Here is a 57,671-nt window from a genome sequence, read left to right as displayed (position 1 = left end):
AGCAAATTGGCAGCGATCGCCTCGGTCGGATTTGCCCAGTCGCGATCGGCCTGCGCTTTTGTAATCGCGGCGTGAAACTTCACGACATCAAGCTGTGCCTGCGCCACTGTTGACCAGTCGCCGCGCTGCTTGGCGGCTTCTAGCAGTTGCAGGGCGGGTGTCCACAGTCCTTGCTGCGCGAGTCGCAGTCCGTTGACGAATCGAGACTGCTGCAAAGCAGGCGGATCAAGCGCGATCGCCACCAGTTTCATCGGGTCGATCGGTCGGCCAGTGGCGATCGGCTGATAGAACTTGAAGTTTGGCGACAGTCCAACCGTTTGATTGACGACGAGTTCCGGAGTAAAATTGCCCGTCACCTGCTGCCACTTGGGATCTTCGCCGTTTGGACTTGTCCAGGGCAGCAGCGTTTGCAGCCGATGCTGATTCAGGTCATAGCGCACGATCAATCCATAGCTGGTGCGAGTGCTGCCGCGTGCCCACTCGCCGCGCAAACTCAGCCAAACTCCCGGTGCGCCGCTGTCGTTCAAAACGCTCACCTGACTGACGGGCAGCGATCGCGCCGTACCGCCGCTGGTTGAAGGCGTTTGGCTCAAGGGCGCGAGAACAAAAATTTCCTGCGGCCCAGTGACGTTGAGGCGATCGATTAGCTCTAGCTGACTTTGATTGTTGGAGTGCGGACGGTAGACGCGCAGTTCCACCATTTCTTCGGACGATTTCAAAATTGGGATGAGCAGTTCATCTCGATCGCCACTGACGTGAGCGGCGATCGGAATTGTCGTGCCCACCGTCAAGCCCAGTGATTGCGCTTCCTGACGAATTTCTGCGATCGACTGGTAGCGCGACAGCGGCGTGCGGTTCCACTCTGGCAGCAGCCACGCCAGCCCACTCACCGAACCGGGATTGACAATCAGCATCACGGCCAGCCACGCCCCCAGCACGACCGTACTGCTCATCGCCATCAGCAGCGCTAGGCTCAGAAGCGGCGTTAAGATGCTAGAACGGCGTGGCTGCAAAACTTTGACTTTCACCGCCTGTTTCACAGGCTTGGCGACGGCACAACGAGCCTGTTGGTTGCGGTGATGCGGATGTGGCGATCGAGACCCTGACATGCGCTTTCCTCAATTCAGTTTGCTCTCAATCCGTTTGCTCAAGCACCCCGGCATACCTGCGGCCAATCTGCTCCCAAGTGTACGCTTGCTCGACGCAAATTCGGCCTTGAGTGGACAGTTGCGATCGCAGGTCGGGCTGGGTGAGGAGGCGATCGATCGCGCTGACATATTCCTCGACGCGATTGGCTCGCAGTCCGATCGGCGGCAAGCCTTCGAGGGCGCGATCGCTGCCGACGATCGGCACACCTGCCGCCATTGCTTCGAGGGTTTTGTTTTTGATGCCAAACCCAACGCGCAACGGCAACACGCAAACGGTCGCTTCATGCAGCCAAGCCGCAACGGATTCCACTGCACCCGTGACAGTCACGCCCGGATGGTTCGCAAGCGATCGCACAGTGGCAGCCGGACGCGCCCCGACGATCGCCAAGTCCACATCCGCATCGCGATCGCGAACTTGAGGTAGAACTTCTAGCACGAAGAACCGCATCGCGTCAATGTTGTGATCGGCGTCCATCGCCCCGACAAACACAAGCTGATGATTGCTGGGATCGCGCGATCGCATCGGAAACAATTCCAGATCCACTCCGTTTGGAATCACCTCGATCGATTTCTTAACGCCGATTGATTGCAGTGTTCGGCGATCGTCCTCAGTTGTGACGACAATGCGATCGAACTTTTCGCAATAGCGTTTCTCGTAATTCTTGAGTAAAGGAAGATAGAGGCGATCGCGCCAAGGTTGAACCGATGCACCAGCAGCAAGCTGATTGCGCGTCCAGCCATAAACTGAACTATGAATGTTAACGATCGATCGAATCTCAGAAGAACGAATATAAATTTCATTCACGCTATGCTCACAGGTCACAACATCAAAATCCGCGAGATTTTCATCAACCCAATCTTGCATTTCTGCGCTGTAGCGATGCAGGACGTTTGGCGGAGTTTGCTTGATCCAAGATTGCGTGAATCGATCGATCTTTCCTGTCCAACTCAAATTTCGAGGGGAATTAGGTAGGGAGAAAATCACCAGACGATCGACGTATTGTTTCAGCAATTCGATGTCTCGATCGCTGACTTGAGAATGACGCTGAGTGGCGATCGTGACGCTATAATTTTGAGCTAAATACTTTAGTAAATTGAATGTCCGCACCTCCGTTCCGCCTCGACTTGGCGGAAATGGAAAGGTAGAAGACAGCATCAAAATTTTCATTATCCTGCTGCAAGAATCTGAGCAGTCGTCAGATTGAGTTCGATAAGTTGAAAGCGAATCTGCTCATCCTGTTGATATTGAACTTCAGTGAACCCAGCTTCAGTTAAACTTAATTGCAAAATTTCCTCAGTCTGCGGATCGATGATCCAGTATTCAGGAATGCCTCGATCTTGGTATTGCGATCGCTTGGCGATGTAGTCTCGATCGCGCTGCAAATCGCCCGGACTGACAATTTCAATCACCAATAACGGTGGAGCCATTGATAGACGAATCGTGTTGCGTTTCTGTAGTTGTTCGATGTGTTCTTCGCGCAAAATGGTGAGATCGGGAAAGCGATTTCTTGGCTCTCCTCGCACTTCAAGCTCTAGGCCATGCCCGCGTACTCGCTGATGTCCTAGTATCGAAGCGAACTGCATAAAGAGAAAGCCTGCAATACTGAAATTTCTTCCTGATTCCGGTGGCAATGCAACTAACTCTCCATTGAATAGCTCATACAGATAGTCTGTGCCGTCATCATAGGCCAGATACTCTTCAAAACTTTCAAATCTTACTTTAGTTTGAACCATGTTGAGTGCTTACTTGAGAGAAGATAACTTGAACTGCTAATGTAGCTATTTTAGTGCATTTGTCTGACTTAGAAAGAGCAAGAGCAGAAGATCAAGATACCTTCTGCTCTGCGGTTTAAGCAATGATTTCAGTTTAGTTTAGCGAACGGAAGAAGCCATTTCTGGTGGTGTTTCCTGCTCAACTTTGGGAGTGCGCTGCATTCGCTTGAGTTGAGTTACAACGATCGCGGTGACAAGTGTACCGACAGCGATCGCCACAACATACATGCCGCCATTGCCGACCGCATTCGGAATTGCCAGCACGAAAATTCCGCCATGTGGAGCGCGAAGCGTACAGCCAAACAGCATCGACAATGCGCCCGCGATCGCAGACCCCGCGATGCACGCAGGAATCACGCGCAAAGGATCTTTCGCCGCAAACGGAATCGCGCCCTCGGTGATAAAGGAAATTCCTAAAACGGATGCGACTTTGCCCGCCTCGCGTTCATCTTCGCTGAAGTTGCGCTTGTTGATCAGCGTGGCAAGCGCCAAACCGAGCGGTGGCGTCATTCCCGCCGCCATCACAGCCGCCATCGGGAGAAATACGCTATTTCCAGCCGTATTATTTGCCAGCAGGCCAACCGCAAACGTATAAGCAGCCTTGTTGACCGGGCCACCCATATCAACCGCCATCATGCCGCCAAGCACCAAACCCAGCAGGATGGCGTTCGTCTGCCCCATGTTTTGCAAAAATGCGGTCAGGCCATCGAGAAGCGCCTTGACCGGAGTGCCGAAGACGTAGAACAGCAGCAGTCCGACCGCAAGTGTGGAAAGCAGAGGAATCACCAAAACGGGCTTAAGTCCTTCTAGGTTGGGCGGCAGCTTGATGCGATCGCGCACCCACAGCGCAATATATCCCGCCAGAAATCCGGACAAAATTCCGCCTAGAAAGCCCATGCCGAGGTTTGAGGCCAACATGCCGCCAATCAGTCCGGGAGCGAGTCCGGGGCGGTCTGCGATCGAAAATGCAATAAATCCTGATAGCACCGGAACAATCAGCGCAAAGGCCGACTTGCCGCCAATTTGCAGCAGAGCATCGCCGATCGATCCTGGTGCTGGCGTCAGCCCAAACACAAACGACATCGCGATAATCAAGCCGCCCGCCACGATCACAGGCAGCATGTAGGAAACGCCCGTCAGCAAATGCTTGTAGGGGCCAGAGCGCTGAGCCGATCGCGCTGCCTTCGCTTCCTGCACCGACTGTAAGTAGCCTTGTCCGTTCGACCCGGAAGCCGTCGTTGCTACAGGTTCAGGCAAGGCCAAGGCTGCTTGAACCACGCCCGCCCCATCTTTCAACGCCTGCTTAGTCGAAGTTTCGTAGACTCGTTTGCCTCGAAAGCGCGACAGATCGACGTGCGTATCGGCGGCGATTACGACTGCATCGGCTTGAGCAATTTCTTCGGATGTCAGTTGGTTTTTTGCACCGACCGAACCTTGCGTTTCCACTTTAATTTCGTGGCCGAGTCCGATCGCTGCCTTTCGCAACGCTTCCGCTGCCATGAAGGTATGTGCAATTCCGGTTGGACAAGACGTGATGCCCACCAATCGCTTTGTCGCTGTACCGTTTTGATCAGTTGTTGAAACGGGCGGTGGAGCTGTCAGTTGTGCAGCAGGAGCGCTGGTTTGTTGGGCTTCCGCGATCGCCGCCGACAACACCTGTTTTGTATCGCGAATTGCCTTGCTTGTTGAAACAGCGTAAACAGGTTTGCCGCGAAATCGATCGAGATTGACGTGAATATCTGCGGCAATAATCACCAGATCCGCCGCACCAATATCGCTGTCAGAAAGCGCATTTTTGACGCCTTCCGATCCTTGCGTTTCGATCTTGATTCGATAGCCTTGCATCTGGGCGGTTTGCCGCAATGCTTCCGCCGCCATAAAGGTGTGAGCGACTCCGGTTGGACAGGCAGTAACCGCCACAATGTTTTGAATGGTTGTCATTTTCTTGTGTTTGAAAGGTGAATTGAATTAGTCCAAAACTTCGACTTCAACTTGTGTAGTGAACGAGGCGATCGCGTCTTGAGGCGGCAAACGTGGTCCCACTTGGCTCAAGGCTCCGATCGAACAAGCGGTTGCCAATCGAGCCGTATCCGGAAGTGACAAATTCCGCAGTTTTCCCACCACTAAACCCGACACCATCGCATCGCCCGCGCCCACCGTGCTGACCACTTCGACACGAGGCGGACGCGCCCAAACTGCCGATTTTGCTTCGACAAAAAGTGCACCCTTTACACCCATCGACACGACTACGCACTGAATGCCGCGATCGATCAGTTCGCGAGCCGCCTGCACAATTTCTGTAGTGGATTGGAGCGATCGCCCCAATCCTTCTTGCAGTTCTTCTAGATTTGGTTTAATGGCAAAAGGTGCAGCACGAAGTGCCTGTTTCAAGCTTTCACCACTCGCATCTAGAACGATCGTTTTTCCTTGCGCTTTGAGTCGTTCAGTTAGCTCGAAATAAATATTAGGAGAAACATTGGCAGGCAAACTGCCAGAAAGAATGAACCAGTCGTGATTGATCGCCAATCGATCGATCTCCTGATGCAAACTTTCCACATCTTCTCCGGTGGGAGCTTGACCGGGAAAATTAATGTCGGTAACTTGATTTTGCACCTCGTCAATGATTTTGACATTCGTGCGCGTTCGTCCTGCGATCGGAATGAATCGATCGCAAATCTGCTTCTTGAAAAAGAAATTGCGAAACAGTTCGATATTTCCTTTTCCCAAAAAACCCGATGCGGTTACGGTTAGCTGAAAGTCGCGCAGAAACGAAGCCACGTTAACGCCTTTGCCGCCCGGATCGGACTGCTCCCACGCCACGCGATTGACTTCGCCTGCGCGGAAATTGGCGATCGAGGCGGTTTGATCGATCGCTGGATTTAACGTCACTGTGGCGATTTGAAGAGTCATGATTGTTGATTGAGTTGGGTTTGCGATCGCCCTCTAAATTCCCTAGGGTGTGCTTTAAAATCTTCTGTGTGGCTTGGTTGGCCTGTGGAGATCCCCCTAAATCCCCCTTAGAAAGGGGGACTTTGATCGGTGGTTCGGCTCCCTCCTTAAAAAGGAGGGTTGGGGAAGATCGGCTGTTTAAACTCTCCCTAGCTCCCTCTCTCTGGGGAGAAGGGGGATCGAACCGGAATCAGAAGTCCCTCTCCCTGGGGGAGAGGGATTTAGGGTGAGGGCAGCTTCAACGCAGCGCTCTCACCGCTTGCACAGTCCGACAGTGCAACGCCCGATTCGCCAAATCCTCTGCCTGAGCCAGCGATAAACTCCGCAGTTTCGCTTTCACCGCCGCCACGCTGGGAATGCTGACGCTGAGTTCGCTCACGCCCAAGCCCGTCAGAATCGCCGCGCCGATCGGCTCCCCAGCAATGCCGCCGCAAACGCCGACCCATTTGCCTTCCGATTTTGCCGCCTGCACAGTTTGGTGAATCAGGCGCAACACGGCAGGATGCAAGCCGTCCGCTTGTTTGGCGAGGACGGGATGGCCGCGATCCATTGCCAGCGTGTACTGCGTGAGATCGTTCGTGCCAACTGAGAAGAAATCGACTTCTTTGGCAAATTCCGCCGCCAGAATCGCCGCAGACGGAACCTCGACCATCATGCCGTACTCGACCGGAACCGCACCGACTTGCGATCGCACCTGTTCGGCCATCTGTTTCGCCTGCCGGAAATCTTCGATCGTGGCGATCATCGGAAACATGATCTTGATTTCACCTTGAGCCGAGGCGCGGAAGATCGCTCTAAGCTGCGTCTCAAACAGATCCGGACGCTGGAAGCAAAGCCGCACACCGCGCACACCCAAGAACGGGTTTTCTTCGGCAGGCATGTTCAGGTAGGGAATCGCTTTATCGCCGCCGATGTCGAGCGTGCGGACGATCAGCGGCAAACCGTTGAGCGCATCGACCATTTGGGCATAAGCGGCGTACTGTTCTTCTTCCGAAGGTGGCTCCGATCGATTCAAAAACAGAAACTCCGTCCGCAGCAGTCCGACCCCTTCCGCTCCGGCATTGACGGCTTGTTCCGCTTCGATCGCCGCCCCAATATTCGCCACGACCTCAACGCGATGCCCGTCCGTCAACAGCGCAGGCTGATAGCAGGCCAGCTTTTCTGCTGCCCGAATTGCCTGCAAATCTTTCTGGGCAGTGGTAGCCGTTCGCAAATCCGCTTCAGACGGGTTGGGGTAGAGGTTGCCGCCTTCGCCATCGAGAATGCAGGGTGTGCCGTTCGGCAAATTCAGGACGGCAGGTCCCGCCCCAACGATCGCCGGAATATCGAGCGATCGCGCAATGATGGCCGAGTGCGACGTTGCGCCGCCGTAAGCCGTGCAGAATCCCAAGATCAAATCCGGATTCAGCCGCGCCGTGTCCGAGGGTGACAAATCTTCGGCAATCAAAATCATCGGAGAATTTGGCATGACTGGCTCATCCTCGACGCGATCGGCCAGCAAACGCAACACGCGCTGACCGACATCCCGCAGATCGATCGCTCTGGCTGCCAGCAGCGCATCCGGCAGTTTTTCCAGCGCAGAAGCTCGCTGTTCATAGCTTTGCTGCCATGCCCACGCTGCGCTGCGATCGTCTTTGAGGTGGGCGATCGCGTCCTCCACCAGTTCGGGATCAGACAAAAACTCCTGATGTGCCTGGAAAATTTGCGCTTTGGCCGCGCCCGATTTCGCCTTCACCTCTTCATACAAATCTTGAAGCTGAACTTTGGCCGCCTCGATCGCTTGCAGCAAACGGGTTTCTTCCAAAGCAGGATCTTTTGCGGTTCCTGCAAAGACAATGCTGCCGCGCTGAAGCTGAAAAACCGAGCCGATCGCTACGCCCGGAGAAGCCGCAATTCCGGGAATTGGAGTCGATTCAAACTGCAAACTTTGGCCGAGCCTGACGGGAACGTTTTCCTCTTCGTCTTCGAGTCCAGCCGCGATCGCACTTCTGAGCGTCTCCAAAGCGCGATCGGCATCTGTTCCTTCGGCCATAATGCGAATCGTTTGCCCGCCTTCTACGCCTAATTTCAACAGTGAAACTAAGCTTTTGGCGTTGGCGGTTCGATCGCCATATCGCACTCGAATTTCTGACTCGAATTCTTTGGCTAAATTCACCAAAGCGGTTGCCGGACGAGCGTGCAATCCGGCTCCCGCTGCGATCGCCACGTCGATCGATTTGGCAAAATCCGGCTCAATTTCAATCGGTGCAGATGCAGCTTGCGGATTCGTTAATTGGCGAACAATATCGATCGGATTTTCTGTCGTTGCAAGTCGAGCGACGATCGATTCATCGCCCAAAACATGCGTCAAATTCTGCAAAACTTCGATATGTTCATCGGATTTTGCTGCAATTCCGACAACTAAGTGAACAGTTTCACCCGGATTCCACTCGACTCCAGCAGGAACCTGCAAAACCGCGATCCCCGTTTCTTTGATTAGGTTGCGATCGATCGGTAGACCATGTGGAATGGCGATGCCGTTACCAAGATAAGTATTGGCAACTTTCTCGCGATTAACCATGCTACTGACATATTCCGGCTGCATATGTCCGGCTTCAACCAGCAGCGACCCTACCTGTTGAATAGCGTCTATCTTGCTTGAGGCAGATGCGCCAAGCTTGATACTGTTCTTGTCTAATTCGAGCATTTCATCGAGTCAAATTGAGTTAGTTTATTAAGATCTCAAGTCTAGTAATTGAAATCACACTTCCGGACTTGCGGTTAAAGATTCTACAAATTACCCGAGTATCATTTGAAGTTTGTTTTGCAGATATTTAAGTTGCTTGAAGTTCACGTAACGTATACAACGAAACTTCATCAACTGATAGTTCAATTCTCAATGCACAACTTTTTGCTCGGTGTATTGCATAAAGCAGTGTTATTAATTTTACAGCGGCACGAGCTTAAAACTTTCGTAAATTTACTCAACTGGCTCAATCTTGGTTGGGCTATATTTGGACGCGAGCATCTGCCTGTTAAGACTCTTGAGCAGTTCTCAATGGAAATTGGGTCGTTAAAGTTGGGTCGTCGTTTAATTTCAACGCTTACCGAGTTAAAACTCACGTAGATATTTGTTAAACGCTGCTTTTTGATGCTTTTCTGACTGTTAAACCTACGGTGAGTCGTTGCTTGAACGACAAACTCTCGCCTAACCTTTATCTTCTGCAAACACAGATTTGCAGCTTCATTAGGCGATCGCCCTTTCCTTGAAACATGGCTTCTCTTGTCTCAAGACAACAGCACAATTGATTGGAATTTTCACAATGATGTGGTTCTAGTTTTGCAGCCAATTTGCTCTGGTTAAGGGCAATGGTTCTCAACTCAATCTTGCATCGATCGCTTTTGTTGACGTGATTTTGTCACGCCTTCCCTGCATACATTACCCCCAACCTTGAATGAATACTGTTGACTTCTCCGTTGCAAGCGACTGGGGCAGCGGCTTCAGTGCGAATCTGTCGATCGCCAACTCCAGCACCAGCAGTTTAAATGGCTGGACGCTAGAGTTTGACGCGCCCTTCACGATTACTGAAATCTGGAATGCTGAAATTGTTAGCCGTCAAGGTAGCCGCTATGTGATACGGAACGCTAGTTGGAACCGCACCATCGTTCCAACTAGCACTGCCTCTTTTGGGTTCAACGGCAGCAAAGCGAGCGGCGCAGTCGCACAGCCGACGAACTTCATTTTGAACGGTTCTCCCCTCAATAGCGGTGGCGCAGTCGCTCTGCCAACCTTGTCCATCGCCGACAGAACGATCGCTGAGGGCAATACCGGAACCGCGCCTGCCACGTTTGATGTGCAACTGTCACAAGCCAGCCAGCAAACCGTGACGGTGCAGTACGCCACTGCCAATGGAACCGCAACGGCAGGCTCAGACTACACGGCCAGCACCAACACCTTGAGGTTTGCACCAGGCGAAACAAAGAAAACCATTACGGTCGGCGTTTTGGGCGACACGATCGCGGAATCTAACGAAACTTTCTCGGTCAGACTCAGCGGTGCAACCAACGCCACGATCGCAGATGGAGAAGGCGTTGGCACAATTACCAACGATGATGTTGCTCCAGTTCCAATTCCAACGCCCGCTCCAACTCCAGCCCCAACTCCCATTCCAACCCCTAATCTTTCGATCGGTGATGTCACCGTCACCGAGGGCAACACTGGCGCAGCAACCGCCACGTTCAGCGTCAACCTTTCCGCCAGCAGCACGCGCACCATTGACGTGAATTTTGCGACGGCCAATCGGACTGCGATCGCCAATTCGGACTACACCAGCAAAACGGGCACACTGCGCTTTGCTCCGGGCGAAACGCGCAAGACGATCGAAGTGAGCGTTTTGGGCGACACGATCGCGGAATCGGGTGAAACTTTTGCGGTTAACCTCAGCAGTGCCGCCAACGCGACGATCGCGGATGGAGAAGGCGTTGCGACGATTATCGACAACGATGCGCCGCCTGCATCCAGCAGGTTTAACTACGGGGAGGCATTGGAGAAGTCGTTTTTGTTTTACGAAGCGCAGCGATCGGGCAGATTGCCCAGCACCAATCGCATTGCTTGGCGGGGCGATTCCGCCTTGCGCGATGGTGCAGATGTCGGTGTTGACCTGACAGGCGGCTATTACGACGCGGGCGATCACGTCAAGTTTGGCTTTCCGATGGCCGCGTCAATGACGATGTTGGGCTGGGGCGTGGTGCAATATCGCAGTGCCTACCAGCAAAGCGGCCAGCTTGATGAAGCGCTCGACGCGATCAAGTGGGGAACCGACTACATTCTCAAAGCGCACACTGCACCGAACGAATTTTGGGGTCAAGTCGGACTCGGTGGGCCTGACCATGCCTACTGGGGGCCGCCCGAAACGATGACAATGGCGCGGCCAGCCTTCAAGATTGATGCTCAGCGTCCTGGCTCTGATCTAGCTGGAGAAGCAGCGGCAGCACTAGCAGCAGCCTCGATCGCGTTTCGTCCCACTGATGCTGCCTATGCCGATCGCCTGCTCACCCACGCCACCCAGCTTTTTAGCTTCGCAGACACGTATCGCGGCAAATACTCAGATTCGATTCCTGATGCGGCCAACTTCTATCCGTCCTACAGCTACACGGATGAACTGGTGTGGTCTGCAACTTGGCTGCACAAAGCGATCGAAGCCAAAGGTGGAACCGACACGTTCTACCTCAACAAAGCGCAAAGCTACTACCAAGGTGTGTACCAAGGCTGGACGCAATCTTGGGATGAAAAATCGCACGGTGCAGCAGTTCTGCTGGCGCAGGAAACGGGCAATTCTCGCTATCGCACAGATGTCGAAAACTGGCTCAACCACTGGAGCGACAAAAGCGGCGCAGGCATTCGCTACACGCCCGGTGGTTTCGCGTGGCTCGACCAGTGGGGTTCCGCTCGCTATAGCGCCAATACTGCGTTTGTGGCCGGAGTTTATAGCGACACGGTGAACGATCCGGGCGGTGGCTCCGCCTCCTCCGGGCGCTACTCCAACTTTGCCGCTGATCAAATCGACTACCTGCTGGGCGATAATCCCAACAACCGCAGCTATGTGGTGGGATTTGGCAACAACGCTCCCCGCAATCCGCACCATCGCGCTGCACATGGCTCCACCACCAACAACATCAACGACCCGCTGACTAACCGCAATGTCTTGACGGGTGCGTTGGTTGGCGGCTTGTCTGCGCCCAACGACAACGCCTATGTTGACGATCGCACCAACTTCATCACGAACGAAGTCGCCTTGGACTACAATGCTGCCTTTACAGGTGCTTTGGCACGCATGTATCAGGAAGCCAATCAGCCGTTCACTCGCACTCAGGCACTCGCCGCTAATTCTGTTTTTTCCGGCTCAACCTTGAGCGGACTTGGTTAACGAACCGTCCCGTAGCAGACTGCGTTGATTTCGTGGCGATCGCATCCGTTTTCAGATCAATGACTTGGTGTCGGGGCATGGCGTGCCATGCCCTCGCGCGGGTGCTCGCCCGATGCTCAAGCTTGAGTTAAAGCTCTGCACGCAGATAAGCGATCGCGCCTCGCCAGTGCACCTGCTGCGAAGCAAGGCGGGTCAATGCCTGCTCAATGGCTGCAACCTCACTCGGCTTGAGGTGTTGCGCCAATCGATCGCCATAGCTGGGGCGATCTTTACCCGGACGAAACCAGCGATCGAGCAGCGCAGGCGTCAGCAGCATTTGGGTTTGGGTCGGCTCTAGCTGCACGGTCGCCCTCAGTCCGGCCTGCTCAGCGGCAGCTTGCAGATCAACCGCATCCCAGTTGGTCATCGGATCAGCGGCATTCTGGTAGATCGTTTCTTCCGCCGCAATCCACCGCTGGTAGAAATCAGCCGGAAATCGATCGGATTCAACTAGCTGATAGAGCCGTTGCGTATGGCGGGGTACGGTTTCCCCCAGCAACAGCACCCCATCGGCGGCGAGCAAGGTGGCGATCGATCGCAAAATTTCCGCTTTGTTTGGCTCCGCAATCAGGGCGTTGTGTCCGAGGATGCGATCGAAGCGCAACTCCGGCAACGGTGTGGACAGCTCAATTAGTGAACTGGTGACAACGATCGGGCGCGACAATTCGGCCAGCGCGATCGCCTGCTCCTGCAACGCCTCAGCTTCTACCGGAGTGCGAACCCTGGCATACACGCCGCCTTCGGGCACTTGTCGCACCGCTTCCCACACCAGTAAGCCGCTGCTGGCGTTGAGGTCGAGCAGCAGATGATGACGCTGGGGCGCGGCGGCGGCAAACAGGCGATCGCGCACGGTGGCAAGCTGCGTGGCGGTTTGAGAAATCGTGCGCTCCAGCCAGCGGTCTTGCGATCGATTGACAGGACTATTGGTGAGAATTTCGGGCGGGGCGATCGCGCTGCCTGCAACCATTGCCGCGAGTTGGGCTTCGCGCTGCCGTGCCACCTGCGTTTGGATTTGCAGTTCATCGCCTTGACTGGATGGCTGATAGAACACTTGGCCTTGCAAGGCGTTCGGCAAATACTGCTGGGCAACCCAGTGATCGCGATAGGCGTGCGGATAGAGGTAGCCTGCGCCATGCCCAAAGCCTTCGCGATCGCGCTTAGCATCACGCAGCGGATTGGGCACTTCGGCTTCGCGCTCTTGTTCGACGGCAGCGAGGGCATCAAAAAAGCCCATGACGCTGTTGGACTTGGGAGCGGTTGCCAGATACAGCGCAGCTTGAGCCAGCGGATAGCGGCCTTCGGGCAGTCCGACGCGATCGAACGCCATTGCACAAGCATTCACGACGACAACCGCCTGCGGATCGGCCAAACCCACATCCTCGCTCGCCAAAATCAGCATCCGTCGAAACAAAAAGCGCGGGTCTTCTCCCGCATACACCATGCGAGCCAGCCAGTACAAAGCAGCATCCGCATCGGAGCCGCGCACACTTTTGATGAAGGCGCTGATCGTGTCGAAATGCACGTCGCCTTCTTTGTCATACAGCACGGCTCGCTGCTGAATCGATTCTTCCGCAACCGACAGGGAAATGTGAATTTCGCCTGCGTCGTTGGGCGGCGTCGTTTCAACCGCCAGTTCCAGCGCGTTGAGCAAAGCTCGCGCATCGCCATTGGCAACGTTGACCAGATGATCGATCGCGTCCAAGTCAATTTGAACGTTGAGCTTGCCATAACCGCGATCGCCATCGGTTAACGCCTGCTGCACGATCGATCGCAAATCCGTTTCAGTCAGTGGCTTGAGTTGGAACAGGCGCGATCGACTCACGAGGGCTTTGTTGACCTCAAAATACGGATTTTCAGTTGTTGCGCCAATCAAGATGACGGTGCCATTCTCAACCCAAGGCAGGAGCGCGTCTTGCTGCGCTTTGTTGAAGCGATGCACCTCATCGACAAACAGAATCGTTTTTTGCTTGGACTGCTGCTTCGTTTGGGCAGTGGCACCCGGAGGCGAAGCCACCGCAGCACGAATTTCCTTGACCCCATCGAGGACGGCATTGATCGCAATGAAGTGAGCGCGAGTTGTGTTGGCGATAATCTGCGCCAGCGTCGTTTTGCCCGTCCCCGGTGGACCGTAAAAAATGATGGAAGAAAGCTGATCGGCTTGGATGGCTCGTCTGAGCAGTCGTCCCTGTCCCAAAATGGCATCTTGCCCGACAAATTCATCGAGCGTGCGCGGACGCATTCGGGCAGCGAGCGGGCTGGCAGCGTGTGAGTCGATCGACACCATAGAATCACGAACTGCAAATCTCCATCGTAAGCTGAGCGGCATCATTGCAGCACTTCACGCTTGGCCGAAAAGCCGCCGATCGTAATTTTGAGCAATCCGCGTGATAGCCGAAGCTGCGATCGCCCCTAATGTTAAAACAAATTAATCTGATTCGTCAGTTGAAGACGAGGTACTGGATGAAGTGTGAATCGATCGCGCCTTCTTACTGCGCTTGCCATAGAGGTGATATCGATAAATCGGAGCGCGTTTGAGTTCTTTCACGCCGCTTAAAATAAACAGCATCAGCACTGTTCCAATTAAGCTCATGCGCCACAATCCGCAGCCTGCCGCTGTTCCTAGCCCTGCGGTCAGCCACAGTGCTGCGGCAGACGTTAAGCCTTTGACTTGGGGTTTCAAGTTCTGTCTTGACTGCTGCAAAATCAACCCCGCACCGATGAATCCTACCCCTGTGGCAATGCCTTGAACCGTGCGGCTGAGCGCATTAATTGAGTTAATGTCAATGCTCGTTTGAAGCGGAATCATCACAAACATGGCTGCCCCAACGCTGACAGTCATGTAGGTTCGCACTCCTGCGGGTCGATTCGATCGCTGACGATTCAATCCGATCGCGCCACCAGCCAACAAAGCCATACTCAAGCGAAACACAAGCATTTGCCAATCATTCGGGCTGAAAAACAGCAGATTGGTTTCGTCTTGCATTGCCTTAACTCCGGTAAGTCGCTCAGATAAGGGGATGATAAGATTAAGAACAGGTTAAGGTCAAGAAGCACAAGATATCGACGTGGAGATAGAGCGATCGCCAAGCTAAAGTTTTGGCACTACTGACGCTTGCAAAAGCACATAAACGGGTGGGGAGCTACTTATAGGCCACTTGATTCGTCTTCGCTCAGGAGGGCAGCAAATCCGCGATCGGGCGTCCACACGATCGCACCTTGCTCGTCAGTGGCGATCGTGTGGATGTTTTTCTGCTGAAGGCTGGAGGCTGGTGGCTCAAGGCTGGGGGCGATCGCTACTTGCGGCTGAACAGCACGAAACAGCATGGATGCGTTGTGCCCCGGCCACCAAACTACATCGGCGCGAGGCAGCGTTGAAGGAATTTGCCCTTTCGATCCCAACAGTAGCCAGCGCTGATTGTGAAGTTGCATTTCGAGAATCGGCGGATTTGCCGAAACAATGTGTAGGCGTAGCGGGTCGATCGTCAGCGTTTGACCTTCGCCCAACAGCCGAGCATCGATCGCCCGCCCGACCTGATAGCGCGTTTCGATCGCATTCGTTTCACGCAGTTTTTCCCAGTTCGATCGATCGTCGAGGGCGATGGCGCGATCGATCCGGTTGATTCCCGCCTGCCGCAAAAACGGCTGCACCGTGTAGCGCACTTCGGTTTCGCTGCCGCTGTTAATCAAAACTACCTGACCAGGCGTTTGCACAACGACAACGGGCATTTCCTCGGTTGCAAGAACGCTGATTTGCGTGAGATGAGCGCGATCGTACCAAGCAGGCAGGGCAACCAAACTCAAACTCAAGAAGGCAGTTATCCACAGCAAACGCGGGGCTGGCTTTTGCGGTGGAGAAAGTCGCCAGCTTAGGCTAGCCCAAAGTAGGTAGAGAATCACGACTTGAAAGGTGGAAGCCGCACCGATCGCGTACAGATTTCCCGGCAGGCGATCGACCTGAGCGACCAGTTGCAACAGGGCGTGAGTCGGGAGAAACAGCAATTTCGCGGTCAAAGCACCGATCGCAGGCGAACCCAAAGCAATCAGCGCGTTGACCATGCCGCCAATGCTGACCCCGACAATCAGCGGTGTCGCCAGAATGTTAATCAAAATGCTGTAGGGCGAAACCGTCCCAAACACGTAAAGCTGAAGCGGCAATGTCCACAAATAGGCGGCGATCGAAACGGCAGCCGTCGAAGCGATCGAAGTCGGCAGCCAGTCGAGGCGATCGCTCAACGGTTGCGCCGTCAGCAGTAAGCCCAGCGTTGCCATAAAGCTGAACTGAAAGCCGAGATTCCAAATCCACAGCGGATTCCACAAAAGTAGAACGGTGGCCGCGACAAGGAGACTGGCGATCGGGCGGATTTTGCGATCGCTCGTCAAGGCATACAGCGCCGCCAATCCCATGATTGCGGCTCTCAAAACGGCGGGCTGAAGTCCCGTCAGGCCAACATAAGCGAGGACAATTGCAGTTCCTAAAATCCAGCCCGTCCGACCGGAAAGTCTTCGTGTCAACGCCAAAATCATGCTGATCAGCAGCGACACCTGAAAGCCAGAAGCCGCCAGTGCGTGCGCCAAACCTGCGCGGCTAAATTCATCTTGCACGGCAAACGGCAAATCGATTCCATTGCGCCCCATTACCATCGCGCTGACCAGCACGCCAGCAGGAACGCCCAAGGCGGAAACTTGCGATCGCAAAATTCGCTGCCGTACCGTCCACAAAATCGGCGGTGGAGATGAAGAAGTGATCTCGATCGATCGCCCACTCAGTCCGGCAAATCCGCCTTCCTGCCGCAAATATGCCTGAAAATTGAAGCCACCTGGATTCGTGGCAGGCTTGGGATCGTAAAGGAATCCACTGACGCTGACCGTTTGCCCTGGATAGAGTCCGGTTGCTTGCAAAAGTGGCACGGTGACGTACAGCTTGCCTGTAACGGACTGCGATCGATCGCCAATTTTCGCTTGATTTGCCCTCAGCCAAAACTGAATTTTCTGGCTGCGCGTCAGGCGGGGCGTACTGTCGATCGTTCCTTGTACCTGCACCTGTAAAAAATCGTCATTGAGCAGATGGCTAATGTCGGATGCGATCGGCTGTGGAATGCGAAATTGAAAGTAGAAAACGGCGATGCAGCCTACTAGACCTGCGGCCAGCCAGTTGCGCGATCGCCCGATTCGCCAAAATTTCGGCATCGCGACCGCCGCTAGAACAGCCAAACCGAGCGAGGCGATCGCGCCGATCGGCAGTCCGGCCACGTTGCCAAATCCGGTCAGCAGCAGGCCAAAAATGTAGGCAGCACAAAGTAGCGCGATCGCAAACGGCGTCATGGGATCTCCGTACCCGAATTTCCCGCCGCCGATTTGCTAAATGGAGAGTCCCAATTTCAGGCCGAGCAGCGCGTGCAGAAACAGCAAACACAGCGCGATGCTGCCAGAATAAGCGTGAATCGTGCGGAGGGTTGCTTTATTGTTCCCGAAACCGATCGCCGCTATCACTGCGTTTCCAGTCAGCAAAATCAGTACCGCGATCGCCGTCCAAAAATGCGGACTAGTCAAAATCGGCTTGTGCTGCATGACGAGCGACAAAATTCCGCCCGTTGCGCCCAGCACGATGAACAGATACATCAGCGGAGCAAGCTTGCGGTGATCGAGCCGACTTTTGACGGCAGCATCTTTGTCCTCGACGACGCGACCGCGCCAGCCCGTCAGTCCAACATAGCTGCCCATCACGAAAACCACGATCGCCATCATCGCCGGATGTCCCCAATGCACGATCGGGCTGGGGATTCCCAGGCTGCGAAACCAAGCCGCGATCGGTTCTAGCAGTTCACTCAAATTCGACATACAGTGTTCCAAACCTCTCGCTTCCAGTTTTTCATAAAACTTAAGAATTAGGGCGATCGATACAGCAGCAGACGATACGCGATCGTTCTTAAGAAAGAAATCAGGCTTCAGACATTCCCAGTCGTGGAAATTTAAGACACAATCGAGGTAACTTTGGCGACTGTTGAGATTCATTTCTTCAAGACGCCGTTTTATTAGAGGTGGGATAATGGATGTAAAACTGATTTTGCTAGCGCTGACGCCGATCTTTATTGTGGCCTGCTTGTTTTTTGGCACACGCAACGGCTTCTACGATACCGACAACTATCACGGCAACGGCTCAGCCCACTAGCTCCGTCCCCGATCGATCGGGCTTGTAAATTCCATCAAGAGTGATTGATCTCGAATGCCTGCCCTACGGCGTGGGTCACACCGACGAGGGCATTTGTTTACTGCTGCGACTTGGCCCCTATCGCGTTCTGCTCGACTGCGGACTGAAGAGCTTGACGCCGCTGCTGGATGACTTGCAGCGATCGAATCCGCCTGACTTGGTGCTGTGCAGTCATGCTCATGCCGATCATGCGCGGGGACTGCTTGCCCTGCATGAGGCGTTTCCGCAACTGCCGATCTATGCCAGCGAAGTGACGGCGCAGCTTTTGCCGCTCAACTGGCTCGATCGATCGGTTCCTGCCTTTTGTCACGCTTTGCCTTGGCGATCGCCCCTGGAATTTTTTGACGGACTCAGTGCCGAGCTGATTCCCGCTGGACATTTGCCTGGAGCAGCGGCACTGCTGCTGAGCTACACGACTCAAGAGCGGACGCAGACTGTTTTTTACAGCGGCGACTTTTTCCTATCAAATTCGCGCTTGGTCGATGGTTTGCCGCTGGGTGAACTGCGAAGCCTCAAGCCCGACGTGCTGATTCTCGAAGGCAGCTACGGCACGGCTCGCTATCCGCATCGTCGGCAGCAGGAAAATCGGCTTGCCGAACGAATCAATCGCGCTTTGGCAAGTGGGCGATCGATCCTGCTGCCCGCCCCGACGCTGGGACTGGGACAAGAACTGCTGATGCTGTTGCGGAGTCACCATCACTTCACAGGACGCCCGATCGAAATTTGGGTGGACGAGTCGATCGCCGCTGCCTGCGATGCTTATCTAGAACTGCTGCCGCATTTTCCCAGTTCGGTGCAGAATTTCGCTCGACATCAAGCGCTGTTTTGGGACGATCGCATTCGTCCACATGTGCGCCGTCACACGCCTGACACTGAACTGAAGCATCCCTGCATCGTCATCGTTCAAGAAGAAGCCGATCCCGCACCGTATTTGTGCGATTTGTCTTGGCTGGTGTTGCTGCCGCAGCGACCGGGGCAAAGCGATCGAACCGACTGGCATGATTGGCAAAGAGCCGATCAGGTCGCGATCGAGTCTTATCTGCTGAGCGAACACTGCGACGGGGCGGGAACGACACAGCTTATTCACAATTTGCGTCCGCAGCATGTTGTTTTTGTTCACGGTGCGCCGACATATCTGAGCGATTTGACGAATTTGGAAGAACTGCACAATCGCTATCAGCTCCATTCGCCTTCAGCCGGAACTCAGGTGGAACTGCCGATCGGTGAAGTGTTCATTCAGCCTGCTGCCCCGGATGCTCGCTATGAAGGCGAACTGACTGAACTGGAAACCACCATCATGATCACGCTGCCGGATGGCCTCGCTGCCGATCCGCGCTGGCAGAACTTCGCGGATACGGGCGTGGTGGAAGCTCGCTGGCAAGGGGACGAACTGATTTTGCGCGGATTGCCGCAGCGCGAACTGCTCAGCCGCATTCACGAAACCGCTCCGGCAATCGACCTGGAATGCTGCGAAACCTGCGTCCACTTCCGGGCGAGCCGCTGCTGGAATCAAGCCTCACCGCTCTACGGCTTCAAAGTTACACCAGAAGGATTTTGTCCGGCGTTTGAGGCGATCGATCCAAAAGGCGATTAGTAGGATTATCAATTAGGAACAGCCGCCCTCACCCTAAATCCCTCTCCCTGAGGGAGAGGGACTTTGAATTCGGTTCGGTTCCCCTTCTCCCCAAGGGAGAAGGGGTTGGGGGATGAGGGCAAAGCCTTTGGGTAAGCTCGATCGCCCCTAAAACCGATTAGTGCTTTGCCAAAGCTGCTTCCAAAGCCTGCCGCATCACCTCAACAGGAACAGGCTGCTTTATCCAAAGTTCCAGCGCGGCGGCTCCCTGCTGCACCAGCATTTCGAGGCCATCGATCGCCCTGAGTCCCCGCGCTTGCGCCTGCTGCAACAGCAGAGTCGGACGCGGCGTGTAGATCAAGTCATAGACGATCGCCGTGTCCGACAAGCGATCGAGTGCTTCGAGCGGCGATCGATCGCTGTTTGGATGCATTCCGATCGGTGTCGTGTTGACCAGCAAATCCGCTTGGGGAAGCAGCGTCGGCAGATCGAACCAAGCGTGAACGGTGAGCGGCAAATTCTCCGGCCAACTAGTGCGGAAAGCGTCGAGCTTGCTGCGATCGCGTCCCACCACTTGAATTTCTGCACAGCCAAGCGTTTGACATCCAGCTACGACTGCTCGCGCTGCGCCGCCATTGCCTAAGATTACGGCTCGCCGCCACGATCGATTCAGTTCCCGCAGCGGAGCCAGAAATCCGATCGCGTCGGTATTGGTGCCAAACCAGCCGCGATCGGTGCGAGCAACGGTATTCACCGCGCCAATCGTCTTTGCCGTTGGCGAAATTTCCTGCAACAGCGGCATAATCGCCTGCTTGTGCGGAATGGTGACGCTAAAGCCTTGCAGATCGATCGCGTCAAATCCCTCAATCGCCTGCGCTAATCGATCGGGCGGCACAGGCAGCGGCAGATAAACAAAATCTAAGCCGAGATGGGCGATCGCGGCGTTGTGCATGACGGGCGAAAGCGAGTGGGCGATCGGGTGGCCGATCACGCCGAGAAGTTTGGTCGTTCCAGTGATCATAGAGGGAGTGGCGAATCGTCAAACAGTATGGCGCAGTTCAAAGGGCATGAGCGTTGAGGAGTGGATCGAAATGCCGCAGCATTTGCAAGATAATGATCGATCGCGGCCTGTCACGATCGCGGCCTGTCACAGTGCGATCGCCATTCACTGATGTTGGCTGGGCGATCGACAAAAAGCGATCGCTTGTGATGTCGAGCGAGTCCAGGAACTGCCTGCACTCTCACGGTTCAATCTCACGATTCAATCTATTAAACCTCTTGATCAGGAGTGATCTCGATGACAACGCTTACCTTTTCGACTCGATCGACTCTTGCGGCTGAACTGAGTCCTTTCTCACTGGCAGCGGGCGACTTCAACGGAGATGGTAGACCGGATCTGGTTGCCATAGGTGGTAATGACACTCGACCGGTGTTCGTGCTGCTCAACAACGGCAGCGGCAGTTTTCTTTCTCAAACTCCTTTTACAGTGGGAGCTGCTCCTGAAGAGGTCGCAGTAGGCGACTTTAATGCAGATGGTAGACTCGACCTGGCTGTCGCGAATCGTGGCGATGCCTCGGTCTCTGTCCTGCTCAACAACGGTAGCGGCGGATTTCTGCCTCAAAGCGTTTTTGCGACTGGGCTGTCGCCCTTCTCGATCGCGGTGAACGACTTTAATCGTGACGGCAGACTTGACTTGGCGGTAGGAAGCGACAGCATCAACGGCTCTGTATCCGTCCTGCTTAACAATGGCAGTGGCGGGTTTCTGCCTCGAACTGCTTTTCCGACTGGGCGAAACGTTTCCTCAACGGTTGCGGCTGACTTCAACCGTGACGGCAGACCTGACATTGCAACGATAAATTTCAGCGATGACTCAGTATCCGTGCTGCTCAACAATGGCAGTGGCGGTTTTTTGCCTCAAAGCATTTTTGCAACTGGGCTGTCGCCAGCTTCAGCAGCAGTGAACGATTTCAACAGCGATGGTCAGGCCGATCTAGCTGTTTCAAATCTTGACGATGACTCAGTATCCGTGCTGCTCAACAATGGCAGCGGCGGGTTTCTACCTCAAAGCATTTTTCCGGTTAGCGGAAGACCTTTCTCGATCGCGGTGGGTGACTTCAACGAAGATGGCAGACCTGACATTGCAGCAGCAAACTTCGGCACGAGTGCAACCAGCTTCAGCGATGCCTCGGTATCCGTGCTGCTCAACAATGGCAGCGGTGGCTTTCTGCCTCAAATTGCTTTTCCAATTACTGGGCGATCGCCCGGTGCAGTGGCAGTCGCTGACCTGAATGGCGACGGCAAGCTGGACATTGCAACGGCAAATAGCGGCGGTACTGCGACCGTTCTAATCAATACGACGGTTTTCTTAACTCCTCCTCCGACCGATGGAGTCCTCGGCACTGCCCTACCGCCAATTAACTTTCGGGTCAATCGTGGCGCGGTGTTGCGATCGACTCGTCGCAATCGCGTCTTGCAGGGAACACCGCGCAAAGACCGCCTGTTTGGAGCAGCAAGCGGCGATCGGCTGATTGGCAGGCAGAGCGATGATTTGCTCACAGGCGGTGGCGGCAGAGTACGCTCAACGGCGATGCTGGCAATGATGTTTTAATTGGCGGGGCAGGAGCCGATACGCTCAACGGCGGAACAGGTCGCGATCTGTTCGTGTATGAGCGCGTCAATGACGGCAACGATGCGATCGTCGGCTTCAGAATCGGGCAAGACCTGATTGATTTGCGACAAATCTTTCGTCAGCCTGCTTTTCAGGTGGAAGGCGCAAGTGATGTCAATCGGCTACAGCAGTTCGTTCGCCTGGGTCAGGTAGGAGCCGCTACGCGAATTCAAATTGATGCGGATGGCGTGGGATCTGGAACGAATTTTGTCACGCTGGCAACCTTACGCAACACGCCTCAAGGATTGATTACTTCCCGCGATTTCGTAGTGCGCTAAGCACCTCGATCGACATCTCCACTGCTGAAGTCAATCTTGAAACCTGTGTCGCCACATTCAGTTTTAAGACTCGCTGACAGCGGCAATTGAATTCAGCGATCGCGTCTTGGCTGAGTCGATGAGGAAGCGAGGCGCGATCGCGACGGATTGCGTCCGGCTAGCCCCAGAATTGTATGCCAGAATCGAAAGACGATCGCCACTGGAGCGCATGGGACTACTGGCAGGCCGATATAAGCTGATTGCAGAACTGGGCACTGGCGGCTTTGGGCAAACTTTTTTGGCGCAGGATACGCAGCAGCCCGACAGTTTGTCCTGCGTGATCAAACAGTTTAAGCCGAGCAATCAGGAACCTCAGTTTTTGGCGATCGCCCGCCGCCTGTTTGATACGGAAGTCGAAACGCTCCGCAAGGTCGGCCAGCACAATCAAATTCCGGCTCTGCTCGATTCCTTTGAGGAAGACAACGAATTTTATCTGGTACAGGAATATGTTGACGGGGAAACGCTGAGCGAGGAATTTGCCAATCGGGAGCCGTATCGCGAAATGGAAGCGATCGATTTGCTCAAGGACGTGCTGAACATTTTGGAATTCGTGCACGGCCAGCATGTGATTCATCGCGACATCAAGCCAGGAAATTTGATTCGCCGCCGCAGCGATGGAAGGATTGTGCTGATCGATTTTGGCGCGGTCAAAGAAATTCAAACTCAGATTTTGCAGCAGGCGGGTCACTCTAGCTTCACAGTGGGCATTGGCACGCAGGGCTATACGCCAGCCGAACAGCTTGCCGGAAAGCCGCGCTACTGTAGCGATCTATATGCGCTGGGGATGACGGCGATTCACGCGCTCACAGGCTATCAGCCCTCGGTGTTGCCCGAAGACCCCGACACCGGAGAACTGCTGTGGCAAAGTGAGGCAAAGGTGAGTTTGGGACTGGCGATCGTCCTCAATCGCATGGTGCGGCTTCAGGCAAGAGAGCGCTATCAGTCGGCGCATGAAGTGCTGCGAGCGTTGCAGCATTTGGCCGAACTACCCACAGAATTGACGAGCATTCCCAGCATTTTGCTGCCGCAGGGTGAACAGGAGAAAATAGAAGATGTGGTCGAAACCACGTTAGGCGCTCCGCTACGCCGACGGTGGCGCAGTGCGGCGATCGCTTCCCTGGCGATCGCCGCAATTGTGCTGGGCAGCAGACAGCTTGGCTGGTTTGAATCGCTTGAACTGGCTGCGTTCGATCGCATGGTGCGCCTCCAGCCGCAGATGCCATCTGATTCTCGGCTGACGCTGGTAGAAATCACCGAAACCGATTTGCAGCAGCTTCAGCGGACGACGCCAACCGATCGATCGCTGGCGCAGGCGATCGCGAACCTCCAGCAGCATCAGCCCGCCGTGATTGGTTTGGATTTGCATCGCGACATTCCTCAAGCTCCCGGCGCGGCAGAACTGGCGCAGCAGCTACAGGCCGACAATCTCGTGGCGATCACGAATCTGGGAACCAGCAACACCGATCGCATTCCGCCACCGCCAAACGTGCCGATCGATCGCATCGGCTTTAACGATATGCCGCTTGACCCGGACGGCGTTGCCCGTCGCGCCCTGCTGTTTGCCTCGCCGCCGGATGGCACGACATATTATTCCTTTGCTCTGCGCGTTGCCCTGCAATATCTCGCGCGGCAAAACCTCAAACCCCAAAGCAATCCAGAGATGCGGGACTATCTTCAGATTGGCAAAACAACCTTTGTGCCGCTTCAGCCAACAGCAGGCGGCTATCAGCACGCAGACACAGCAGGCTATCAAATTTTGCTGCGCTATCGGGCGATCGAGGCGGTTGCCCATCGCCTGACGCTCACAGATGTACTGAGCGATCGCATCGATCCCGCCCAGATCAACAATCAAATCGTCCTGATTGGCACAACTGCACCGAGCGCCAAAGACTTGTTTACGACACCGTACAGCGCCGGGGAATCAACTGATTTTCAAATGGCGGGCGTGATGCTGCACGCGCAAATCGTCAGCCAAATTCTCGATAGCGCAACTGATCCAAAAGCGCTCTACTGGTTCTGGCCGGATGCGATCGAAATTGGTTGGATTGTGGTTTGGGCGGGTGTCGGCGGCGCGATCGCCGTTTGGCTGCGTCATCCCGTCAAGCTGGCGGCAGGCACAATTCTCGCAGTCGTCACGATCGCCGGAGTAAGCTGGGGACTGCTGCTCGATCGCGGGTGGATTCCGATCGCTGCGCCGGGAATTGCCCTGCTCGCTGCCGAAACCGCTGCGGTCATCTACATGAGCTATCATCAGCAGACAGGACGAGCAAAGTAGGTCATTTAGCTGGCGACTTGCTGCTGTAGCTCTTGGAGAAGCTGCTGCTTGAGCAGCATGACAACCGCCAGTTCTTCCTGACGCAAACCGTGCGGATCAATCGCTAACTCTTGATCGAGATGCTGCTGCACGATTTGGCAGAGTGAACCATCCAGATAGCAGTCCAGAATCGTGGGATGAACGTAGTATTTGCGGCAGGTGGCCGGGCGGTTTCCCAAGTGTTGCGAAACGGTTTTGATCGCTTGAACGAGCGCTTTTTTCGCTTCAGTTTGGGAAGAACATTCACCCAGTCCGTGCAGTTCTCTGGCAGCTAAAACTGTGCCTGCCCAAGTGCGAAAATCTTTGGCGGTAAAGTCTTGTCCGGTGACTTCTTTCAGGTATTCATTGACATCGCCAGAATCAATCGACTGGCGATCGCCGTTGTCATCAATGTACTGAAACAGTTCTTGTCCGGCAATGTCGCGGCAGCGCTTGATGATGTTTGCAAGGCGGCGATCGCGCACTTCAATATCGTGTTCAACGCCGCTTTTGCCGCGAAACTGAAAACGCACGGTTGAACCAGAAATATCCACATGTTCGTCTTGCATCGTAGTCAAGCCGAACGAGTTGTTTGTCTTGGCATATTCCTCATTGCCAACTCGAATACGAGTCAGTTCCATCAGCCGCAAGACCGTTGCTAAAACTTTTTGTTTTGGCAGTCCGGGCAGAGCCAGGTCGTGATTAATTTGCTGACGGAGCTTCGGCAATGTTTCGCTGAACGCAATCATTTTGGTGAACTTCGTTTGGTCGCGAATTTGTCGCCAAAGCGCATGATAGCGATATTGCTTGCGGCCTTTGGCGTCGCGTCCGGTCGCCTGCAAATGACCATTTTCGATTGGGCAAATCCACACCTGTTCCCAAGCGGGCGGAATGCCCAACGCCCGGATACGCTCTAGCGTTTGGCGATCGCGCACTCGCCGCCCGTTCGCATCCGTGTAAACAAAGCTGTCGTCCTGGCGCGAGTTCGCTTCGGCACGCCGCGATCGCTTGCGAGTGATTCCCGGTGCGTCATCCGACACATAGCGCAGGCCAACGGCACTGGCAGCCGCAACGGGTTTCGTGCTGGTAATCGCTTTGATGTGTTGCCGCAGGGCGCGGTCTTGCTGCGCGGGAGACATGGAAACCTGGTTGAACCCAACTGCTTTTACTGTAGTGATATCAACTTTGCGTTGAAATCTATACAGAAGCAGAGCTTTAGGTTATGACGCTATCACGCTAGGGCAGTATGCTTTGACTCGCTCTAGCAGGCGATCGCACTCCAGCGGCTTCCGCAGAAATTCATTCGCTCCAGCTTCAAGCCCTTCGTTCAAGCTAGCTTCGTCGTGAGCCGTCAGTAGAACGATCGGAATATCGGAAACTGCTTCATCTTCCCGAATGCGGCGCGTCACTTCAAAGCCGCTCAAATCCGGCATCATCACATCCAACAGAATAAGATTGGGCTGAATTTCCTTGACTTTTTGAAGCGCGGTGCTGCCATCTGGAGCCGTTTCAACCTCGTATCCTTCTGCCTCTAGCAGCATTTGCAGCAGAAACACATTATCAGGAATGTCATCGACAACGAGGATTTGATAGTTGCTAATAAACATGGTGGTGTAAATGTCAAAGATTCAATTGTTAAAAAATATGTTGTGTTAATTCGTACCGACTATACCGTTTATCTTCCAAACTTAGATCAGTAATTCAGCAGATTCAGGTCAAAAGTTAAAAATCTTAAGCTTTGTTTTAGATTCCATCTAGAATTTGTATTGTTTTCTACAGCCTAGCCAGCAGCAAGGCTCGATCGCCTCTCTCCCCAGAGAGGGTGGGCGCAGAAAAGACCTGTACCGCAATTAGCCGATCGCCAAAAAATTCGCCCCTCAACTTTCTTCTAAAGAACTTGAGCGGCAAATTAGCAAAAGCATAGGGTGTGTTAAAAGCGCTAGCAGGAGTGGAGGGTGTCCGATTGCGAAGCGCTCTTTGCAGGCATTGATCCCCCTAAATCCCCCTTTTCAAGGGGGACTTTGAGGTGTGGTTCGGCTCCCTCCTTGCTAAGGAGGGTTGGGGAGGATCACTGCCTGTTAACACTCACCTTAGTAGCGAATTTGCAGCGTCACAGACGCTTGCACTTCCTGCTCGCCACCCACAACGGGAGTGCGGGCATCAGACAGTTCTGCTCGCTGCGCCAATGCTTGAAGCGCAACAGGCGGCGGCGGTGGAGCACTCGCACCATTCACTTGAATGCCCACGATCTCTTGCTCGCTGAGGTTCAAGCTTTCCAGCACCGCTTGCGCCTGCTGCCGCGCTTCTTGCGTCGCCTCGCGCAACGCCACCTGACGAGCTTGGGCGATCGCTTCATCACTGGCAATAAAGCTGACCCCATCAATGCGGCTTGCACCTGCACTCACCGCATCATCGAGGATCGAGCCTGCCTGATCCGTCACAATTTCAAAGCTAACCGTGTTGGTGGCCGAATAGCCCGTCAGCCGCTGTCGATTGTCTTCATAGCTATAGATCGGATTAAGACTGATCCCCGTCGTTTGCAGCTTTTGCACATTGCGCGATCGCAGCAAATCCACAACAGCACTCGATCGCCTTGCCGCCTCCTGCTGCACTTCCTCCGCCGTCCGACCCTGCACTTCCACGCCCAGCCGCACCTGCGTAATCGTCGTTGGAATATCCTCGCTACCTTGACCTGTTACCGTAATCGTTCGCATAAGCTGTTGGGACTGTTGAGCATTTGCCGGAAGCACCATCATCACACTTGCCAAACCTAGCGCCAAAGGCAGTAGAAACCGCGCTGGAACCTTTGCCATCGATCGAGTCTTCATAATCTCCTCACCTTACATGGATTCGATGCTTCTACTGTGGCATTCCCACGTTGAACAAGATGTTTTGGTTACATTTTTTGCAACTTTATAGGAGATAACCGGGTGTCGCAGAAGGCACGAGGAGTCCAAGAGAAAGCAAGCAACACGAGAGACGCAGACGACCCAATCTGCCCTGCTCAAGCAGGGGGATCGATTCCTGCAAAGAGCGCTTCGCGGTCGCACACCATCCACTGCTGCTAGCGCTTCTGAAGCCACGCCCTAGTCGCGCTTCACTGTAGGCTACCGCGCTTCAGTTGTTCTCGCTCGATCGCCTCAAACAACGCGCGAAAATTGCCTTCGCCAAAGCCTTCTGCCTGATGCGTGCGCTGATTTACCTGATAGCGTTGGCGCTCAATCAGTTCAAAAAAGAAAGTGGGTTGCGAAAAAATTGGCTGCGTAAACGCTTGAAGCAACATCGCTTCCGGACGATCGCTCGGCCAATCTACCAACACCTGCTCACGGGCGATCGCTTGCCACTGCGCTGCCAACAGTTGAAAGCCCGATCGCTGCGGCAGTTCGTCGTAATAGGTTTGGGGAACGGGCAGAAACGCCAAGCCGCGCTGCCGCAAACGAGCGATCGACTCGACCACATTTGCAGTGGCGATCGCAATGTGCTGAATGCCCGCACCGCGATTATGGTCGAGAAATTCTTGGATTTGTGAACTGGAAGAAGCAGGTTCATTAATCGGCATTTGCACCGAACCTTGTGGATGCTTCAACACCTGGCTGCACAGTGCCGATCGATCGGTGTGAATCGCGAACACCTGCTGGCGGCACAGTCCTAATCCTGCTTCATACCAAGCAACTGCCCGCTCTAATTCGCCTGCGGCAACGTTCAATACAACGTGATCGACACCCAAAAATGGCGAATGTTGTGATGGTGGAACCGGAGCGAACTCGATCGAACGCTCGCTGCCTAGATGCGCCAGCGCTGCTGCCAGTCCGTCGCCTTCGATTAGCGTGTGCTGAAGCGATTCCCAGCCGCCAACGATTGCCCAGCGCTGCTGCGATCGCGTCTGAATTGATTGCAGCAGCGGCATTCCTGCTGCGATCGCCTGCGCCAAAACTGGCTCAAGCTGCGGAACACGCAGCGCAATATTCACAACGCCAGGCGGATGCTGCCGCAGATATTGCGCGATCGCGCTTTGCTCAGTTCGTGCCGCAGACAGTACTATGCAAATTCGCCCGATGCCAACGACTTCGCTGTGCGTGTCGGCACTCAAGCCGGATGCGATCGGGCTAAATCCAAAGATGGAAACGAACCAGTCGCGCCACGCTTTTGCATCTTCGACATAGAAGTGAACATGGTCGATATACATGGCTAACTGCCGCACAAATGCTGTAGGAGACTGTAGAGGCGCAAAAGCGCTTCGATCTAGAGTCTAGCGACAGATTTTCAGCGCGATCGTGCTTTTACGGGAAGATATCAGGTTTTGCGGTTGCGATCGAGTTTCTACAGCAATCCGGCTGATTCATACAGCCGCCGCAAAACGGCAAGAATGTTCGCGCCATAGTTGGGGTCGGCTCTCCAGCGTCCGCTAAGCTGCCCGACCAGCGGTGCAATGCCGCGCGTCACGAACCGAAAGCGCGGATCGACCAGTTCTTGCACGAGCGGTTCGGTACTGGCATAAGCTTTGAGGTGCTGAATTTGCGCTCGCACCCCGATTCGGGCACTGGGAAATGAGGCCGAGACATTTTCGCCGCCTGCGGCTCCCAATCCGGCGAAGTTGTTTTGCGTGGGCAGCACGTCACGCCCAAAGCGGAGAAAATCAGTTTCGACACACATTTGGGCAAAGGCGATATCGTGATTGACGCGCTCGATCGCGCCTTCTTCGCGATAAAGGCGCGGCAAGTCGGGAAAAACCGTCACGGCACTTTCGTTGTTTGACTTGAGAAAAACAAGCAACTGCACTTCGCTGGTGTTGCCAAATCCCATAATCCGATCGAATGCGCCCGGACAATTGCCGATTGCCGATCGCAAGGTGACGGTGCGCGTGGTGGCATCCCAACTCACCGAGATATTAAAGTCGCGCAGTTCGATCGCTTTGACGTAAACAACGCCGCGATAGGTGAGCCGCACCACGTTGGGCGCGTCGGCTAGATTCACGCCCAGTCGATCGACCAGATCGATTGGAATATAGGCGTTGCCGTTGACGATGATGCCGCGCTCACCGTAGATGCCGCCGTTCACGTTGATGTCGATCGCTTCATAGACAACATCGGGCGGTGTGGGTGTCGTGTTGTTGACGGCGCGGCTGAAGGCAACCAGTCCATCGGCAATGCCCACAGCAAGATCGCGGCGGCGGTTTTGCAAAATGGCGCGATCGTCTGGGTTGGTCAAGACGACGACTTCCATGATCAGCGAGGGGATGGTGAGGCGGCGGCAGAAGGCAAGGCTGCCCGTCGCGGTTGCGGTATCAGGAATTGCGCCGCGACTGGGCAGTTGGGGGACGCGCTGCAAATAGGCCATCAGGACAAGTTCGGCGTGGCCTTTGCGCTGAGCGTTGTTGACGATATAGAAGACGCTGGCTCCGCGCACGGACGGGTTGCCGTAGGCGTTGGCAGCAATTTCGAGGGCAACGTCTCCGGGCTGGGCGCGAGTGTTGATCCAGGAAAGGGTTTGCTCTTGGCTGAGGTCGTCGGGCACAGAGAGGACAAGCTGATTGCGCGATCGCAGTTCGGCAACGACGAGATTGCGTAGCTGAATCATTTCGGCGGCTTCGGTTGTGTTGCCGACGATCGCGCCCGGATCGGGTCTGCCGCCTTCGATGCCGCCGTGCTGCGCCGAAATGAAAATTCGTGCCATCTTGAGTCGTGTCCTGCTGGGGTGGTGTGGAGGTTGTGCTCGTCAGACATAATATCGACTCAGGGACGCGATCGCTGTAGATTCATTGAAATTAATGGAAGTGCGGGATCGATCGCGAGATTGCTGTCCGCACAATGGCTGCTATTGTGCTTTAGCTTTAGGCTTCTAATACAGGCACTAGCCTCCAGGGGTTTGGATCAACAAGCGGTCATAACTTTAGGTTGATCTCTTTACTTCCACTCACTCTAAATCCTCAGTCCTGCCTAATTTTGCCTCAATTGAAACCTGCCATAGGTTGGTTGCGATCGCTCAGAACTTCCTATACTTTTGTGAAGTGGCAAATTTCTATTAGCAGCAGGACGTACAGATGTATATCGTACAAATTGCCTCCGAATGCGCTCCGGTGATCAAAGCGGGCGGCTTGGGTGATGTTGTGTATGGGCTAAGTCGCGAACTCGAAACGCGCGGCAACACGGTCGAAATCATTCTGCCCAAGTACGACTGTATGCGCTATGACCACATTTGGGGACTGCATGAAGCCTACCGCGATCTATTTGTGCCTTGGTATCAAGGCACGATTCACTGCACCGTTTTCTGTGGCTGGGTACATGGACGGCAGTGCTTTTTTATTGAGCCGCATTCGGATGATTTTTACTTCGATCGCGGCTGCTATTACGGCTGCGATGATGACAATATTCGCTTCGCTTTCTTCAGCAAAGCTGCCCTTGAATTTCTGCTCAAAACCAACAAACGTCCTGACGTGATTCACTGCCACGACTGGCAAACTGGACTGGTTCCCGTCATGCTGTTTGAGATGTACAAATACATCGGCATGGAGAACCAGCGCGTTTGCTACACCATTCACAACTTTAAACATCAAGGCTTTGGCGGCGAGAACGTATTAGCCTTAACGGGATTAAATCGACCCGAATATTATTTTAATCTCGATCGCCTGCAAGACAATTTCAATCCGTTCTCGCTCAACTTCATGAAAGGCGGAATTGTCTATTCCAATTTCGTCACCACCGTTTCACCGCATCACGCTTGGGAGGCTCGCCACACCGATGTCGGCTATGGTCTCGGTCACACGCTGCACCTTTATCAAGATAAGTTCCGGGGAGTCTTAAACGGTATCGATTATGATGTTTGGAACCCAGAAATCGATCGCTACATTCCCTTCAAGTTCAACGCTGAAAATTTGGAAGGCAAAACCCAAAATAAAAAAGCACTGCGCGATCGACTGCTTCTGCAAGATGCTGATAAACCACTCATCTGTTTTATCGGTCGCTTAGATGAACAGAAAGGTGTACACCTCGTTCACCATGCGATCTACCACGCCCTCAAACAAAACGCCCAGTTTGTATTATTAGGATCAGCAACGGAAGCCGGAATCAACGCGCATTTTCAGCACGAAAAGCAGTTTCTCAACGACAACCCCGACGTGCATCTTGAACTCGGATTCAACGAAGAACTGTCGCATTTAATTTATGCGGGCGCAGACATGATCATCGTGCCCAGCAACTACGAACCCTGCGGCTTAACGCAGATGATCGGCTTGAAATACGGCACAGTTCCAATCGTGCGCGGTGTCGGTGGCTTAGTAAATACCGTGTTCGATCGCGACTACGATGAAACGCATTTGCCCGAACAGCGCAACGGCTATGTTTTTTATCAAACCGATTATCATGCGCTTGAATTTGCGATCAATCGAGCGATCGGACTTTGGCGCAATGCACCGGAAGAATTTCATCAGCTTGTGGTGCAGGGCATGAACTACGATTACTCGTGGAATTATCCCGGCAAAGACTATCTGGAAATCTACGATTTGATTCGCGTCAAATAGCGTTTAGCAATTCGCACAATTTTTCGCTGATTAATTACACAAATTGCAGTTTTGCTCAATGAGCAAGGCTGCTTTTTCGTGGCAATTGAATGTGGAAAAAGAAGAGGGGCGATCGCGCCAGCTTGAAAACCGACATCGCTCCTCACCAAATCTTCATCACATCCAGGCAACATTTACGAGAAAAACCGGATACTTTGAGCTAGAAGATCGAGTATTTTCGAGCTAGGCGGTAACAGTTTTTACCTTTTCGAGCGGGAAACCAATGTCTTTTAATCCAACTCTTCTCTACGACTCACCGGGAGACAGCGCAAGCGACACAGCTTACGTTGTGACGGCTGCTAGTGGAGGCGGCACTACTATTTCTGATTCAGGTGGGACGGACTCGCTAACTTTTACTGATGCTTCCCCGACACTTGCAAAGCGAACTCCTGGCGTAATGGGATTCGATCGCTTCTCCACCAATTTGTATGTTGATCTAAATCGTGACGGTCAAGATGTTTGGACAGAAGATTTGACCATTGTGGATTTTTTTGCTAACCCATCTAGTAATCTTCCAGGTCGAGGCTTTATCGAGACGATCGGCGGCATTTCTGGTACTGACATTCTTGCTGCTGATTTCAGCATTTGGCCTCCACCTTTTTTCATGCCTTTCTTGCGATCGCGAGATGGCGATGCAGGTGATACGACTTTTGTGATCGATGTAGCTGGAGGTGTTACCTACATTGAGGATAGAGGCGGTATAGACACGGTAACTTTTACAGGTGGTTCGCCAACATTAGGGTTGTTTGCCCCAGGTGTAATGGGATTTGCACGAAGCGGCGTTGCACTCCAAGTTGATCTAAATCGCGATGGCAAATTTACTTTGCATGAAGATCTGGCGATCGAAAGTTTCTTTGCTGAGTCGAGAAAAATTGGTGCAGGCTCCGGCTTCATCGAAAATGTTGGTGGTATTCCAGGTGCTGAAATCTTGAAGCTCAACCTTGGTGCAGGTGGCACTCCAGACAAAGATGGAAGCACCGATTTCGTGTTCTCCCCATCATATGCGGCGGGTGGAAGTCTGGGTACTGGAGCAGGTGTAAATGATGGTACCGACACCATAATCATCGTAGGCGTCAGAATTTCTCCCGCTGCAATGGAACGTGGCACTGTCGGATTTGCAAGACTGGGCAAAGATTTGGGGATCGACCTGAATCGAGACGGCAAGTACAACGTAAAAGACGATTTTGCGATCCTGGATTTCTTCAAGAATTTTAGAACCAATGAAGCAGGGATTGGCTGTTTTGAGATCATCAACGGCATTTCTAGCGGGAAGATCCTTAATCTTGATCTCACTGAGGGCAACGACGATCTCACGGGCGGAGAAGAAAATGACACGCTAGTGGGTGGTGCAGGCAACGACAATCTCACAGGTGAAGTCGGTCGAGATACATTGATTGGCGATACAGGCAGGGACACACTCAGCGGCGGCACAGGAACCGATCGACTCACCGGAGGAGAAGGCGCAGATGACTTTCAGTTTGGTAGTGTTTCTCCTAGCCGATCGAGATCTCCCGAAAAAATGAGCATCGATCGCATCACCGACTTTGAGCGCGGTGAAGATTCGATCGTGCTGCGTCGATCGACGTTTGGAAATGTCGATCGATCGGATTTTAGAACGGTGAGAACGATCGCCCAAGCCCGAAACAGCGATGCCGAAATCACCTATATTCAAAGAACAGGCGCACTGTTTTACAACCAAAATGGTGCAGCAAAAGGATTTGGTTCTGGCGGTCAGTTTGCCGATCTAGCGAATGGATTGCAGTTGACGGCGAGTGATTTCTCGATCGCTCGTTAAAGTCAATTCTTGCCAGGAGCGCGATCGAAATCATTCAATCGATCGCGCTTTTGAGTTCAAGTTAGTGTGGGAAAAATACGAATCAAGCTGCTTTAGCTGAAGCGAATGTGCAGCAGGGTCGATCGAAAGTTGTTTTTCAGCTTGAAATCATGCGAAACAGTGAGCGATGACGATGAACAATACGCCGATCGCCGCAGTGGAACAAAGTGGCAGCCATTGAACGGATTTTGCAATTGTAGACATTTGATTTACTCCAATCTTTAATTTTCCTCCTCGCTAAGTTTGTAGAATGCACGAGTGGAATTAAGTTCCATCGTGCCGATCGCTTCTCACTAAAACGTCTTCCTGTAGAGTCAAAGCTTTGTCTATTCAATCCATCAGCCGACAGAGCAGTTTGATAGTATTTAACGTTACTTTGTTGACCTTCAGCAAAAGCCTGAAAAACTGAAATAAAGCGAACAGAAACATATTTTTCGCAAAATTACTTAAACTAGCTTTACAAGTTTGTTCCTAGAAGTTCATAGCAATCGCTCCCCCAATCTCACAAATGAAATTGAGGGAGCGATCGCGATCCGGACTGGCTGCATCTGGATGGGCTATCCCATCAAAATCACGTTGTCAATCACGTGAATAATGCCGTTGTCAGCTTCAATGTCGGCAGCAATCACGGTTGCGTTTTTCACCTCAAAGCCGTCCGAACAGTCGATGCGAATTGTAGAGCCTTCAACGGATGTGACAGAATTCACTTTGGCGAGGTCTTCTTTTTTCAGCCGACCGGGAACAACGTGATAGCAAAGAATTCGCGTTAGTTGCGGAATGTTTTGCACCAGCGTTTGAATCGTTCCAGGCGGCAATTTTGCGAAAGCATCATCAGTGGGGGCGAAAACGGTGAACGGCCCTGGACTTTTGAGCGTTTCGACTAGATTTGCTGCGGTTACTGCGGTCACAAGCGTTTTAAAATTGTCTGCACCAACTGCGATGTCTACAATATCTGCCATTCGATCGATTCCTTTCCTCTGCCTTCACACACAACTTACATCAATCGGTCAACTCAAAGAAAGTGCCGCCCAATCGAGCGTTTCTGCTTAGTCATCTTCGGCAAAACCGATCGACTGTAGGAGTGGAAATCAGGTGCTTCCTGAAGCTAAGCAGCAGCTTGTTGATTGAGCGGCACAGACTGGAAGGGAACTTGTAGAGTTGCCATTGCAATTTATGATAGCCTTAAGGCACATAGATGAAAATCACTATATTTTAATAATACAATAGATTTTATTCTATGAATTGCATCCGAACTCTTGTAACCATCGAGGAGCCGCACCGTTGATTCACGCGACCTTACACCAGCTCAAAGTTTTTGAAGCGACCGCTCGTCACGGTAGCTTCACTCGCGCCGCTGAAGAACTGTTTCTGACCCAGCCCACCGTCTCAATGCAGGTCAAGCAGTTGACCAAGGCCGTTGGTCTTCCCCTATTTGAGCAGGTCGGCAAGCGGCTGTTTCTGACCGAGGCCGGACGCGAACTGTTCTCAACCTGTCAGCAAATTTTTAGTCAGCTTGAACAGCTTGAGATGAAAGTCGCTGACCTCAAAGGCATGAAGCAAGGACATTTGCGGCTGTCGGTCATTACAACGGCCAAATATTTCATGCCGAAGCTGCTGGGGCCATTTTGTCAGCTTTATCCGGGCATCGACGTTTCGCTGACGGTCACAAATCACGAGCGCGTCATCGATCGCCTCGCCAACAATCAAGACGATCTGTATGTGATGAGCCAGTTGCCCGAACATCTAGAAATCAATTCGCATCCGTTTCTCGATAATCCCCTAGTCGTCATCGCACCCGCTGGACACCCGCTGGAAAAAGAACGCAACATTACGCTGGAACGCTTGGCCGAAGAACCGTTCATCATGCGCGAACCCGGATCAGGCACACGCCGAGCGATTCAAACCATGCTCGATCAGAAAAATCTAACGGTGAAAGTGCGCCTAGAACTGGGCAGCAACGAAGCGATCAAGCAGGCGATCGCCGGAGGTCTGGGAATTTCCGTCCTATCGCGCCACACGCTTACCAACGAAAACGCCGGAGAACTCGTGGTGCTTGATGTCGAGGGCTTTCCGATCGATCGGCAGTGGTACGTTGTTTCTTTGTCGGGCAAGCAGTTGTCGGTCGTCGCCAGCACATTCCTCGACTATCTGCAAGAAGCCGCGAAGCAAATTTCGGAAAAGCTCGCGATTTCGCAAAGTGCAGGTCAGGGGTGAGGGGTAAGGAACGGTACGATCGTCTAGCAGCCTCAAGCCGCAACCTCGAATTGCCTATCCTCAACTCCTCGATCCGCTAGTGTCCTCAACTTCCCTTCGTCTGCTGCTGCTTTCCACTTCCGTCGGGGCGATCGGCTCCGGACTCGGCGGCGGCGTGGAATTGACGCTGCGGAATCTCGTCCAAGCGCTCAGGCTGAAAGGCCATGCGGTCACGATCGTTGCTCCAGCAGGTTCCGTCCTCGATATGGACGTGCGAATCGAGCAGATCCCCGGTCAACTTCAAACAACGGCACAAACGCAGAGTCGCGAAGCGGCGATCGAACTGCCTGCCAATTCCGTCCTGGCTCACATGTGGGACTATGCCCGCACCGTTCAAAGCGACTACGACGCGCTGATCAATTTTGCTTATGACTGGCTGCCGTTTTATCTGACGCCATTTTTTCGCCGTCCGATCGCGCACCTGGTCAGCATGGGATCGCTCACAGACACAATGGATGCAGCGATCGCTCAGGTCGCCCAAAACTTTCCCGGATCGATCGGCGTTCACAGTCGCGCTCAAGCTGAAACGTTTCCCTTTGCCGCTGCCTGCCGAGTCTTAGGAAACGGATTCGACCTGTCGCAGTATGAATTTTGTGCTCGGCCTGGAAATTCACTGGCCTGGGTCGGACGGATTGCGCCGGAAAAAGGACTGGAAGATGCGATCGCCGCTTGTCAAACCGCAAATCGATCGCTCAAAATCATGGGCATCCTGCAAGATTCCGACTATTGGCAGCAGCTACAGCAAACTTATCCCCATGCACCCATCAGCTATGAGGGATTTTTGCCGACTGCTCAGCTTCAGCAAATTCTGGGTCGATGTTGCGGTTTGCTGATGACGCCGCGCTGGGTAGAAGCCTTTGGCAATGTGGCGATCGAAGCGTTGGCCTGTGGCGTTCCCGTCATTGCCTACCGTCGCGGTGGCCCGGCTGAAATCGTTCGCGATGGTGAAACGGGATGGCTGGTTGAACCCGATTCTGTCGCTGGACTCGTCAGCGCGATCGCCCGATTAGACAAACTCGATCGCCACGCCTGCCGCCATCAGGCCGAAGCTGAATATTCGATCGCCGCAATGGGCGATCGCGTCGAATCTTGGCTCGGTGATATTCTTGACACACACAAAGCCAACACTTGATCGCCGCTCATGCTGTCCTGCCAAACGCCTCCTCCCCTTCGTCCCAGCGATCGCCTCTGCGTCGTTGCTCCCAGCGGCACACTGCGCGAATACGCCGCTTTCGATCGCGGGGTAGAACTGTGGCGAGCACAAGGCTATCAGGTTGAACTGACTCCGGGATTTGACGGGCGATCCGGCTATCTGGCTGGAACAGACGAGGAGCGGCGATCGCAGCTAGAAATTGCCTGGAAAGATCCGGACTGTCGCGGAATTTTGTGCGCTCGTGGCGGCTGGGGTGGTGCAAGGCTGCTGGAGCAGTGGCAGTGGCCGCCCAGCGAACCCAAATGGCTGATCGGCTTTTCGGATATTACCAGCTTGCTGTGGAGCCTCAGCCTGCAAGGAATTTCGGGCGTCCATGCGCCTTTGTTGACGACGATCGCCACTGAGCCAACCTGGTCACAGCAGCGGCTTTTCGAGTGGGTCGCCGGAAAATCACTGCCGTCGCTTTCCGGTCAAGGCTGGGGAGGCGGTGCGGCTCGTGGTCTATTGTTGCCTGCAAATCTCACGGTTGCCACGCATCTGCTGAATACCGCAGCACAGCCGGATTTGGACGGCGTGATTTTGGCGATCGAAGATGTGTCCGAAGCGCCCTACCGCATCGATCGAATGCTGACTCAGTGGCGCATGAGCGGCGCACTGAGGCAAATTCGCGGCGTGGCGATCGGACGCTTCAGCCAGTGCTTGCCGCCGCCCAATCTTCCGAGCTTCACGGTTGAGGAAGTGCTGCGCGATCGCCTATCTGACCTGAAGATCCCGATCGTCTCCGATCTGCCGTTCGGTCACGATGGCGTCAATGCCTGCTTGCCCGTCGGCCTGCCCGTCACAATCGATGGCGATCGCGGCAGTCTTAGCTGGGATTAGCGTCAGCGTCTTCGAGGCGTTGCAGGGCGATCGTGGCTGCGGCAGAAACGTTTGGGTGATTGTCCTTCGCCAGATATTGCAGGGCAGAAATCGTTTTGGGAGAAGGCAGTTGCGAAAGCGCTTCGGCTAATCGCTGACGCACCAGCCAATCTTCCGACTGAGCAAAGGTCAGCAGCTTTTCGACCGAAGAGACATCTTTGATTTCACCCAGAGCCGCGATCGCCGCTTGTTGAAGTACGGTTTCCGGGCTGTCGAGCGCTTGGCGCAGCACATCTCGCGCACCAGGATCTTTGAGATTTCCCAAAGCAACAGCAGCACTAAAGCGCACCAGCCAGTCTGTATCTTCGTAAAAAGCACGCTTGAGTGGCAATAGTGCTCGGACATCTTCGAGATAGCCCAGTGCGCCCGCCGCGTCAGCGCGAATGCCGTAATCCGGGTCGGTTTCTAGAATTCGCACCAAAATCGGGTAGCAGTCTTCGGTTTGCTTGATGCCGAGCGCAAACACGGCCATCGATCGAATCTGTAAATTGTCGTCGTCCAGCATTTTTTTGATCAGCGGCACGGCATCAGCAGCCGGAAAATCGCGCAGTGAGGCGAGTGCCACCATGCGATCGGCAGAGTTTTCGCTTTCTAGCCGATTTGCAATCTCCTCTAAACTCAGACTCATGACAAATCCCTTAACAAAACTTCATCAATTATACGAAAGCATCCGCTGGCGCGAGCGCTGCTTCTCATCTTGATGCAATTTGCTCTCATCTTACGCCGCCTAAAGACACAGATCGCGAAGTCACACTCGCTCGTCTTCTACCATTTACCAAAATTGCTCGATTTGCTTCTCGCTAAAAGTTGAACCAGCCTGAGTATTGCCCATTCGCCTAATCAATCTCTGAGAGCTTGATGCGCGGGTCAACGGCACTGAGCAGCAAATCAGCAAGTAAGTTGCCAATGATCAGCAAGACGGCTCCCATCATCAAACTTGCCATCACCAAGTACAGATCTTGGGCCGTGAGTGCCTGCAAAATCAGTTGACCCAATCCCGGCCAGTCAAACAAATTTTCGGTAATGAATGCGCCGCCCAGCAAGCCAGCGAACTCAAATCCCAGCAGCGTGATCAGCGGGTTGACGGCATTTCGCAGGGCGTGAACGTAGATGACGCGATTTTCTGGCAAGCCTTTGGCGCGAGCGGTTTGAATGTAGTTTTGGCGCATCACATCGAGCATCTGTCCGCGTGTGAGCCGTTGCAGTCCGGCAAATCCGGTAATTCCCAAAGCCAGCGTCGGAAAGATCATGTGCCAGCCGATGTCAAGAACTTTGCCGATCGGGGACAGATCCGAATGGTCAATGCTGGTCATGCCGCCAACCGGAACCAGCGGCGACAGGTTTTGCGCCAAAAACAGCAGCAGCAATCCGGTAATCAGGGCGGGAAAGCCTTGTCCGGTGTAGCTCAGGACGCGCAAAATTCGATCGAGCCAGGTATTTTGCTTGACCGCTCCAATAATTCCCAGCGGCACGGCGATCGCCCAAGTCACTAGGAGGGAGGCGATCGACAGCAGCAGCGTGGCCGGAACCCGCTCCCACAAGAGCGCAGCCACCGATCGGTTGTAGGCAAAACTGCGGCCAAAATTGCCCTGCGTCAGAATTTGCGTTAGCCAGCGGCGATATTGCTCCCACACAGGCTGATCCAGGCCAAACTGCTCCTGCAAAGCTTGGATCGTTTCTTGATCGATCTGCGGATTCGATCGCAACGTATCCAAATAATCTCCGGGCGCAAGCTGAATAATTCCAAAGCACAATGCTGAAGCCAACAGCAGCGTCAACAGCGCTTGCAGCAGCCGTTTGACAATGTAGCGAAAAGTTTCGCCCGTCAGGAAATTTCGAGCACCAGTGCCGATGGTTTGGAGACGAGAAGAGCGGGTCGATCGAGAAGTCATAGGAGTCGAAGAGCAAGTGGCAACCTAATACTGCACAAGCGTATGAATCGGAACGTCGGGAAGCTGTTTGCGCCCTTGCAAAAAGGTTAGCTCAATTACAAAGGCAAAGCCTACCAGTTCAGCGTTGGCCTGTTCGATCAGCTTGGCGGTGGCAGCGGCGGTGCCGCCTGTGGCGATCAGGTCATCGACGATCAAAACGCGGCTGTCAGGAGGTACGGCGTCCTGATGCATTTCGAGGCGATCGCTGCCATATTCCAGCAAATATTCGCCGGAAAACGTGGGAGCGGGCAGCTTTCCCGGTTTACGCACAGGGATGAAGCCAACGCCTAAGCGGTAAGCCAAAGCGGTGCCAAAAATAAAGCCGCGCGATTCCATTCCAGCGACATATTCAACGTTGAGATCTCCGCAGGAGTCGGCCAAGCGGTCGATCGTGTAGCGCAACCCGTCTGGATTGTTGAGCAGCGTGGTGATGTCGCGAAACAAAATGCCAGGTTTTGGAAAATCGGGAATGTCGCGAATCAGAGTTTTGAGATCCATAGCGGGGATGCGAATCGATCGAAGCGATCCTACCATTGGCAATTGATTTGCGTTTGCCTGCAAATCGACATTTTGGGAATTGGTAAAGGCAGGAGCGGCAGTTGTGGCGATCGAGGGATTGACATCTGGAGGTGTGAATCTGGCGATCGTCATCGTTTGTCAAGCAGACTCACTCGCTTTGGCCGACTCCTGACTTCTACCGCTGATGCACAGGCAGTTCAATCCAAAATTCTGCGCCTTGCTGCGGAGTCGATCGACATTTCAACAAGCCGCCATGTCGATCCACCACGATTTGATAGCTGATGGAAAGGCCGAGTCCAGTTCCGGTGCCGACGGGTTTGGTGGTGAAAAACGGATCGAACAGGCGGCGAATGGCGTGCGGCGGAATGCCCGTGCCGTTGTCGCTGATGCGAATGACGACGCGATCGAACGTGGGCAAAACGTCGGTGGCAATCCGAATCAGCGGCGAGGGGCTTTGATCCCAGCGGCTCAAGCTTTCGCCTTTGGCAAATCGGGCTTGTGTTTCTTGCGCGACTCGGTCTTCCAGCGCGTCGATCGCGTTCGACAAAATGTTCATGAACACCTGATTGATCTGGCCGCCCCAGCATTCCACAAGCGGCAGATCGCCGTAATCTTTGATCACCGCGATCGCAGGACAGTCCGGTTTCGCTTTGAGGCGATGCTGCAAAATCATCAGCGTGTTGTCGAGTCCTTCGTGCAGATCAATCGGCTTTTTGGTCGCTTCGTCGAAGCGCGAGAAGTTCCGCAGGCTGGCGACAATTTGGCGGATGCGTTCGGCTCCAACCTTCATGGAGTCCAGCAGGCGGGGAAAATCTTCCATCAAGAAATCCAGGTCGATCGCTTCGGATGCCTGCTGAATTTCTTCAACGGGAGTGGGATAGTGCTGCTGATAAAGATGCAGCACGCCCAGCAAATCGTGCGCGTAGTTGTGCGTGTGTAGCAAATTGCCCGTGATGAAGGTGACGGGGTTGTTAATTTCATGAGCAACTCCGGCCACCAACTGACCCAAACTTGACATTTTTTCGGTTTGGATCAGCTGCATTTGCGTCCGCTGAAGTTCTTTGAGCGCGTGGGCAAGCTGACGGGCTTGCGCTTGGGCTTGCAAGGCAGCGGTGTGGCTTTGGTGATAGAGCGTGGCTTGGTCGAGCGCGATCGCCAGTTGAATCGCGGTGGCTTCGAGCAGTTCAACTTCTTCGGTTTGCCACGATCGCTGTTCGCGGGTGTGGGCGCAGGTGAGAATGCCAATGCGACCAGAGTGCGTTTGAACCGGGCAACTGAGATGGGAAATGTAGCCAGAGGCAATCAGGCGATCGCGGGTTTGGGCATCGAGCAGCGCATCGGTCGCGAGATTGTCGATCGCCACTGTGCGAAAGTTCAGCATCGCCTGAAGAAACGGATTGTCAGGATTGTCGATCGGATAGCGGCGAATGACGCTGGGCAAGTCGGCGGCGTGCGATTCATGCACCAAATCGTAGCTGGGCGGATCGGTGTCGGCGCAGTACCACACGAAGTTGCAGCGATCGACCTGAAGCAAGCTGCGGAGGGCATCGACGGTGGTTTGCAAGATCGTTTCGAGATCGAGCGAGTTGCGAATCTGGCTGGCAAGGTAGTTGATCAGCTTTTCGCGCTGAGCCAGCGTGCGAAATTGCGTTTCGCGCTCTTGCAATCGCAGTTCGGCTTCTTTGCGCTGCGTGATGTCTTCGATCGTGCCCAGCACGCCAATAATTTCGCCCTGAGCGTTGCGTAGCGGAATTTTGTTGCAGTCGCGCCAGTTGCGCTGACCGTTGGCTTGGTGCTGCGTCTGCTCGATATGCAGTTCGGCCACGCCCGTTTCCATCACGCGGCGATCGATTTCGAGATACCATTCGGTTTCGGCGGCTGTCCAGGGCAGGTCAGCATCCACTTTGCCGATCGCATCTGCTGGACTGCTCAAGCCCGCCACTTCTGCCCAAGCTTGATTGCAGCCTTGATAAACCAGGTTGCGGTCTTTCCAAAAAATCAGCCAGGGCAAATGATCGATCACCTGTTGCAGCACAGCGGTGAAAGTGGCAAGGCGGCGATCGTCAGCGGTCACAGGAACGGCGCGATCGATCGGGCGACCCCAGCTACAAACTTTGACAACGCTTCCGGCAGCGTCGCGCACGGGCGTGTAGACCGTCTCATAGCTGCGATCGCTGCGCGAATGCGTCACGGTGACGCTCATTTGCGTGGCAAAGACCTGCTCAACCGTTGTGAGAATCGTGCGATCGGAAAATTCAGCAATCGGTCGGTCGATCGCCCCATCAAGCGAGAGGCCAAGAAATTCTGCTCCAGCCGCATTCAGCGAAATGCAGCGCAGCCGTGCATCATACGCAACAAACGCATCGCTCGACTGCTCAATAAATGCCTGCAAATCGCTTGAATTCATCAGCGATCGATCGGAGACGGAGAAGTTCATGAACGGTTGAAAACGCTTAAAGTCCAGCGATGAACTGTACTGAAACGGCACTACACCCCGATCGTTTAGCGGCACCACCCGCTATCGTTCAAACTTAACAGACCATGCGTTCTCGATCAGCGCAAAACGAATGATCTTGGGTCGCTTCTCAAAATGCACAACTGCCTCCATCCTAAACTAGTCACCGTTAGAAAAGGCACGCAACATAACAGATTTAAGCTTTCGTTAAAACCGCGATCGCCCTAAGGTTTTTGTTCAGATTAGCTGTGCGCTTTCTGTACAATCACGGTGGTAAAAACTACAGGCGACGTGTTCTGCGATCGCGACGCTGCTGCCAGCGATCGAGCCGAAACTTTCCGGCGACCAGCGGCAATCCTCCTGGCAAAATAAACATTACCAAAGGCAAACGGCTGAACACGCAGGAAACCGAAGTGTTGCACTCGGCGGCGTTGCGGTGGCGGCCTTGCTGAAGCAGCGCGGTTGAAACAAACTGTTCGATCGGCACAGCGGCACTCAGCCAGTTTGACAAGCTGGCAGGCAAACTCGAACTGAGGCGTAACTGAAGGCTGGGACTGGAAAACGACTGGACATAGGCCGACGAAAGAAACGGCGCATAGCGTCGTGCTTGGGGCGTCATCTGCTCGACGAAGGCCAAAGTCGTGCCGCGCAGCATTTGCCGCAGCACTTCGGTATCTTCGCCGCGCCGTTCGCGCACAAACAAGCTTTGCGTCAGGGCTTGATTGAGATTCGCCGGATCGCCTGCGCTCAGGTGCGTCCCACCGATCGCCGCCAGCAAATACTTATTTTTCATTCGCAGTTGTGCAAACGGCAAAAGCTGCTGGCTCACAGCGGGCGTAATGGCGTCATCCGTACTGCTGAGCATCATGACGGGAACGGTAATTTTGCTCAAACTGGCGGCAGAAAAGAGATGTCCAATCACCGGATTGAGCGCGATCGCTTGAACGACACGCGGATCGCGCAGATTCACAGGCTGGTCAGTCGGCAGATCAACAGCGGCACACTGAAGCCAGTCCGCAGGCGCAAGCCCAACAAGCTGTCGCACATCGCAAAACTGCCGCAGTTGCGCCAAATCAAGCTGTCCGCCCGCTAAAGCCAACGCCGTGTAGCCGCCGAGCGAGTGGCCGATCACGGTGGTCTGCTGCGTGTTGAACTTGCCGCGAAAGGTCAGGGAATATTCGTTGAGTCGGCGAAGCTGGTCGAGCAAAAAGCTGACATCTTTGGGGCGATCGATAAATTCGTTGGCGGGCAAAATTTCGCTGGGCGTTCCGTAGCTCGTTTGCGTCGCAATCTGCGTCAGCCAGGTGACATTGCTGCCCGGATGCTCGATCGCTGCCACGCTGAAGCCATAGGAGGCGAGATGATAGCCTAGATAGCTCAAGAAGCGGCGATCGGCACCAAAGCCGTGTGAAATGACGATCAAGGGACCGCGCGTGTGCCGACTCCAGTAGAGATCAACCGGAATGGAGCGGTTGCGATCGTAATCGTGAAAGGTCAAAGTTTGCTGACGTACCCACTCTGGCCCCAGTTGCGTCGGGTCAAACTGCGCGTTGAAGCTGGCATCGGGAACCGTCAGTTCGCTTTGCAGCAGCGAACCGAGTGCCTGACTGTGCCAATAGGGAAGGTTCATCTGGGACGCCAGGACGATCGCCGATCGCGCATCGATCGTCAGCGTTTGGTCGGGATAGCCGCGCAAAAAGCCAATCACGCTTAAGCCTTCGCGCTGCTGGGTGGCGTTGGCGATCGCGGTTTTGATCGTCTGCGGGCTGCTGTCGGGCAAGGCCAGATTGATCGTGCCTAAAATTCGCTCTCCGGCTGAAGTCTGCATCAAGTCATCCATCAGCTTTTCGGCCACTTCGGGTTCAACCAGCAGCCGACTGGTGAGTGCTTGCTGTGTGTCTGCGTTCAGCAAGGGCGCAAACAGATTTAGCGAGTCTGGAACTTCGCCCGTCTGAGCAAATCGTGCTAGATCGGATACTTCAACGGTTTGCTGCACTGGTCCCAAGCGGATAGTGAGCCGTTCGGCAGCGTGGGCAGGAGCAGCAAGGCCGATCGCCAAGGCCAAAGCAGACAGCCAGGTTTGGGGGCGATCGAATCGGGGCAGCAGTCGGTGTGAGGAGAACAAGGAGAACTTCACTGGAGCTTCACGGAGGGCAACAATAGCGGGGCAACCAAAGCGAACCAGAGGAACTTGTGGAATTTAACGTTCCCGCCTGTAGCCAAGAGCTATCAGGCCATTCGCTAGTCAGGCGGTTTGCTGCGACGAGTGCCGCAGGTCAGCAGCGGCTTGGCAAACGGCTCAATCCAATCTGCTTTGGGCGGCAGTTGCGATCGCTGCTGACCATGCAGCCGTGCTTGAACGCAAACCAAGTGCAGCGGCGTGTCGAGCAGCGTTGTCCATTGCTGCTGCACCAGCGCGATCGGCATTTCCTTCACCAGCCAGCGACTACAGCGGTAGAGATAATCTAGCGCGTTCAGTTCGGGTGCGAGTGCAACGCCGTGTAGTTCGTGCAAATAGCGGTTCGATTGGCCGTAGCGCTGCCACTGCTGCCGCAGTTCAGGAAGACGCGATCGATGCCGATGCTGCACGATCGCATCGGGCGCAAACGTCAATCGCCAGTCGGTCTGCTGCTGCACGCGCCAGCAAAAATCCGCGTCGCCTCCGGTCGTCAGATAAGGACGAAACAAGCCAATTTGCTCAAAAATCGATCGCCGCACGGCCAGATTCGCCGTTTGACCATAAGGGTGCGAATGCGCCAAGGTGTGCCGCTGTGAGAGGAAAGCTTGGCGATCGGCAAACTGCTCCAAAATTGTGCGACCGGGAAGAGCGGTAACTTCTCCGGCCACCAGTCCGACCGTGCGATCGACAAACGGCGCAACCAGGCGAGAGAGCCAGTTCGACTTGGGGCGACAGTCCGCATCCGTAAACGCAATGATTTCGCCGCTGGCCGCTTGAATACCGACGTTGCGAGCCGCATAGGAGCTTTGAATCTGCGGCTGACTGAGCAAACGGAGATGCGATTGTTGCGCGGCGGCTTGCAGCAGAGCGGCAGTGCGATCGCGGCTGGCATTGTCCACCAGCAGATATTCCACGCGATCGATCGGATAGTCCTGAAGTGCAAGACAATGCAGCAGGCCATCCAGGTCTGCGGCGGCGTTGTATAGGGGAATGACCACCGACACCAGCGGCAGTACACCCGCTGGATTTCGCTGAGTAGAAGCCATTCACTTTCGAGGAGGAGCTAGTTTGATATTAAACCTAGTCAATCTCCATTCAAAGATGCAAATTTCTCAAGAGGGAGTTTTCGCCGTTTGCAGTTCCCAATGTGATCAAATTTTGACAAGCGCGATCGCGACTCAGGTTTTTAACCCATGCGAAAAATAATTGTTGGCGTGATGGGAGCCGGAGAAAGTGCAAGCGCGATCGATCGACAGTTGGCGTTTGAGTTGGGCAGGGCGATCGCGGCTCAAGGCTGGGTGCTGTTGACCGGAGGCCGCAATGTCGGCGTGATGGATGCGGCTTGTCGCGGCGCACAGCAAGCGGGCGGCTTGACGATCGGAATTTTGCCCGATCGCACAGCGGCGAACGCTTCGGCAGCAGTAGCGATCGCAATTTGCACCGGAATGGGCAACGCCCGCAACGCCATCAACGTTCTGTCGAGCGACGCGGTGATCGCCTGCGGCATGGGAGCGGGTACGGCCAGCGAAGTTGCGATCGCGCTGAAGGAAAAAAAGCCTGTCTTGCTGCTAGGGGCAACCGATCGCAGTATCGAATTTTTTCAACAGTTGGGAGCGGTTGAGACGGCAGACTCGATCGAGCAGGCGATCGACTGGGCAAAAATAATTTGCGGCTAATCTGTCACCGCATCAAACGATTCGGCGTGCTGCTCATAGAAACGGCAAGACTCACAGGGGCCAGTTGGATTCACGGCACAGCGCATCAGTTCCGACAGGGCATTAAAGCGGCAAGATGCATCGCCAATGATCCAGCGACCATCAATTTGCGTGCGTTCCGCTGGTCGCTGCGCTTTTTGGACATAGAGCGCGATTTTGTGGAGGCGATATTTTCCGGCGCGAAACTGATAGCGGTGACGGCGTTCTAAAACGGCGTAGGTTTTGCCTTCCAGGTCGAGAAATGCCCCTGGCTGCGGGTTCCAGTCGAGCCGCACATTGCCGATCGTTTTGCGCGGATGACTCAAGATCACCTCAGTGGGCAGCGTTTCTGACTCCATAGCGTGTTGCTCGTTACATTATGTGCGATCGTATCGCATTCATCGGAAGGGATGAAAAAGCACTGCCTTCATCCCTCCGCCTTCAGCCTCAGAAAAATCGACTGCTGTAGCGCTCTTCAGCAAACGGTTCGCCGCGATGGTGATAGCCGTTGCGTTCCCAGAAGCCGAGTTCTTGATGATCGAGAAATTCCAGACCGTTGATCCACTTGGCGCTTTTCCAAGCGTACAGGTGCGGGACGACGAGGCGCATCGGACCACCGTGATCGGCAGGCAGCGGTTCGCCAGACAGCGTGTGAGCAAAGAAATTTTCTTCGCGCAGGAAGTCATCGATTGCAATGTTCGTCGTATAGCCGCCGTAGCAGTGTTCCATGATGTGAACGGCTTTGGGATCGACTTCAATGTGCTTCATGAAGTCCAGCACTTTCACGCCTGTCCACTGCACATCCAGCTTTGACCAAGTGGTGACGCAGTGAAAATCTGCGGTGAAGTTGCTCTGGGGCATGTTCATGAAATCGTCCCAGGTGAACGTTGCGGGCTTGGCAAGACCCCAAACGCGAAACTGCCATTCTGCTTTGGAAACGATCGGCGTTTCCCCATACGTTAAAACTGGAAAGCCTTTGGCGAGATGCTGCCCCGGAGGAACGCGATCGCTTTGCTCTGGTGCTGGCTTTTGAAAAAATTTCCCTACCATAAATCTTGAAAATAGTTCGGCAACAAATCGACAGTCCGGCAAGCCGCGATCGATTCACCTTTCTGTTTAGCAAAAAATTACCGCTGCTGTTCATTGACTCGGCTAAATGACACGCAACAAAATCACCGTCGCCCACCTTGGGAACTTTCAGTCCGGCGCGACCGCGCATCGCCAGTCGATCGTGTCGTTCAGCAGCCTAATTCAAGTCAGCAGCGTTGCACTGAGCTTTTGCGGCTTCATAGGCATCAAGATAGTCTTGTCCGCCCAGCATTACGTCACCGTAGTACGCATAGGGAGCTGCGCCATAAACCGGGAGCGGTTCATCTTCGGGATAGTCTTCTTGGGCTTCTTCGATCGCCGCTTTGAGCTGCTTGCGGCTGAGTCGCTGAGCCGGAAAATATTGCAGCAGCGTTGGACTGGGCAAACGCGCCAGCGTTGGATCAAGAATGCGATCGCCCGCTTCGATCCAGCCATGCTCGATCGGCTCGATGGAAGTCGGCGTGACCAAAAATCCCTGCACATAAACTGCACCTTCGACCGCCAAAACTGCACGGTAGGCATTGTCAAAGCTGCGATCGCCTGCGTCAATTTGCGCCGCGAGTTCGATCGAGGCGGCTTGATCCAAACTGCTCATGAGCCAATTTTTCGATTTTTCCTCTCCACGATATCGCGCTAGGCACTGGCGCTGATCAAACTCGGCCAGGGTTGCGATCCCGACAACAGGTGAACGGCATCTGCGGCATTGAGCGGTGGTGAAAACAAATAGCCCTGCCCCAAATCGCACTGGAGCGATCGCAACTGCGCCAACTGCTTTGTTGTTTCAAGTCCTTCAGCAATCACGTCCATGCCCAAATTCCAAGCAAGCGTGATGATTGTGCGGACGATCGCGAGCTGTTCGCCGTCGCGATCGATCTGGTGAATGAACGATCGATCGATTTTGATCGTGTCGATCGGAAAGCGATGCAAATAGCTCAGCGAAGAATAGCCTGTGCCAAAATCATCCATCGACAACTGAATGCCAAGATTCCGCAGTTCACTCAGCATTGAAGCGGCAGCTTCGGTATTGTCCATCAGCACGCTTTCGGTGATTTCCAGGCGCAAAAAGCGCGGCTGAAGCTGAGTTTCTTCTAGAATTGTGCGAATTTGCTGCACCATCTGCGGCGTAAACTGCTTGCCTGAGAGGTTGACGCTGATCGTCAGCGGCGATCGATCGGGAAATTCCGCCTGCCACTGGCGCATTTGCTGACAGGCTTGCCGCAATACCCACAACCCGATCGGCACGATCAATCCGGTTTCTTCAGCGATCGGAATAAAGTCAGTGGGCGACACCAATCCTTTATAGGGATGATGCCAGCGCAGCAGCGTTTCAAATCCGGTGATTTGCAGCGTTCGCAGTGAAACGATCGGCTGATAATAAAGCGCTAGCTCTTGCCGATCGATCGCCCTACGCAAATCCGTTTCGATCTGCAACAGCGCAACCGCACGAGTGTACATGCCAGGATTGAAAATTTCATGACGGGCGCGGCCTTGCTCCTTAGCACGATACATGGCGATGTCGGCATCGCGCAACAGATCTTCCGGTGCGTCATAGCCTGTCGGACTGAGGGCAATGCCGATGCTGGCCGTTGTAAACACTTCGTTGCCGTCGATGTTAAACGGCTGGCTGAGTGCCTGCTGAATGCGTTCGGCGATCGTTGTCACGTCCTGCACATGCGGCACATCTTCGAGCAGCACAACAAATTCATCGCCGCCCAAGCGAGCAACCGTATCACCGGGACGTAAACAGATCGAGAGCCGATGTGCGATCGCAATTAAAAGCTGATCGCCGATCATGTGACCCAAGCTGTCGTTAATCACTTTGAAGCGATCGAGGTCGAGAAACAAAACAGCAAACAGATAGTCTGAGTTGCGCTTAGCAATTTGGATGGCGTGCCGGAGGCGATCGAGCAGCAAGGTGCGATTCGGCAGTCCGGTTAAGACATCGTGCAGCGCGTCGTGTAAGAGTTGCGCTTCGGTGTGTTTGCGCGTGGTGATGTCGGTGAGCGAGCCAACCATGCGAGTGGTTTGCCCGTTGGCATCGCGCACGGCCAATCCGCGTGTCAGCATCCAGCGGTAGCTGCCGTCTTGGTGGCGCAGGCGATGTTCGTTGTCAAAGTGGGCAGTCAGTCCATTCACATGAGCAACTAGCTTCACCTTCACCCAATCGAGATCGTCGGGATGGATGCGATCGAGCCATTCATCGATCGCATCGCCAATTTCTTCGCCATACCCCAGCATTTCCCTCCAGCGCGGCGAAAAATGAACCTGTCCGCTTGCAATGTTCCAGTCCCACAGGCCGTCATTGGCTCCGGCGATCGCCAGCGCGTTGCGTTCGTCTTGCTGTCGTTGCTGCCAGCGGACAGCCGCTTTATGCAGCGCGATCGCAAAGCTGTCTGCTGTGAGATGGTCAAGAGCGAGATAGTCGATCGCGCCTGCTTGCAGCGCAGCAATCGCGTCAGCAGAATTTTCAGAGCGAGCCAGAACGATCGCGGGATGAAAAGTTTGCCAAGCAAGCTGTTCATCCACCAGGTAAAGATCAGCGGCGATCGGAAAAGCAGCAGAGGCAACACAGGTAAGATGAATTGAGGGTGAACGGAGGCGATCGCAAAAGGCAGCGACAGCCGGATCATCCGACACAGCAAGAATCTTGATCGAAGACATACCAACGAGATGTTAACGGAGTTTTCTAAAATCGAACCGCAATATCGCAGCAAAACTACTTTGTCTCGCGACTTTTGTTTAGAGTTCCCCAAACTGAGGTCGAGCTTTCAATTTGTTAAAGCCAATCGGTAGGTTTTGACTAATGCATCAATCCCGGTAATTGCTGTGCCCACGACAACTGCATAGGCACCCAAATCGATCGCCTCTTTTGCCATTGCGGGCGACGCAATTCCCCCTTCACAAATCGCCGGAACTTGAAGGTTTTCAACCATCTGTTTCAGCAGATCGAATCCTGGCGGTTGACAGTTCTGCGTTGCTTCGGTGTAGCCGTAAAGTGTCGTGCCAACGCAATCGGCTTTCGCTTCCGCCGCCGCGATCGCCGCCTCCAAAGTATCGACATCGGCCATCACAGGCTTATTCAAACTGTGAATTTGCGCGATTAATTCGGCAAGCGTTTCGCCTCCGGGTCGAGTTCGATTTGTCGCATCGATCGCAATAATGTCGGCTCCCGCTGCTGCAATTGCTTGGGCGTGATGAAACTGCGGCGTAATGTAAACCGACGAGTCGGGAAACTGCTGCTTCCACAAGCCGATGATCGGCACGTCTACCTGCTGCCGCACCGCTGCCACATGATCAGGCGAATCGATGCGAACCGCGATCGCCCCTTGATTGACTGCCGTTTTTGCCATCGCCGCAATCACAACGGGCGAATGCAAAGGCGAGTCGGCGGGAGCTTGGCAGGAGACGATCAGACCGTGCTGGAGAGAAGCGATCGAGGAGTGCATTGGGATGGTGGAGGTCGAATGGGGATCAGCTTATCACTGGTCGATCGCCGCTTCTAGTTGAGCGAGGAATGGTTCAACCAAAGTGGCGATCGACTCGCTATTTTTCTGCGGCAAAGCGTGATCGGCGTGCGGGATGATCTCAAGCTGAGCGTGGAGAATTTCGCGGGCGTAGGTTTGGCAGTGCCACATCGGAATCGTTTCGTCAAGCTCTCCGGCGATGACCAAAGTGGGAACGCGCAAACGGTGAATTTCTTTTTCGACCGTATCGATCGCATCTTCGGGACGCAGGCGATCGACCAGAAACGATCGAGCCGCAGGTTGGGCGTTGAGTTCGCGTCGAAACCAGCGCAGTTGATTCAGATTTTTTTCTTGTCCGAGCAGTGGCGCGATCGGATCAGCGAGACTGAGTGCCCAATCGACGATCGGCGTTTGCCACAGCAGAGGACGCAGATGATCGTATTTGCCGCAGAAGCTGTCATCGCGAATGCCTGCGGGCGCAACGAGGACAAGAGCGCGGACGCGATCGGGATGTGCCAGCGCATAAGCTGAAGCCACCCAGCCGCCAAGAGAATGGCCTGCGATCGCGCAGTTCTCCAACCCCAAAGCCGCAATCACCTGATCTAAAAATTCCACTTGCTGAGCAATGTCGTAGCGAATTTGTGGCTTTGACGAATCGCCAAAACCCAATAGATCAAGGCTGATACAGCGATGGCGACTTTGCAGCAGGGGAACGAGAAACCGCCAATTGCTGCTGTCGCCCATGAAGCCGTGCAGAAGCACGATCGGCGAACCCGTGCCTGCTTCTTGGTAGGCAGCACGGTAAGTGTGGGGCGGTGAAAGAGTTAAGAACTGTTTAGAACTCAAGAGAGGATGCAGCAGGTTACAGAGCAAGTGGAGCAAAATTCGCGAGGTTATCTGCCCAACGGGATACGTCGATCGAAATGCAGCTAGGATGAAATTGGGCGATCGACTTGAAGCAGTTGTAACTGAAGTTAAAATTACTCAACCTTTTGGGAAGAATAAGTAACGCTTCATTACAGTTGAAAAAATCGATCGACCCCTCTATGATACGGTCTATGTCAGATTGCATCAGTCGATAGTGCTAGAGAGGATGAACACTTTGATTTCCCAGTCTGAACAATCCCTACCCCTGCGCGAAAACTTTAGCGAGTACGTGGCCGAACTCCAACTCCACATGGCCTTGCAAGCTCGCAAACTCGTTCCCACCCTGACCCACACTGCCGACAGCCGCGAACAATTGCTGCATCGCACCCAGGCTGCGATCGAGATGCAAATCTCTCGTCAAGCCCTCTAAATCTTCTGGTTCCAATTGTCTTGCCAAAGTCAGAGCCAAGGCTCTGATTTTTTTATGGCAGCAGAACTTAACTCGTCTTTGTGAAGTAAAGTAACCTGCTAGGCTGAAAGAGAACACTGCTCGATCCGCTGAAAGAAGAATTATGCCGCATACGATCGTGACCAACGTTTGCGAAGGCGTTGCCACCTGTGCCGACAACTGCCCCGTCGCCTGCATCCACGAAGGACCCGGAAAAAATCAAAAGGGAACAGACTGGTACTGGATCGACTTCGACACCTGCATCGACTGCGGCATCTGTTTGGAAGTGTGTCCGGTGGAGGGAGCGATCGTGCCCGAAGAACGCCCAGAGTTGCAGGAAACGCCGCAGTAGCCATGACGAATTCGCTGCTGTCCGTTGAGGATGTTTACGCCGGATATGTGCAGGATCTCGACATTCTGCAAGGCATCAATTTTCGGATTGCCTCAGGCGAACTGGTGGCCGTGATCGGTCCGAACGGAGCCGGAAAATCCACGCTGGCAAAAACGATTTTTGGCCTGCTCACCCCCCATCGCGGCAAAATTCACTTCAACGGCGAAAACATTGTCGGTCTCAAGTCGAATCAAATTGTCGAGCGCGGCATGTGCTATGTGCCACAGATTGCCAATGTGTTTCCCTCGCTGACGATCGAGGAAAATCTGGAAATGGGCGCGTTCATCCGCAAGACGCCGCTCCAGCCGCTCAAGCAGCAAATTTTCGACACCTTTCCCCTGCTTGCTCAGCGTCGCCGCCAGCGAGCCGGAACTCTATCCGGCGGTGAACGCCAACAGCTTGCAATGGGACGCGCCCTGATGCTGCAACCCACGCTGCTTTTGTTAGATGAACCTTCTGCCGCCCTGTCTCCGATTTTGGTCAACAGCGTTTTTGAGCAAATCCGTCGCATTAATCAAACGGGAACGGCGATCGTTCTGGTCGAACAAAATGCCCGCAAAGCGCTGGAGATGGCCGATCGCGGTTATGTTTTGGAGTCGGGACGCGATCGATTTGAAGGACGCGGAAGCGATCTGCTCAACGATCCCAAAGTCGGTGAACTCTATCTCGGCGCAACGACACGTCACTAATTCTCGCCACTTCCAAACCGATAGCCCTTGCCGTAAATGGTTTGAATCAAAGCAGATTCGCCATCCGCTTCAATTTTTCGCCGCAGCAGACGCACCTGAGCCGCAAGCGCATTACTGCTTGGTGGTTCCGCTCCCCAGATGTGCTGCTGAATCTGGTCGTGCGTCAGGAGTTGGTTTGGATGGCGCATGAAGTAGGCGAGCAACTGGCTTTCTTTTTCTGACAGTTCGATCGATCGCTCCTGCCGATAGGCTCGTTGATTTTGCAAATCGAGTTCCAAATCTTCAACGCGGAGGCGATCAACTTCCAGCGCAGCCAAAGGTGGACGCCTGAGCAACGCCCGCACTCGTGCCAGCAGTTCGCGCAGTTCAAACGGCTTGACGAGATAGTCATCTGCGCCCGCATCCAGTCCAAGGACGCGATCGTCAACGGTATCTTTTGCCGTCAGAAACAAAACGGGCGTGGTGTCGCCTTGCGATCGCAACTGCTGACAAATCTCCAGTCCCGTCTGCATCGGCAGCATCCAGTCGAGAATCAGCAAATCGTAGTCGCCTTGTGACGCCAGTTTGCTGCCCTCGCCGCCATCATGCACCACATCGACTTCGTAGCCCTGCCGCACCAAAACGCGACTGAGCGGATCGGTCAGTTCGGCTTCGTCATCTACTAGCAAAATTCGCATCGCGATCGAACCACTTCCACACTTTCCATTTTAGGAAAAGTGCAATCACAGGTGAGGAGCGCTCGCCCCAACGCCTCAAGTTGAAAGCGTCACCGTGTAGGCATCGCGAATGCCGGAGACTTTCAAGATTTCCTCCAGAATGCCATCCGGTAGCGGATCGTCGATGCTCAGCACCATGACGGCATCACCCCGCACAATCTTGCGACCGACCTGCATACTGGCGATGTTGACGTTGAAGCTGCCCAAGAGCGAGCCGATTTTGCCGATGATTCCAGGCATATCGCGGTGCAGCGTAAACAGCATGTGGCGGTTGGGCGGCACGTTGATCGGGAAGTCGTCAATGTTGGTGATGCGGATTTCGTTGTCGCCCAAGATCGAGCCTGTGACCGAATGTTCACCGAGCGAGCCTTTGGCTGAGAGATGCAGCGATCCGGTGTAGTCTCTCACCTGAGCATCGCGAGTTTCCGTGACGCGGATGCCGCGCTCCTTGGCTTCGATCGAGGCGTTCACATAGTTCACCCGCTCCTGCAAAGCGTGAGAGAGCAAACCTTTGAGCGCGGCAATCACGATCGGCTGGCTTTCCTTCATCGCCAGATCGCCCTGAAGCCGCACGTTAAACGATTCGATCCGTCCGCCTGCAAGCTGACTGACCAAGTTGCCCAGCGTTTCGGCAAGCTGCAAGTAGGGGCGCAGTTTTTCCAAGAGTTCCGGGCGCAATCCGGGAATGTTGACCGCCGATCGCGCCGGAAGTCCGAGCAAGACATCGCGAATTTGTTCGGCCACGTCGATCGCCACGTTCACCTGCGCCTCTTCCGTCGAAGCTCCCAAGTGCGGCGTCAGAACGATTTCTTTGCCGATCGATCGCAAGTCCGATTCACCCAGCGGCTCAGTTTCGTAGACATCGATCGCGGCTCCGGCAATTTTGCCCGCTTTCAGCGCTTCGGCTAGAGCGTTTTCGTCAATGATGCCGCCTCTGGCGCAGTTGATGATCCGAGCGGTCGGCTTCATTTTGGCGATCGCTTCGGCGTTAATCAAGTGCTGCGTTTCTGGCGTTTTCGGGATGTGTAGCGTGATGTAGTCCGATTCTTGAAACAGAATGTCAAGATCGACGAGTTGACAGCCAAGCTGTTCGGCGCGTTCGAGTGAGAGGAACGGATCGAAGGCCAAAAGACGCATTCCCATTGCGCGGGCGATCGTGGCGACGTGTGACCCAATTTTGCCGAGTCCGACCACGCCCAACGTTTTTTTGTAAACTTCGACTCCGGTAAAACTTTTGCGATCCCACTTGCCGCTTTTGACGGAAGCGTTGGCCTCTGGAATGTAGCGCGACATCGACAGCATCATGGCGACCGCATGTTCGGCGGCAGCGATCGTATTGCCCTCAGGCGAATTAACGACGACAATTCCCTTGCGCGTGGCGGCAGGCACATCGACGTTATCCACGCCCACTCCGGCGCGACCAATAATTTTAAGCTGTTTGCCCGCTTCGATGATGTCTTGGGTGACGCGGGTTCCAGAGCGAATCATCAGCGCATCGTAGTCGGGAATGATGCGAATCAGATCTTCGTTGGACAAGCTGGTCTGAACATCGACCTGAGCAACTTGAGACAAAATATCGATGCCGACTTGATCGATCGGATCGGAAACAAGAACCTTATGCATGAGTTGGCACGGTGAGGATCGGCGCGGCTGTGAGTTTCCACAAATTCCACAAACAGTAATTTTACTGCATTGCGATCGCGAAGCGCTGTCCGCAGGAATCGATCCCCATTTGCGCTTTCTGAAAGTCTTAGCTTTTCTCGCGATCGGCCAGTTCCGCCATTGCCAGCAGCAAAGCTTCTTCCTGCGCCTCAAATTCGTCTTCGGGAATTTCACCCAAATCAAACGCCAGTTGCAGCGCGAGCAGTTGCTTACTCAAGTTTTCCTTTTCGTCCAGTTCAGCCGAGGCGCTTTCTAGAATTTTTTCGCCAATCCAGGAAAGGCCGTTGATGGGAGCGGCGATCGGCGCGAGAATGAGATCGAAGATCATGTGTGGCTGAGTAGATCAAGTGAGTTTGAAGAAACAACCAGAACTCAAAATTTACCAAACTGCTTGAGAAGCGCCATGAATACAGGAGCGTTTGGTACATTACCATAGTCAACATGAATAGCGAAGCGATCGCTGCGGGGTGGAAAAACGTAAAACGTTCCGTCTAATAGCTGAACGCGATCGATTTCTGCCCAGGTCAGCATTTTGCGTCCATCGCTTAAACCCCTAGCATTAAGATGAACCTGCCCAAAGGTGACATCATTTCCGTGTTCAATCGTGGCGATCGCATTAACAAGTTGCTGTTGATAAATGAGATCTTGGAGAACTTCGCCAATTGAACGACGACCGTAGCTCCAGTCAAGGCTCGATCGGGTTCCGTCTGGAAAATGCAAGGTGTAATCAACCGCAGTTGCAAGCGGAACAACTCCATAGGCAGTAACCCGGACGCCCTTCTGAAAAATTTTTAAGTCCTGATAGCGAGCCGATCGAACCTGGTCGCCTCGCGTTTCCACTAGCCCACGCTCATACAAAAAAATTTGGGTAGAGATGTAGAAGTAATGATTCAGGGTTGTAAACTCGCATTGTAGTGGTGGATGAAGTACCAAATTGCTCCAATATGGTTAGCAAGCTTCTTTGAGAACGAGAGTGTCTT

General features: G+C 54.0%; 49 protein-coding genes and 1 pseudogene (1 of these 50 running past the window's edge). 16 read left to right on the top strand and 34 right to left on the bottom strand.

Annotated features, from left to right (window positions below):
* The 6 genes from H6F67_RS18305 to ptsP form a co-directional block, all read right to left on the bottom strand.
* Positions 1-1,109 carry the 5' end (the start) of a hypothetical protein gene (locus tag H6F67_RS18305; RefSeq protein WP_190768061.1) on the bottom strand. It extends 1,147 nt beyond the left edge of the window, so 1,109 of the gene's 2,256 nt are visible here — the first part of the coding sequence; its start codon is at positions 1,107-1,109; its stop codon lies off the left edge, out of view.
* A gap of 25 nt (positions 1,110-1,134) precedes the next feature.
* Positions 1,135-2,304: a glycosyltransferase family 4 protein gene (locus tag H6F67_RS18300; RefSeq protein WP_313926860.1), complete on the bottom strand. Its 1,170-nt coding sequence runs from the start codon at positions 2,302-2,304 to the stop codon at positions 1,135-1,137.
* Between the two features lie 11 nt (positions 2,305-2,315).
* Positions 2,316-2,882, bottom strand: a complete 567-nt coding sequence (locus H6F67_RS18295; protein WP_190768059.1) for a Uma2 family endonuclease — start codon at positions 2,880-2,882, stop codon at positions 2,316-2,318.
* A 138-nt stretch (positions 2,883-3,020) separates the two neighbouring features.
* Positions 3,021-4,862: a PTS fructose-like transporter subunit IIB gene (locus H6F67_RS18290; RefSeq protein ID WP_199304504.1), complete on the bottom strand. Its 1,842-nt coding sequence runs from the start codon at positions 4,860-4,862 to the stop codon at positions 3,021-3,023.
* 27 nt (positions 4,863-4,889) lie between these two features.
* A complete protein-coding gene (gene pfkB / locus H6F67_RS18285) occupies positions 4,890-5,831 on the bottom strand; it encodes a 1-phosphofructokinase (protein WP_190768058.1) in 942 nt (313 codons plus the stop codon).
* A gap of 277 nt (positions 5,832-6,108) precedes the next feature.
* Positions 6,109-8,556, bottom strand: a complete 2,448-nt coding sequence (ptsP, locus tag H6F67_RS18280; protein WP_190768057.1) for a phosphoenolpyruvate--protein phosphotransferase — start codon at positions 8,554-8,556, stop codon at positions 6,109-6,111.
* Positions 8,557-9,304: 748 nt separating this feature from the next.
* Between ptsP and H6F67_RS18275 the strand changes: the two genes are divergently transcribed.
* Positions 9,305-11,776, top strand: coding sequence for a glycoside hydrolase family 9 protein (locus tag H6F67_RS18275; RefSeq protein ID WP_190768056.1), 2,472 nt, complete (start codon positions 9,305-9,307; stop codon positions 11,774-11,776).
* Between the two features lie 127 nt (positions 11,777-11,903).
* Here the strand turns inward: H6F67_RS18275 and H6F67_RS18270 are convergent, their stop codons facing one another.
* The 4 genes from H6F67_RS18270 to H6F67_RS18255 form a co-directional block, all read right to left on the bottom strand.
* Entirely contained in the window at positions 11,904-14,099 is a 2,196-nt protein-coding gene (locus H6F67_RS18270; protein ID WP_190768055.1) for an AAA family ATPase, read from the bottom strand.
* Positions 14,100-14,240: 141 nt separating this feature from the next.
* A complete protein-coding gene (locus H6F67_RS18265; protein WP_199304503.1) occupies positions 14,241-14,798 on the bottom strand; it encodes an MgtC/SapB family protein in 558 nt (185 codons plus the stop codon).
* Between the two features lie 161 nt (positions 14,799-14,959).
* Positions 14,960-17,137 (bottom strand): ComEC/Rec2 family competence protein, encoded by a 2,178-nt coding sequence (locus tag H6F67_RS18260; protein WP_190768054.1) that lies wholly within the window; start codon positions 17,135-17,137, stop codon positions 14,960-14,962.
* A 36-nt stretch (positions 17,138-17,173) separates the two neighbouring features.
* Complete coding sequence (locus H6F67_RS18255) at positions 17,174-17,653, bottom strand: DUF4079 domain-containing protein (protein WP_190768084.1); 480 nt, start codon at positions 17,651-17,653, stop codon at positions 17,174-17,176.
* A gap of 208 nt (positions 17,654-17,861) precedes the next feature.
* Here H6F67_RS18255 and H6F67_RS28190 point away from each other — a divergent pair, with 208 nt between their 5' ends.
* Positions 17,862-17,984, top strand: coding sequence for a hypothetical protein (locus H6F67_RS28190; protein ID WP_277874610.1), 123 nt, complete (start codon positions 17,862-17,864; stop codon positions 17,982-17,984).
* Between the two features lie 43 nt (positions 17,985-18,027).
* Positions 18,028-19,617, top strand: coding sequence for an MBL fold metallo-hydrolase (locus tag H6F67_RS18250; protein ID WP_190768083.1), 1,590 nt, complete (start codon positions 18,028-18,030; stop codon positions 19,615-19,617).
* A 157-nt stretch (positions 19,618-19,774) separates the two neighbouring features.
* On the opposite strand, the gene H6F67_RS18245 is transcribed toward H6F67_RS18250, so the two are convergent.
* The gene (locus tag H6F67_RS18245) at positions 19,775-20,617 is read right to left on the bottom strand and encodes a shikimate dehydrogenase (protein ID WP_190768053.1); all 843 of its coding nucleotides are present in this window, start codon (positions 20,615-20,617) and stop codon (positions 19,775-19,777) included.
* A gap of 7 nt (positions 20,618-20,624) precedes the next feature.
* On the opposite strand from H6F67_RS18245, the gene H6F67_RS18240 reads away from it, so the two are divergent.
* The 4 genes from H6F67_RS18240 (at position 20,625) to H6F67_RS18220 (ending at position 24,856) form a co-directional block, all read left to right on the top strand.
* Positions 20,625-20,768: a hypothetical protein gene (locus H6F67_RS18240; RefSeq protein WP_190768052.1), complete on the top strand. Its 144-nt coding sequence runs from the start codon at positions 20,625-20,627 to the stop codon at positions 20,766-20,768.
* A gap of 125 nt (positions 20,769-20,893) precedes the next feature.
* Positions 20,894-22,204 carry a VCBS repeat-containing protein gene (locus tag H6F67_RS18235; RefSeq protein ID WP_277874609.1) on the top strand — a complete coding sequence of 437 codons (1,311 nt, stop codon included), beginning with the start codon at positions 20,894-20,896 and terminating at the stop codon, positions 22,202-22,204.
* On the top strand, positions 22,204-22,542 hold the full coding sequence (locus tag H6F67_RS27835) for a type I secretion C-terminal target domain-containing protein (RefSeq protein WP_396798381.1): 339 nt from the start codon (positions 22,204-22,206) through the stop codon (positions 22,540-22,542). The genes H6F67_RS18235 and H6F67_RS27835 overlap by 1 nt, the downstream gene beginning before the upstream one ends.
* Positions 22,543-22,660: 118 nt before the next feature.
* Positions 22,661-24,856: a CHASE2 domain-containing protein gene (locus H6F67_RS18220; RefSeq protein ID WP_206753916.1), complete on the top strand. Its 2,196-nt coding sequence runs from the start codon at positions 22,661-22,663 to the stop codon at positions 24,854-24,856.
* A gap of 5 nt (positions 24,857-24,861) precedes the next feature.
* On the opposite strand, the gene H6F67_RS18215 is transcribed toward H6F67_RS18220, so the two are convergent.
* From H6F67_RS18215 to H6F67_RS18195, 5 genes are all read right to left on the bottom strand, one after another.
* On the bottom strand, positions 24,862-26,013 hold the full coding sequence (locus H6F67_RS18215) for a DNA topoisomerase IB (RefSeq protein ID WP_190768050.1): 1,152 nt from the start codon (positions 26,011-26,013) through the stop codon (positions 24,862-24,864).
* Between the two features lie 81 nt (positions 26,014-26,094).
* Positions 26,095-26,481, bottom strand: a complete 387-nt coding sequence (locus H6F67_RS18210; protein ID WP_190768049.1) for a response regulator — start codon at positions 26,479-26,481, stop codon at positions 26,095-26,097.
* 483 nt (positions 26,482-26,964) lie between these two features.
* A complete protein-coding gene (locus H6F67_RS18205; protein WP_242020704.1) occupies positions 26,965-27,687 on the bottom strand; it encodes an SIMPL domain-containing protein in 723 nt (240 codons plus the stop codon).
* Positions 27,688-27,971: 284 nt separating this feature from the next.
* On the bottom strand, positions 27,972-29,060 hold the full coding sequence (hppD, locus tag H6F67_RS18200; RefSeq protein WP_190768047.1) for a 4-hydroxyphenylpyruvate dioxygenase: 1,089 nt from the start codon (positions 29,058-29,060) through the stop codon (positions 27,972-27,974).
* Positions 29,061-29,194: 134 nt separating this feature from the next.
* Complete coding sequence (locus H6F67_RS18195; protein ID WP_190768046.1) at positions 29,195-30,547, bottom strand: N-acetylmuramoyl-L-alanine amidase; 1,353 nt, start codon at positions 30,545-30,547, stop codon at positions 29,195-29,197.
* Positions 30,548-30,914: 367 nt separating this feature from the next.
* On the opposite strand from H6F67_RS18195, the gene glgA reads away from it, so the two are divergent.
* Positions 30,915-32,390, top strand: coding sequence for a glycogen synthase GlgA (gene glgA / locus H6F67_RS18190; protein WP_190768045.1), 1,476 nt, complete (start codon positions 30,915-30,917; stop codon positions 32,388-32,390).
* A gap of 262 nt (positions 32,391-32,652) precedes the next feature.
* Positions 32,653-34,224, top strand: coding sequence for a calcium-binding protein (locus tag H6F67_RS18185; RefSeq protein WP_190768044.1), 1,572 nt, complete (start codon positions 32,653-32,655; stop codon positions 34,222-34,224).
* 596 nt (positions 34,225-34,820) lie between these two features.
* Here H6F67_RS18185 and H6F67_RS18180 read toward each other — a convergent pair.
* On the bottom strand, positions 34,821-35,222 hold the full coding sequence (locus tag H6F67_RS18180; protein WP_190768043.1) for a fasciclin domain-containing protein: 402 nt from the start codon (positions 35,220-35,222) through the stop codon (positions 34,821-34,823).
* A gap of 322 nt (positions 35,223-35,544) precedes the next feature.
* On the opposite strand from H6F67_RS18180, the gene H6F67_RS18175 reads away from it, so the two are divergent.
* The 3 genes from H6F67_RS18175 to H6F67_RS18165 all read left to right on the top strand — a co-directional run bounded on the left by H6F67_RS18175 (position 35,545) and on the right by H6F67_RS18165 (position 38,548).
* Positions 35,545-36,477 (top strand): LysR family transcriptional regulator, encoded by a 933-nt coding sequence (locus tag H6F67_RS18175; RefSeq protein WP_190768042.1) that lies wholly within the window; start codon positions 35,545-35,547, stop codon positions 36,475-36,477.
* 79 nt (positions 36,478-36,556) lie between these two features.
* Complete coding sequence (locus H6F67_RS18170) at positions 36,557-37,648, top strand: glycosyltransferase family 4 protein (protein WP_190768041.1); 1,092 nt, start codon at positions 36,557-36,559, stop codon at positions 37,646-37,648.
* 9 nt (positions 37,649-37,657) lie between these two features.
* On the top strand, positions 37,658-38,548 hold the full coding sequence (locus H6F67_RS18165) for an LD-carboxypeptidase (RefSeq protein WP_190768040.1): 891 nt from the start codon (positions 37,658-37,660) through the stop codon (positions 38,546-38,548).
* Here the strand turns inward: H6F67_RS18165 and H6F67_RS18160 are convergent.
* From H6F67_RS18160 to H6F67_RS18135, 6 genes are all read right to left on the bottom strand, one after another.
* Complete coding sequence (locus H6F67_RS18160; protein WP_190768039.1) at positions 38,535-39,215, bottom strand: HEAT repeat domain-containing protein; 681 nt, start codon at positions 39,213-39,215, stop codon at positions 38,535-38,537. The genes H6F67_RS18165 and H6F67_RS18160 overlap by 14 nt on opposite strands.
* A 208-nt stretch (positions 39,216-39,423) precedes the next feature.
* The gene (locus H6F67_RS18155) at positions 39,424-40,479 is read right to left on the bottom strand and encodes an ABC transporter permease (RefSeq protein ID WP_190768038.1); all 1,056 of its coding nucleotides are present in this window, start codon (positions 40,477-40,479) and stop codon (positions 39,424-39,426) included.
* A gap of 24 nt (positions 40,480-40,503) precedes the next feature.
* The gene (locus H6F67_RS18150) at positions 40,504-41,016 is read right to left on the bottom strand and encodes an adenine phosphoribosyltransferase (RefSeq protein WP_190768082.1); all 513 of its coding nucleotides are present in this window, start codon (positions 41,014-41,016) and stop codon (positions 40,504-40,506) included.
* Between the two features lie 196 nt (positions 41,017-41,212).
* Positions 41,213-43,474, bottom strand: coding sequence for a PAS domain-containing protein (locus H6F67_RS18145; protein WP_190768037.1), 2,262 nt, complete (start codon positions 43,472-43,474; stop codon positions 41,213-41,215).
* Between the two features lie 298 nt (positions 43,475-43,772).
* On the bottom strand, positions 43,773-45,629 hold the full coding sequence (locus tag H6F67_RS18140) for an alpha/beta hydrolase (RefSeq protein WP_199304502.1): 1,857 nt from the start codon (positions 45,627-45,629) through the stop codon (positions 43,773-43,775).
* A gap of 104 nt (positions 45,630-45,733) precedes the next feature.
* Positions 45,734-46,717, bottom strand: a complete 984-nt coding sequence (locus H6F67_RS18135; RefSeq protein WP_190768036.1) for a glycosyltransferase family 2 protein — start codon at positions 46,715-46,717, stop codon at positions 45,734-45,736.
* A gap of 147 nt (positions 46,718-46,864) precedes the next feature.
* Between H6F67_RS18135 and H6F67_RS18130 the strand changes: the two genes are divergently transcribed.
* Positions 46,865-47,347, top strand: coding sequence for a TIGR00725 family protein (locus tag H6F67_RS18130; protein WP_190768035.1), 483 nt, complete (start codon positions 46,865-46,867; stop codon positions 47,345-47,347).
* On the opposite strand, the gene H6F67_RS18125 is transcribed toward H6F67_RS18130, so the two are convergent.
* The 6 genes from H6F67_RS18125 to H6F67_RS18100 form a co-directional block, all read right to left on the bottom strand.
* Positions 47,344-47,724 (bottom strand): DUF6464 family protein, encoded by a 381-nt coding sequence (locus tag H6F67_RS18125; protein ID WP_190768034.1) that lies wholly within the window; start codon positions 47,722-47,724, stop codon positions 47,344-47,346. The genes H6F67_RS18130 and H6F67_RS18125 overlap by 4 nt on opposite strands.
* A gap of 88 nt (positions 47,725-47,812) precedes the next feature.
* Positions 47,813-48,415, bottom strand: a complete 603-nt coding sequence (locus H6F67_RS18120; protein ID WP_190768033.1) for a sulfite oxidase-like oxidoreductase — start codon at positions 48,413-48,415, stop codon at positions 47,813-47,815.
* A 196-nt stretch (positions 48,416-48,611) separates the two neighbouring features.
* The gene (locus H6F67_RS18115) at positions 48,612-49,049 is read right to left on the bottom strand and encodes a hypothetical protein (RefSeq protein WP_190768032.1); all 438 of its coding nucleotides are present in this window, start codon (positions 49,047-49,049) and stop codon (positions 48,612-48,614) included.
* A 38-nt stretch (positions 49,050-49,087) separates the two neighbouring features.
* Positions 49,088-51,115 (bottom strand): bifunctional diguanylate cyclase/phosphodiesterase, encoded by a 2,028-nt coding sequence (locus tag H6F67_RS18110; protein WP_190768031.1) that lies wholly within the window; start codon positions 51,113-51,115, stop codon positions 49,088-49,090.
* A gap of 107 nt (positions 51,116-51,222) precedes the next feature.
* Positions 51,223-51,900: an N-acetylmannosamine-6-phosphate 2-epimerase gene (locus H6F67_RS18105; protein WP_190768030.1), complete on the bottom strand. Its 678-nt coding sequence runs from the start codon at positions 51,898-51,900 to the stop codon at positions 51,223-51,225.
* A 33-nt stretch (positions 51,901-51,933) separates the two neighbouring features.
* The gene (locus H6F67_RS18100) at positions 51,934-52,764 is read right to left on the bottom strand and encodes an alpha/beta fold hydrolase (protein WP_242020703.1); all 831 of its coding nucleotides are present in this window, start codon (positions 52,762-52,764) and stop codon (positions 51,934-51,936) included.
* Positions 52,765-53,011: 247 nt separating this feature from the next.
* Between H6F67_RS18100 and H6F67_RS18095 the strand changes: the two genes are divergently transcribed.
* From H6F67_RS18095 to H6F67_RS18085, 3 genes are all read left to right on the top strand, one after another.
* Positions 53,012-53,215 (top strand): hypothetical protein, encoded by a 204-nt coding sequence (locus H6F67_RS18095; protein WP_190768029.1) that lies wholly within the window; start codon positions 53,012-53,014, stop codon positions 53,213-53,215.
* Between the two features lie 142 nt (positions 53,216-53,357).
* A complete protein-coding gene (locus tag H6F67_RS18090; RefSeq protein ID WP_190768028.1) occupies positions 53,358-53,585 on the top strand; it encodes a ferredoxin family protein in 228 nt (75 codons plus the stop codon).
* A 2-nt stretch (positions 53,586-53,587) separates the two neighbouring features.
* Positions 53,588-54,313, top strand: a complete 726-nt coding sequence (locus H6F67_RS18085; protein ID WP_190768027.1) for an ABC transporter ATP-binding protein — start codon at positions 53,588-53,590, stop codon at positions 54,311-54,313.
* On the opposite strand, the gene rppA is transcribed toward H6F67_RS18085, so the two are convergent.
* The 5 genes and pseudogenes from rppA to H6F67_RS18060 form a co-directional block, all read right to left on the bottom strand.
* On the bottom strand, positions 54,310-54,990 hold the full coding sequence (gene rppA / locus H6F67_RS18080; RefSeq protein WP_190768026.1) for a two-component system response regulator RppA: 681 nt from the start codon (positions 54,988-54,990) through the stop codon (positions 54,310-54,312). The two genes, H6F67_RS18085 and rppA, sit on opposite strands and share 4 nt — an antisense overlap.
* Before the next feature lie 75 nt (positions 54,991-55,065).
* Entirely contained in the window at positions 55,066-56,652 is a 1,587-nt protein-coding gene (gene serA / locus H6F67_RS18075; protein ID WP_190768025.1) for a phosphoglycerate dehydrogenase, read from the bottom strand.
* A gap of 127 nt (positions 56,653-56,779) precedes the next feature.
* Complete coding sequence (locus H6F67_RS18070; protein ID WP_190768024.1) at positions 56,780-57,019, bottom strand: gas vesicle protein GvpG; 240 nt, start codon at positions 57,017-57,019, stop codon at positions 56,780-56,782.
* A gap of 44 nt (positions 57,020-57,063) precedes the next feature.
* Entirely contained in the window at positions 57,064-57,567 is a 504-nt protein-coding gene (locus H6F67_RS18065) for a DUF6585 family protein (RefSeq protein WP_313926861.1), read from the bottom strand.
* A 14-nt stretch (positions 57,568-57,581) separates the two neighbouring features.
* A pseudogene (locus tag H6F67_RS18060) lies at positions 57,582-57,671 on the bottom strand (IS1 family transposase); the annotation flags it as partial.

The sequence above is a fragment of the Microcoleus sp. FACHB-1515 genome (assembly GCF_014696105.1).
Taxonomy (GTDB): domain Bacteria; phylum Cyanobacteriota; class Cyanobacteriia; order Elainellales; family Elainellaceae; genus JAAUTJ01.
Note: the sequence above shows the minus strand (reverse complement) of the source record. Positions and strands in the feature narration are given on the sequence as shown.

Excerpts from the sequence above, each read along its gene's own strand:
- H6F67_RS18300 (WP_313926860.1), bottom strand. The coding sequence starts at position 2,304 with ATGCTGTCTTCTACCTTTCCATTTCCGCCAAGTCGAGGCGGAACGGAG.
- H6F67_RS18295 (WP_190768059.1), bottom strand. The coding sequence starts at position 2,882 with ATGGTTCAAACTAAAGTAAGATTTGAAAGTTTTGAAGAGTATCTGGCC.
- H6F67_RS18290 (WP_199304504.1), bottom strand. The coding sequence starts at position 4,862 with ATGACAACCATTCAAAACATTGTGGCGGTTACTGCCTGTCCAACCGGA.
- pfkB (WP_190768058.1), bottom strand. The coding sequence starts at position 5,831 with ATGACTCTTCAAATCGCCACAGTGACGTTAAATCCAGCGATCGATCAA.
- ptsP (WP_190768057.1), bottom strand. The coding sequence starts at position 8,556 with ATGCTCGAATTAGACAAGAACAGTATCAAGCTTGGCGCATCTGCCTCA.
- H6F67_RS18275 (WP_190768056.1), top strand. The coding sequence starts at position 9,305 with ATGAATACTGTTGACTTCTCCGTTGCAAGCGACTGGGGCAGCGGCTTC.
- H6F67_RS18270 (WP_190768055.1), bottom strand. The coding sequence starts at position 14,099 with ATGGTGTCGATCGACTCACACGCTGCCAGCCCGCTCGCTGCCCGAATG.
- H6F67_RS18265 (WP_199304503.1), bottom strand. The coding sequence starts at position 14,798 with ATGCAAGACGAAACCAATCTGCTGTTTTTCAGCCCGAATGATTGGCAA.
- H6F67_RS18260 (WP_190768054.1), bottom strand. The coding sequence starts at position 17,137 with ATGACGCCGTTTGCGATCGCGCTACTTTGTGCTGCCTACATTTTTGGC.
- H6F67_RS18255 (WP_190768084.1), bottom strand. The coding sequence starts at position 17,653 with ATGTCGAATTTGAGTGAACTGCTAGAACCGATCGCGGCTTGGTTTCGC.
- H6F67_RS28190 (WP_277874610.1), top strand. The coding sequence starts at position 17,862 with ATGGATGTAAAACTGATTTTGCTAGCGCTGACGCCGATCTTTATTGTG.
- H6F67_RS18245 (WP_190768053.1), bottom strand. The coding sequence starts at position 20,617 with ATGATCACTGGAACGACCAAACTTCTCGGCGTGATCGGCCACCCGATC.
- H6F67_RS18235 (WP_277874609.1), top strand. The coding sequence starts at position 20,894 with ATGACAACGCTTACCTTTTCGACTCGATCGACTCTTGCGGCTGAACTG.
- H6F67_RS18220 (WP_206753916.1), top strand. The coding sequence starts at position 22,661 with ATGAGGAAGCGAGGCGCGATCGCGACGGATTGCGTCCGGCTAGCCCCA.
- H6F67_RS18215 (WP_190768050.1), bottom strand. The coding sequence starts at position 26,013 with ATGTCTCCCGCGCAGCAAGACCGCGCCCTGCGGCAACACATCAAAGCG.
- H6F67_RS18210 (WP_190768049.1), bottom strand. The coding sequence starts at position 26,481 with ATGTTTATTAGCAACTATCAAATCCTCGTTGTCGATGACATTCCTGAT.
- H6F67_RS18205 (WP_242020704.1), bottom strand. The coding sequence starts at position 27,687 with ATGGCAAAGGTTCCAGCGCGGTTTCTACTGCCTTTGGCGCTAGGTTTG.
- hppD (WP_190768047.1), bottom strand. The coding sequence starts at position 29,060 with ATGTATATCGACCATGTTCACTTCTATGTCGAAGATGCAAAAGCGTGG.
- H6F67_RS18195 (WP_190768046.1), bottom strand. The coding sequence starts at position 30,547 with ATGGCACGAATTTTCATTTCGGCGCAGCACGGCGGCATCGAAGGCGGC.
- glgA (WP_190768045.1), top strand. The coding sequence starts at position 30,915 with ATGTATATCGTACAAATTGCCTCCGAATGCGCTCCGGTGATCAAAGCG.
- H6F67_RS18185 (WP_190768044.1), top strand. The coding sequence starts at position 32,653 with ATGTCTTTTAATCCAACTCTTCTCTACGACTCACCGGGAGACAGCGCA.
- H6F67_RS18180 (WP_190768043.1), bottom strand. The coding sequence starts at position 35,222 with ATGGCAGATATTGTAGACATCGCAGTTGGTGCAGACAATTTTAAAACG.
- H6F67_RS18165 (WP_190768040.1), top strand. The coding sequence starts at position 37,658 with ATGCTGTCCTGCCAAACGCCTCCTCCCCTTCGTCCCAGCGATCGCCTC.
- H6F67_RS18160 (WP_190768039.1), bottom strand. The coding sequence starts at position 39,215 with ATGAGTCTGAGTTTAGAGGAGATTGCAAATCGGCTAGAAAGCGAAAAC.
- H6F67_RS18155 (WP_190768038.1), bottom strand. The coding sequence starts at position 40,479 with ATGACTTCTCGATCGACCCGCTCTTCTCGTCTCCAAACCATCGGCACT.
- H6F67_RS18150 (WP_190768082.1), bottom strand. The coding sequence starts at position 41,016 with ATGGATCTCAAAACTCTGATTCGCGACATTCCCGATTTTCCAAAACCT.
- H6F67_RS18145 (WP_190768037.1), bottom strand. The coding sequence starts at position 43,474 with ATGAACTTCTCCGTCTCCGATCGATCGCTGATGAATTCAAGCGATTTG.
- H6F67_RS18135 (WP_190768036.1), bottom strand. The coding sequence starts at position 46,717 with ATGGCTTCTACTCAGCGAAATCCAGCGGGTGTACTGCCGCTGGTGTCG.
- H6F67_RS18130 (WP_190768035.1), top strand. The coding sequence starts at position 46,865 with ATGCGAAAAATAATTGTTGGCGTGATGGGAGCCGGAGAAAGTGCAAGC.
- H6F67_RS18125 (WP_190768034.1), bottom strand. The coding sequence starts at position 47,724 with ATGGAGTCAGAAACGCTGCCCACTGAGGTGATCTTGAGTCATCCGCGC.
- H6F67_RS18120 (WP_190768033.1), bottom strand. The coding sequence starts at position 48,415 with ATGGTAGGGAAATTTTTTCAAAAGCCAGCACCAGAGCAAAGCGATCGC.
- H6F67_RS18115 (WP_190768032.1), bottom strand. The coding sequence starts at position 49,049 with ATGAGCAGTTTGGATCAAGCCGCCTCGATCGAACTCGCGGCGCAAATT.
- H6F67_RS18110 (WP_190768031.1), bottom strand. The coding sequence starts at position 51,115 with ATGTCTTCGATCAAGATTCTTGCTGTGTCGGATGATCCGGCTGTCGCT.
- H6F67_RS18105 (WP_190768030.1), bottom strand. The coding sequence starts at position 51,900 with ATGCACTCCTCGATCGCTTCTCTCCAGCACGGTCTGATCGTCTCCTGC.
- H6F67_RS18095 (WP_190768029.1), top strand. The coding sequence starts at position 53,012 with ATGAACACTTTGATTTCCCAGTCTGAACAATCCCTACCCCTGCGCGAA.
- H6F67_RS18090 (WP_190768028.1), top strand. The coding sequence starts at position 53,358 with ATGCCGCATACGATCGTGACCAACGTTTGCGAAGGCGTTGCCACCTGT.
- H6F67_RS18085 (WP_190768027.1), top strand. The coding sequence starts at position 53,588 with ATGACGAATTCGCTGCTGTCCGTTGAGGATGTTTACGCCGGATATGTG.
- rppA (WP_190768026.1), bottom strand. The coding sequence starts at position 54,990 with ATGCGAATTTTGCTAGTAGATGACGAAGCCGAACTGACCGATCCGCTC.
- serA (WP_190768025.1), bottom strand. The coding sequence starts at position 56,652 with ATGCATAAGGTTCTTGTTTCCGATCCGATCGATCAAGTCGGCATCGAT.
- H6F67_RS18070 (WP_190768024.1), bottom strand. The coding sequence starts at position 57,019 with ATGATCTTCGATCTCATTCTCGCGCCGATCGCCGCTCCCATCAACGGC.